Raw genomic sequence first — 57,671 nt, 5'->3', positions numbered from 1 at the left:
GACAGCGAAAAATACGGTAGTAGAAACGCAAGAAACAGCAAAATCATTGAGAGCCAATCTGCGTGGGGCACAAGCAGAACTGAAATTGGCTCAGCTCAAAGCAGATCGCCTGAAGCGGCTGTTTAAATCACAAGCCATATCCAGTCAGGAATTAGATGCCAGCATAACCGATGTGTATTCTAAAACTGCCCGCGTTGATGATCTACTTGCGCAACTTAAACAAAATCAGGCCAAACTTGATACTGACAAAACGAATTTGCAATATACCCGTATCACTGCGCCAATAGCGGGTATTGTGACAGATATCAAAACATTTCAAGGGCAAACTGTTATTGCAGCACAACAGGCACCGACTATTCTGACACTGGCAAATCTCGATACGATGATTGTCAATGCAGAAGTATCAGAAGCAGATATTATAAATCTCAAGTCTGGACAAAAAGCATCATTCACTATTCTGGGAGCACCTGAAAAGCAGTTTCATGGTGTTTTAAAAGATATCCTGCCAACTCCATATACCGTGAATAATGCCATCTTCTACTATGCCCGCTTTGAAGTACCGAATCCTGACCATATTTTGCGTCTGCAAATGACTGCTCAGGTGAAAATAGAACTTCAGTCGTTACATAATGTGTTGATGATCCCAATTTCAGCATTGGAGAAGCAGATTTCGTCCACGCAATATGAAGTTAGTGTCCTGTATGATGATCAAAAAGAAGAAAAACGAAAAATTACGGTAGGGGGTTTTAATAACATTGACGTTCAGGTTATTGCCGGGTTGAAAGAAAACGAACGGGTGATCACCAGTCGCAGTAACAGTAATAATGAAGAGGAATCTTGATGACTACGTTACTGGAACTGAAAGGCGTTAGCCGTAGTTACTTTGCCGGAGAAGAACAAGTTGATGCCTTGGATAATATTTCGTTGTCCATCCAGACAGGAGAAATGGTAGCAATTGTTGGCACCTCAGGTTCAGGTAAGTCAACACTGATGAATATACTTGGCTGTCTGGATAAACCCACTAATGGAGAATATTGGGTATCCGGGAAAAATGTTGCTGATTTGGACAGTGATCAATTGGCTGAGTTACGTCGGGAATACTTTGGTTTCATTTTTCAACGTTATCACTTACTGACTCATTTGACTGCTCAGCAGAATCTTGAAATTCCGGCAATTTACGCAGGTACTCCTAAAATACAACGACGCGAGCGTGCTATTGAGCTGCTCAAGAGCCTCGGATTGGGAAATCGCATTAATTATCGGCCAAACCAGCTTTCAGGCGGGCAGCAACAGAGAGTCAGTATTGCCAGAGCACTGATGAATGGCGGGCTGGTTATTCTTGCTGATGAGCCGACAGGAGCATTGGATAGCGCTTCTGGTCAGGAAATGATGGATATCTTGAAGAAGCTTTGTCAGCAAGGGCATACAGTTGTTATTGTTACTCATGACCCGAATGTTGCGGCACAGGCTCAAAGGGTGATTGAAATTAAAGATGGGCATATCATAAACGATGCACGCTCTTCCGAATATCAGGCAACAGCTCATTTCTCCCCTGAGAATGCAAAAAATCCTTCGGTTCAACAAATCTGGGGGCGTTTCAATGAGGCATCATTGATGGCATGGCGTGCCATGATTGTCAATAAAATGCGTACCTTTCTGACGATGCTCGGCATTATTATCGGCATTGCTTCCGTCGTAACAATTTTGGTGATTGGTGATGCGGCAAAGTCAATGGTGTTATCGCATATTAAATCCATTGCAACCAACTCCATCACTATCTATCCCGGGGAAGATTTTGGCAGTAATAATGCTCTGGATATGCAGGCACTAAAATTTATCGATATCTCTGCAATAAAATCCCAGCATTATGTTCAGGCCGTTTCCCCTAAATTGATGAAAAGTGCGCGTTTGCGAAGAGGTAATATTGATGCCAATGCACAGATGTATGGTGTCGGAAGTGAATTTTTTCAGGTATATGCCATGAAATTTGCCCAAGGCATACCTTTTACTCAAGAAATGGTTCACCGACAGGCTCAGGTGGTCGTCATTGATGATAATACACGTAAAAAATTCTTTCCTTATCAGAATGATGTCATAGGCGAAGAGTTACTGTTGGAAAATATGCCTTTAACGGTAATAGGGGTTATTTCCAAGGGACAAAATATGTATGGTGGGGATTCATTACAGATTTGGTTGCCCTACGGTACCATGAATAGCCGCCTTGTAAACCAAAGCTATCTGGATTCGGTTGTTATCAGGGTGAAAGATGGTTACTCAGCCGGAGAAGCAGAAGAAAAACTTAATCAGCTTTTGATATTCCGTCATGGTAAAAAAGACTTTCATATTTACAATATGAATAAAACCATTGAAGCAGTGGATAAAACAACACGGACTCTACAAATATTTTTAACGCTGGTGGCAGTAATATCCTTGATTGTTGGTGGTATTGGCGTGATGAATATTATGTTGGTATCCGTGACAGAGCGTACTCGGGAAATCGGTATTCGTATGGCCGTGGGAGCCAGAACCAGTGACATTATGCAGCAATTTCTTATTGAATCCGTTCTGGTCTGCCTGATTGGGGGAATATTAGGCATTACTCTGTCATACAGTTTGTCTTTGATTGCAAAGTTCATGTTGCCGAAATGGGACTTCGTTTATAACCCCGGTGCATTTATTATCGCCGTTGGATGCTCAACGGCAATCGGAATTATCTTTGGCTTCTTGCCGGCCCGAAATGCCGCTCGCCTTGATCCTATAGAGGCCTTGGCAAGGGAGTAATAAAGCGGCTGAAAAGATGAAGCTGAAAAGATGGAAGGGATAGCGAAGCTCAAATGACACAGTGTCAATAGTACATCAAGGTCAATAGCACGCCACAAATAAGCCCATTGTTTATCTGTGGCGTGAGAATTACGAATTTATAGGGTCATTCTTTATTTTGATTTTGAGCCATCTTCCAGAGGCACAATAAGGCTGGCGTGATTACCTTTGGGGCCTTGGTGAATACTGAAATTCACTTTTTGTCCCGCTTTCAGCGTCCTATAACCATCCATCTGAATAGTTGAATAGTGGGCGAATATATCTTCACCTCCGCTGGTAGGGCAAATAAATCCAAAGCCTTTTGCATTATTGAACCATTTAACAGTACCTGTTTCCATACTTCTCTATCCCTCGTATCACGATTTCGGGTTTAGGAGTCACTAAAAATCTCAAAATATGAACAGAAACCCAGACAGGGCTGGTGTTCATAAAATATACTGTAGTGAAATTCATTACGTCGTCAAGCATATAAACAACGTCAGGCTGTCCCAAATGGCGAAAGTTTGATATAGGTAACGATATCTGATTTTTAAGTGAAATCCTTATTTGTGAATCAAAGATGAGTAAGCAGAGTGCTTCATAAAGTGATAAAAAATATGTAGCAATAGAATGAAATAGTTCATACTAAAATCCAGCGGAAAGTGAATACCCAGCGGAAGAATAATGGCAGAGTTTTATAATGTTTTGAAAACTGAAGAATTTATTGAGGAAGATGCAAAACAAAAACTTCAACCTCCGCCAATGTATAAGGTCGTTCTTAATAACGACGATTATACCCCTATGGAGTTTGTGGTTGACGTATTGCGAAAGTTCTTTTCTTATGATGTTGAACGAGCAACGCAACTAATGCTGGATGTCCATAACGAAGGGAAGGCAGTTTGTGGGATTTATACGGCAGAGGTCGCAGAAACTAAAGCTGCGCAAGTGAACATGTATGCTAAGGAGCACGAGCATCCGTTACTTTGCACGCTAGAAAAGGTCTGATCTGGCTCACTGATTTTAGGAGGAGGTGCTTATGCTCAATCAAGAACTGGAGCTTAGTCTCAACATTGCTTTTGCCAAAGCAAGGGATAACAGGCATGAATTTATGACTGTAGAGCACCTGTTGCTGGCGTTGTTAAGTAACACATCAGCGCGAGAAGCACTGGAGGCTTGTAAAGTCGATTTGGCAATGTTACGCCAAGAATTGGAAAGTTTTATTTCACAAACCACCCCGTTATTGTCTGGAGAGGATGATCGGGATACACAACCCACATTAAGTTTTCAGCGTGTTTTACAGCGCGCAGTATTTCATGTTCAATCCTCGGGACGTTCAGAAGTTTCCGGAGCGAATGTCTTGGTTGCCATTTTTAGTGAACAGGAATCTCAAGCTGCTTATTTGCTGCGTAAGCACGACGTCAGTCGATTGGATATTGTAAATTACATTTCTCATGGAACGCGCAAAGATGAGTCTGATAACGATTCCCACCACAGTATTAATCCCATTCAGGAAGAACAGGTCATCAGTGAAGATCGGCTGGAAAACTTCACAACCAATCTGAATCAATTGGCACAAAAAGGTCAGATTGATCCCCTTGTCGGGCGTCAGCATGAACTGGAAAGAACCGTTCAGGTACTCTGTCGCCGCCGCAAGAATAACCCTCTGTTTGTTGGTGAGTCGGGCGTTGGTAAAACGGCCATTGCCGAAGGGCTTGCATGGCGCATTGTTCAAAGAAATGTTCCCGAGATCATGCAGGACTGTACTATCTATTCTCTGGATATTGGTTCACTGCTGGCTGGTACTAAATATCGCGGTGATTTTGAGAAGCGCTTCAAGGCATTGTTAAAAACCTTAGAGCAAGACAGCAAAAGTATTCTCTTTATTGACGAGATTCATACTATTATCGGTGCTGGTGCAGCTTCAGGTGGTCAGGTGGATGCGGCTAACCTAATTAAACCACTGTTGTCCAGCGGCCGCATTCGGGTCATTGGTTCGACGACTTATCATGAATTCAGCAATATCTTTGAAAAAGATCGGGCGTTGGCTCGTCGGTTTCAGAAGATTGATATTCTTGAGCCTTCGTCTGAAGAAACAGTGCAAATTATCCATGGACTACGTGCTAAGTATGAAGCTCATCATGGCGTCCGTTATACGTCGAAAGCTATTCGTGCGGCTGTTGAGTTATCTGTGAAGTACATTACCGATCGCCATCTGCCGGATAAAGCTATTGATGTTATTGATGAAGCGGGAGCGAAAACAAGATTGGTTCCGGCCAGTCGTCGTAAAAAAACAATTAATGTTGCGGATATTGAATCTGTCGTTGCTCGTATCGCCCGTATCCCAGAAAAAACTGTGTCAGCCAGCGATAAAGATATATTGAGAACACTGGATGACCGTTTGAAAATGTTGGTTTTTGGTCAGGACAGAGCCATCGGTGCATTGACTGAAGCCATTAAAATGAGCCGCGCAGGGTTGGGGCAAGATCATAAACCTGTCGGGTCTTTCTTGTTTGCGGGACCGACTGGGGTCGGTAAAACAGAAGTGACTGTCCAGCTTTCCAAGGTATTGAATATCAAATTATTACGATTTGATATGTCGGAATATATGGAACGCCATACCGTCAGCCGCTTGATCGGTGCTCCTCCGGGTTATGTGGGGTATGATCAGGGAGGGTTGTTGACCGATGCAATTATCAAACACCCGCATTCTGTGCTGTTGTTGGATGAAATTGAAAAGGCTCACCCAGATGTATTCAACTTGTTGCTACAGGTTATGGATAATGGCACATTAACTGACAATAATGGTCGCAAGGCGGATTTCCGTAATGTTATTTTGGTGATGACAACCAATGCAGGGGTACGTGAAATACAGCGTAAATCCATCGGTTTCACTGTTCAGGATAACAGCACGGATGGTATGGAAGAAATCAAACGTATCTTTATGCCTGAATTCCGTAATCGTCTTGATAGTATCATCTGGTTTGATGCACTTTCTTCTGAAGTTATTCAGCAAGTTGTTGATAAATTTATTGTTGAGCTGCAAGCCCAACTGGATGAAAAAGGTGTTTCTCTGGAAATCAGCGCAGATGCTCGCCAATGGTTATGTGATAAAGGTTATGATAAAGCAATGGGAGCACGTCCGATGGCTAGGATTATTCAGGATAACCTCAAAAAACCACTGGCGAATGAGTTGCTGTTTGGTTCGTTAGTGCATGGAGGCTCTGTCAGCATCAATTTGGATAAGGAAAAACGGATGCTGACATACGATTTCAAAAGTACACAGAGTTCAAATAAAAAGAAATCGGAAGATGCCGTTTTATAAGGCTGTATAACCAAGAGTGACACCACAGGTAATATATCACCTGTGGTGTAAAAAGGGGTGCGAATCAGCGGCTACGGAAGACGATGCGCCCTTTGCTCAGGTCATATGGGGTTAGCTCAACTGTAACCTTGTCTCCAGTCAAAATACGAATATAATTTTTACGCATTTTGCCCGAAATGTGAGCAGTAACGACGTGTCCGTTTTCTAATTCGACACGGAACATAGTGTTTGGCAGTGTATCTAACACACAACCTTGCATTTCAATATTGTCTTCTTTGGCCATCTAATCCTCTAAATGTAACAACCATAGTTTTTAACAGGCAAGATAATGCCGAAAAACCCTCATTATGTAAAGGAATGTCGTATTTTAAACCATCATTTTACGCATAATAGATAGCGACATTCCCACCGTAACCCCTAAGGGGTGATTATAAATCCAGCACCTGTGCAGACCAGCAACCTGATTGCAATGATCGTTCTCTTAATTGATAAAGATGCTGAAGGAATTCTTTCCTTTGAATATTTTTGGCACCCAGCGATTCTGTGTGGTGATTTAGTACCTGACAATCAAACAACTGGCCACCATGATGTAAAAAATGGCGATAGAATGCCACAAAAGCACACTTAGACGCATTATCCATTTTGCTGAACATTGATTCACCGCAAAATAGTGTGCCTATACACACGCCGTATAAGCCACCTACAAGTTGGCGTTCATACCAGACTTCAACTGAATGAGCCACACCTTCTTTGTGCAAAGTTTGATAACCGAGCTGAACATCAGACCCGATCCAAGTACCTTCCTGCCGCTGGGCGCAATTATATATTACTTCATCAAAAGCATAGTTTACCGTAATTTGGTAAGGATGTTTTCGAATAAAGCGTCGCAGTGTTCGGCCAGTATGTAATTCACCCGGAATGAGTACTGCCCGGGGATTTGGAGACCACCACAAAGGAGGTTCATTGGGAGAATACCACGGAAAAATACCTTCATGGTAAGCCACCTTTAAACGTTCCGCACTCAAATCGCCCCCGAACGCCAGTAAACCATTGGGTTCTGCTAATGCGTTGGTTGGGTGGGGAAATTTATATGAGTTATCCAGTTGAGCTATCAACATAAAATAAATCACTCCTGCTCAAGATAGCTCTGTCGCTGATAAAATTGATAATAACGACCTTGTTGAGCCAGTAATTCATCATGTTTGCCTTGCTCGATAATTCGTCCTCCATCCATGACACAAATTCGGTCCATATATTGTAAGCCAGTCAGACGGTGGGTAATGGAAATCAATGTCTTGTGCTGGCAATGATGGCGTAACAGCGACAGAATCTGTTGTTCAGTGTCTGCATCGAGTCCTTCAGTTGGTTCGTCTAATAGCATTAAAGGAGCACTGTGTAGCAATGCTCTGGCAATTCCCAAACGGCGTTGTTCCCCACCGGAAAGCTGACGCCCGCCTTCACCCATCCAACAGTTTAGCTTTTCATCAGTGTCTAGCAAGTTCCCTAAACCGACTTGTTTCAGGACGGTTGCTAATTCATCATCACTGGCATTGGGTTTGGCCAATAAAAGATTTTCACGCAAGGTATGGCTGAATACATGTATCCGCTGGGGAACGACAGATATCATTGAACGCAGGGTTGCTTCATCATAGTGGGAAATAGGTCTTTGGTTAAGCTGAATTTCACCATTGTTGACATCCCATGCCCGGGTTAATAATTGCAATAGCGTCGATTTTCCACATCCTGTTTTCCCCAATAACGCAACATGCTCACCTGATTGCAAGGATAGTGAAACATTTTTCAAGACTGGAAGCGGTTGACCAGGATAGGTGAAATCAATATTTTTTATCTCAAGGCTGAGACTATTATTTGCCTCTGGTCCGTGAGCAGGGAAGTTAATTTCTGGTTTCTGGTGCATTAACTGGGAAACACGAGTTGCAGATGAAATAACTTGCCCCATGTGTTGAAATGCGACGGTAACCGGCCCGAGGGCTTCAAAGGCAGCAAGGGCACAGAATGTAAATAGGGCAATTAATGCGCCTGGTTGACTATTTCCTCCAACACCTGCTGCTGTTAACCAAAGTATCAGCGTCACAGTCATGCCTGTGGAAAAAATCATGATGGCTTGTGAAAGTCCTGTCAAACTGGCTTGCTGTTGTTGGCTTCTCAACCAAGCGCTTTCAACTTCTGTCATTGATTGACGAAAACGCTTAAGTGCGCCGAAAACAGTCAATTCAGCCTGTCCCTGCAAGGCGTTGGTGAGTAATGTACGATATTGACCACGCTGTAGAGTGATGTCTCGGCCGTAGGGTTTTCCGGCATGGTAAAAAATAAAAGGTAATATCAGCAGCACTCCTAACATAATACCGCCGAGAGTATAGGCAAGCGTAATATCAAGGAAGCCTAATCCAAAGGTCAGTACTAAAATCACAACAAATGCGGCAAAGACAGGAGAAATTACCCGCAAATAAAGGTGATCCAACGTTTCGACATCAGCAACCAGTCTATTCAGCAGCTCTCCTTGACGAAAACGGGCAATACCTCCCGGAGAAAGCGGCAGAATTTTCTGAAAAGCAAACACACGCAAATGAGCTAATACACGGAATGTGGCATCGTGACTGACAAGTCGCTCGCCATAACGTCCGGCTGTACGGAAAATAGCCGCCCCACGGACACCAGCGGCAGGCAGCATATAGTTAAACGTATATAATCCCGCGAACCCGGCCAAAGCTGTGCCGGAAAGGAACCAACCGGAAAGAGTCAGCAGGCCAATACTGGCTAACAAGGTCACAATCGCCAACACCATACCCAAACTAATGAGCAACCAATGGCGGCGATAGAGTGCGAGAAATGGGAGTAGTATACGCATGATTAAAGCTCCACACTGCGATGAGACAACAGGCGAGAAAATGCGCCTTGAGACTGACTTAAACTCTGATAATCACCTTTCTCAATCAGTAAACCATTTTCCATTACCCAGATCTGGTCATATAACAGTGTTTCTTCCAGTAAGTGAGTAATGAGCAGTGTCGTTTGCTGATGAGATGCCTGATTTAACGCCATCATAACGCGCTGTTCGCTATGGGCATCAAGGCTGGCTGCTGGCTCATCCAACAGCAATAATTGGCAGGGGTTTAGTAATGCTCGTGCTACCGCGATACGCTGGGCTTGCCCGACAGACAAACGAGCGGCATTATCACCCACTACTGTATTGATTCCATCTGGCAAATCACGAACAAACTCACTGACATAAGCTCGTTCCATCACATCATTGATTTGTTCTTGCGTTGCATCATATTGACCGAGACGAATATTATCGAGCAGGGTTTGTTCCGGCAGATGTGGATTTTGCCCAACCCAGCTTAATAGATTACGCCATTCGGTAAGAGCAAGCTCACGCAGTTCAGTGCCGTTAATTTTCAGGGAGCCGTTATAAGGCAGAAATCCTAACAAGACATTGATCAGTGAACTTTTTCCCGCACCGCTTTTTCCAACCAGAGCAATACGCTGATGCTTATCAATTGTGAAATTCAAAGGACCAGCAAGACGATGACCATCGTGGGACATAATTTCCAGTTCGCTGGCTTCAATGGTGACAGGATCTTTATCTGATAGTATTTTCTCGCCGTGGGTTACAGCCTTTTCTCCATCACTGCTAAGCAGAGTGAAAAGTGATTCTGCTGCTCCGATTGCCTGAGCTTTTGCATGATAAAACGTTCCCAGATCGCGCAGAGGCTGAAAAAATTCTGGTGCAAGGATCAACGCAAGGAAACCCGCAAACAACGTAACACCTATTCCGTAGCTGCCAAAATGTAATTCTCCCAGATAGGAAAAACCAAAATAGACGGCAACAACAGCAATGGAAACAGCGGCAAAAAACTCCAATACAGCTGAAGATAAGAATGCCATGCGTAGGACTTCCATTGTTCTGCGGCGAAAACTCTCTGTTGACTTTGTGATCTGCTCAACCTCGGCTGTTCCTCGATGGAACAGTCGCAAGGTATCCAAACCCCGTAAACGGTCAAGAAAATTACCACTTAACCGACTGAGAGCAATAAAATTGCGTTGGTTAGCATCTGCGGCACCTAATCCAACCAGAGCCATAAACAGAGGGATCAGGGGGGCGGTTACAAGTAGAATTAACCCTGCGGCCCAGTTAATTGGAAACACAGTCATCAGGATTAAAATGGGGATTATGGCTGCAAGGGTCATTTGAGGCAGATAGCGGGAGTAAAAATCCTGCATATCTTCGATTTGCTCCAGAATAATGGTTGCCCAGCTTCCTGCCGGCTTTCCCTTAACCCAAACCGGCCCCAATTGCTCCAATTTATCTAATACCATACTGCGGATTTGCTGGCGCACAACCTGACCACAGATAAAACCGACACGTTCCCGGATTGCATTAATGATTGCCCGCAATGTGAACGTAGCTGCCAGCAGCAGAAATTGATTGATAAGATTTTCGCGGGGAACATTATCCATAATCAGGGACTGGAGGATTGAAGCTAGGAGCCAAGCTTGAGAGATAATAAGTAATCCACCGATTAGACCGAGTAGCATAGATAAGCGAAGCCACCGACGGGCAGGAGCGCTTTGCTGCTTAAGCCATCGGACAAGTTCAGATTGTCTTGTTTTGTCCATAAGAAAAATTTCTGATTAGCTGGTGATGATACTGAATATCAAAACAAGCATTATATTACCTGTAAAAAAGCGCTATCGAAATAGCGCTTTTAAGGGAGATGGATTATTTAGTTACCAATCCGTCGAGGAAACGTTCAGCATCCAGTGCAGCCATACAGCCTGTTCCTGCTGATGTGATAGCTTGACGATATACATGATCCATCACATCTCCGGCAGCAAAGATCCCCGGGATGGAGGTCTGGGTTGCATTACCGTGCAATCCAGATTGGACTTTGAGATATCCGCCTTCCAATTCAAGCTGACCGTCAAAGATACCCGTATTCGGGCTGTGTCCGATGGCGATGAAAACACCAGTGACATCCAGTTCTTCAGTATTGTCACTATTCGTATCGCGCATACGAACACCTGTAACACCCATATCATCGCCCAGAACTTCATCCAGAGTCCGATCAGTATGCAGGATGATATTGCCGTTCTTGACCTTGTCCATCAGACGGTCAATCAGGATCTTTTCTGAACGGAAAGTATCGCGGCGATGAATCAGATGAACTTCAGAAGCGATATTGGCTAAATACAGAGCTTCTTCAACGGCTGTATTACCACCACCTACTACAGCAACTTTTTGTTTACGATAGAAAAAACCATCGCATGTTGCACAGGCTGATACGCCCCGACCTTTGAAAGCGTCTTCCGAAGGTAATCCGAGATAACGGGCAGAAGCACCTGTCGCGATGATCAACGCATCACAGGTATATTCCTGATCATCCCCATATAAACGGAATGGTCTGTTTGAGAAATCAACTTTCTGAATATGATCAGAAATGATGTCAGTTTGAAATTTTTCAGCATGTTGGAACATACGATCCATCAAATCTGGTCCAGTGAGCCCTTCAGGATCGCCCGGCCAGTTTTCAACTTCAGTCGTGGTGGTCAATTGGCCGCCTTTTTCAACCCCAGTAATGAGAACGGGGTTTAAGTTAGCGCGGGCTGCGTAAACTGCAGCAGTATAACCAGCAGGACCTGAGCCAAGAATGATGAGTTTACTGTGTTTGGCTGTGCTCATGAATACCTCATTTCCATTATAGCGTATTGCGGATTTAGGGATTGTAGGAGAAATAATAAGTTAAAAAAAGCGATTATCAGATAAAATATTCATGTTATTAACGATTTTACCGATAGATAGTAACTATGATGTAATCGAAATATCAGAAGAGATTACTTAATCTTCTGAATTGAGCATAATTTATCCTATTTAGGTGCGAAACAAGCTACCGAAACGATTTACTGAAAATTTGTTTGGTAGGTTGTTCTGATTTTTGTTCATTTGCTTTGACAATCGGCTGTGCATTTGCGAAAACATCTGTGTAAGAGATAATTATCTACCTCGCTAATCAATTGTTTCTATAGAATAGACAAATTAGAGTGGGTGATTTTCTCATAGAATATTAAAAACTGCCGTTAAGCTACTTTCTGAAAGATGTAATGTTTTGGGAGATAATGTTCCGGAAAAATGGTTTCTGATAAGTCGTGCTTTAGTAAACCGACATTCTGGAAGACAGTATTCTGGAAAATTACAGTAGGTCTCAAGCATTGGTTACAGATTGAGCTTTACTTTTGAAGACATCTTTTCCAGCTCAACCGCTTGAAAGAGGTAGGGAAAATGTTATGGGTGTAGGAATATAAAGAGAGAGCAATAAGATGATTGATAATAAGAAGCGTCCAGGAAAAGATCTTGACCGCATAGACCGTAATATCCTTAACGAGTTGCAAAAAGACGGCCGTATTTCTAACGTAGAGTTATCCAAGCGGGTTGGTTTATCACCAACACCTTGTCTGGAACGAGTACGTCGCTTAGAGCGTCAGGGTTTTATCTCTGGCTATACCGCTTTACTGAATCCTCATTACTTGGATGCATCATTGCTGGTATTCGTTGAAATTACGTTAAATCGTGGTGCAGCAGATGTATTTGAACAATTTAATACGGCTGTCCAGAAACTGGAAGAAATCCAAGAATGTCATTTAGTTTCTGGTGATTTTGACTACTTGCTGAAAACGCGTGTGCCTGATATGTCTGCATATCGTAAATTGCTGGGCGAAACTTTGCTGCGTCTTCCGGGTGTTAACGATACCCGTACTTATGTTGTGATGGAAGAAGTGAAACAGAGTAATCGCTTAGTGATTAAGACTCGTTAAGCTTTGCCTAAAATGTACAGATGCAAAACAGGAAAAACTTAGGTACACTCCTGTGTATGCATACAGTTTCAACGCTGAGCCACCCTCAGCGTTGTTCCGTTTAATCAACAGGAAAACACCTGGAGATCCTTTCTTGAACCAGGAATATACAGAAGACAAACGCATTAAATTAAAGAAAATAAGCAGTGGCCGTCGGCTTCTGGAAGCCGTTCTGTTGGTTATTGCTATTTGCGCTGTGTACTTGATGGTAGCACTTGTCAGTTTCAATTCATCCGATCCGAGTTGGTCACAAACGTCGTGGCATGAACCAGTTCATAATTGGGGTGGCAGTGTTGGAGCTTGGCTGTCAGACACATTATTCTCGGCATTTGGTATTCTTGCCTATGCAGTCCCTCCGTTGATGTTTTTAGGCTGTTGGAATGCTTTCCGTCAGAAAGATAGGCAAGAGTACGTTGATTTCTTCACACTTGCATTACGCGTCATTGGTGCTTTAGCTCTGGTACTGACTTCATGTGGTTTAGCCGCACTCAATATTGATGATTTTGATGACTTTGCTGCTGGTGGTGTCATCGGTAATTTATTCAGTAACGCAATCCTGCCGTGGTTCAATATCCTTGGTGCAACATTGGCTCTGCTTGGTGGCTGGGCTGTTGGATTCACTCTTTTTACGGGATGGTCATGGCTTATTATTGCAGAAAAAATGGGTGCAATTATTCTGGATTCGCTCAGTGCTGTGGTAAATCGCGGCCGCAATGCAGCAGAGTATGACGATGAGGAGTCAGAAGACTCAGACGATTCTGAAGATTCGGAAGATAAAGTGATTTCGGACCTTTCAGCCAGTGAGCAGAAACGGACTGAGCATGCTGATAAATTTGATAAAGTTGAAATAACCAATCAATCTGTTGCCACTAAAACAATCGACGTAGATGAAGACGATGTATTGCTGATGGCTCCAACAATAGTTGAATTGGCCAATACAGATTCAGCGGTGTCCGTTGTCTCGCCTCCTGACATGAATAACACTCCTGACATGGATGATTTGCCTTACATAAATGATAGTAATGGTAGTGAACAGGCGATAGAAACCTCATCAGAACACGTACAAGAGAAATTAGAGCAGGTAGTTGAAGAACAGGAACAAGATCCTGTTCGTTATACATTTGAATTACCCGCTGATTATCAATCGGATACGGAATCCGAATCTGTAAGCCTTCCGCAGACTATTCCACAGACTATTAACGATAATTCCGGCCTGACCCATACGGAGACAGATATCGCCACCTCTACGGTGACGATTAAAAATCCTCAGGTCAAACAGGGTATTGGCCCTGAAATGCCTCGTCCTAACCCAGTCAGGATACCGACTCGTCGAGAGTTATATGGTATCAAAGTACCTTCTCATCGTTTGGCGGAACATCTGCAACGAGAAGAAAAAGAAAAACAAAATGAGCTGATTGCAGAATCTAATGAACAGCAAATGGATGAGCAACAACAAGATATTCTACGTCAGCAATTCCTTGAGCAACAACGTGAACGCTATGGTTCCTATTTTGAAGCGGAGAATAAAGAACCGCGTGCAGAAGATACGTCAATATATAGACAATCAACATCAGCCGCATTTACGGAAAATAGCACAGACAATACAGACAACAGTATAGATGAACGGGAAGCGCAGGAAGAAAACTTGCGAATAGCGTTTGAGCAGCAGCAACGTGAACGTTATCAAGCAAATCAGCCTGATGTTTCAACGCCTAATGTTTCAACACCTAATGTTTCAACACCCGTTTCCATGCAAGATAAAGAACTGGGATCTAATTATTTTTCTCAGATTGAAGATCTTGGAGAGCCTGAACCGAAAAAAATAATTCCGGTTTCTGCTTCCCATGAACCGAGAGTTCAGCATACTTTTGCGCAGCAACCGCAGCAACCGCAGCAACCGCAGCAACCGCAGCAAGATAGTTTGTTCCATCCATTTTTAATACGCAATGATCAGCCATTGCCAAAATCAACGACGCCAATGCCTTCGTTAGATCTTCTGGCAGAACCGCCAGCAGAAGAAGAACCCGTTGATATGTTTGCTCTTGAGCAGATATCCCGTTTGATTGAAGCGCGTTTGAATGATTATCGTGTCAAAGCGGATGTTGTTGGATTCTCTCCTGGCCCTGTAATTACACGATTTGAACTGGATTTAGCTCCGGGGGTTAAAGCCTCCCGAATTTCCAATTTATCACGTGACTTGGCGCGTTCACTTTCAGCGGTGGCGGTTCGTATAGTAGAAGTAATCCCGGGTCAACCTTATGTTGGGCTGGAATTACCTAACAAGAAACGCCAGACCGTTTATCTGCGGGAAGTGCTGGACTGTGAAAAATTCAGGGATAACCCATCACCCTTGACTATCGTTCTTGGTAAAGATATTGCAGGCCAGCCAGTTGTGGCTGACTTGGGTAAAATGCCTCACTTGCTGGTCGCAGGGACAACAGGATCGGGTAAATCGGTGGGGGTTAATGCCATGATCCTCAGCATTCTGTATAAAGCAAAACCAGAAGATGTTCGCTTTATCATGATCGATCCGAAAATGCTTGAATTATCGGTTTATGAGGGTATTCCACACTTATTGACTGAAGTTGTTACAGACATGAAAGATGCAGCCAACGCATTGCGCTGGTGTGTGAATGAAATGGAACGACGATATAAGCTGATGTCAGCTTTGGGTGTGCGTAATCTTGCAGGATATAACGATAAGATAAAACTAGCAGAAAACATGGGGCGGCCAATCCCTGATCCATTCTGGAAACCGGGTGATAGTATGGAAGCAACACATCCTGTACTGAAAAAAGAGCCTTACATTGTTGTTATGGTCGATGAATTTGCCGACTTGATGATGACTGCCGGGAAGAAAGTGGAAGAGTTAATTGCGCGTTTAGCCCAGAAAGCGCGAGCAGCCGGTATCCATTTGGTATTGGCAACACAGCGTCCTTCTGTTGATATCATTACCGGGTTGATTAAGGCAAATATTCCGACACGTATTGCATTTACCGTTTCCAGTAAAATAGATTCCCGTACCATTCTTGATCAGGGTGGAGCAGAATCATTGCTTGGTATGGGTGATATGCTTTATCTTGCACCAAACTCTTCTATTCCTGTACGTGTTCATGGCGCATTTGTCCGTGATCAAGAAGTTCACGAGGTAGTGAATGACTGGAAAGCTCGTGGGCGTCCTCAATATATTGATAGTATTATCAAAGGGGGAGAAGACGGTGAAGGGGGGGTAGGGTTTGATAGCGATGAAGAACTAGATCCTCTGTTTGATCAAGCGGTCGAATTTGTGACCGAAAAACGTCGGGTTTCTATTTCCGGTGTACAACGTCAATTCCGCATCGGATATAACCGGGCAGCTCGGATTGTTGAACAGATGGAAGCACAACAGATTGTCAGTGTGCCTGGGCATAATGGTAATCGTGAAGTTTTGGCACCTCCGCCGCACGAACGTTAATCAGCATGGTTAAAGGCAGTAAAATTTCAGCCTTTAACGCAGGTAATAATACGAATTGAAGGTATCTCGCACATGAAAAAACTGGTGTTGATTGGTTGTCTGATGATGAGTGTGAGTGTAGGTTCTGCATGGGCTGATGCTACACAGGATCTGCAAGGGCGTTTGGGAAAAGTAAATAGTTTTCATGCCAGTTTTACTCAAACAGTCTCCAGTAATGACGGTTCAACGATCCAAAAAGGAGAAGGTGAACTTTGGATAAAACGCCCTAATCTATTTAACTGGCACATGACGTCGCCTGATGAAAGCGTTTTGGTTTCCGATGGTAAAACCTTGTGGTTTTATAATCCCTTCGTTGAGCAGGTGACAGCGAACTGGTTAAAAGATGCAACGGGAAATACGCCATTTATGCTAATCGCGCGTAATGATCCTGCGGACTGGAAACAGTACAAAGTTGTGCAAAGCGGTAATAATTTTGAACTGGTGCCTGATAGCAACAATGGTAATTTAAAACATTTTTCAATTACCGTGACGCCAGCAGGAACTATCCAAAAATTTACGGCTGTTGAACAAGATGGGCAAAAAAGCGCCTATCAATTAAAAGGTCAGCAAAACACCAGCGTAGATGCGGCAAAATTCAAATTTACTGTACCAGAAGGTGTGACGCTGGATGATCAGCGCCAGTGAGGTTTAAGTGAACAATCTTTCTCTCGATTTTTCACAGAATGAGTTTCAGCCATTGGCCGCAAGAATGCGGCCAGTTACATTAGAGCTTTATATTGGCCAGCAACATTTATTGGCAGAAGGAAAGCCTTTACCAAGAGCGATTCGTGCTGGTCATCTCCATTCCATAATTTTGTGGGGGCCACCCGGAACAGGTAAAACCACACTGGCTGAAATTATTGGTTACTATGCACAAGCTGATATTGAACGAATCTCGGCAGTGACATCCGGTATTAAAGAAATTCGTGAATCAATAGAAAAAGCACGTCAAAATCGTAATGCAGGGCGCAGAACCATCTTATTTGTCGATGAAGTTCATCGATTTAATAAAAGCCAGCAAGATGCGTTTTTACCGCATATTGAAGATGGCACGATCACATTTATTGGTGCAACGACTGAAAATCCTTCTTTCGAATTAAATTCGGCATTACTGTCTCGTGCTCGTGTCTACTTATTGAAATCACTCACAACAGCAGAAATTGAGCAAGTGCTTGTTCAGGCCATGAACGATAAAGAGCGTGGCATTGGTGGGCAAAATATCGTATTACCGGACAACACCCGCCAAATGATAGCAGAACTCGTGGCGGGAGATGCACGTCGCTCATTGAACTTGCTGGAAATGATGTCAGACATGGCAGAAACCAATGCACAGGGACTGCGAGTTCTGACACCGGAGCTGTTGAAAGAAGTGAGTGGGGAGAGGAGTGCGCGGTTTGATAATAAAGGCGATCGATATTACGATTTAATTTCTGCCTTGCATAAATCAATTCGTGGCTCATCACCTGATGCTGCACTTTACTGGTATGCCCGAATCATTACTGCTGGCGGAGATCCACTCTACGTTGCTCGTCGGTTACTTGCTATTGCTTCTGAAGATGTAGGAAATGCTGATCCACGTGGAATGCAGGTCGCAATTGCTGCATGGGATTGTTTTACTCGCGTGGGAGCGGCAGAAGGAGAACGGGCGATTGCCCAAGCGATTGTTTATCTTGCGTGTGCACCGAAAAGCAATGCGGTATATGTCGCATTCAAAGCAGCAATGGCGGATGCAAAAGATAAACCTGATTACGATGTTCCTGCCCATCTGCGTAATGCCCCAACTCATTTGATGAAAGAGATGGGATTTGGTGAAGCTTATCGTTATGCTCATGACGAACCAAATGCTTATGCTGCCGGTGAAGTTTATTTCCCATCAGAAATGAAACAAACACGTTATTATTACCCGGCAGCCAGAGGGCTGGAAAGTAAAATTGGTGAAAAATTAAACTGGCTGGTGGAACAGGATCAAAATAGCCCGATAAAACGCTATCGTTAATCTTATTGATACGGTAAGGTTTATATCCAATAGATTTGACTATGTTATTCTCAATAACAAGTTTCTCAATAACAACTTTTCAATAACAACAAACACAGGACTAGCATGCTCGATCCAAATATGCTGCGTAATGAGCTAGACGCAGTCGCCGAAAAACTGGCTCGCAGGGGTTATACCCTTGATGTGGAGACGCTGCGCAAACAAGAAGAGCGCCGCAAAGTTTTACAAGTTGAAACTGAAACCCTGCAGGCAGAACGTAATTCCCGATCGAAAACTATTGGTGCAGCGAAAGCCCGTGGTGAAGATATTGAACCACTGCGTCAGGAAGTGAATCAGTTGGGAGAAAAACTGGATTCGGCAAAAGCTGAACTGGAAACGTTGCAGGCTGAGATCCGTAATCTCGCATTAAGCATGCCGAATATTCCTGATGATGCTTCTCCTGATGGAAAAGATGACAGTGATAACCTTGAAATTAGCCGTTGGGGTGAGCCTCGTCAATATGACTTTGAAGTCAAAGATCATGTATCACTGGGTGAACTGGCAGGTGGGCTTGATTTTGCTGCCGCAGTTAAATTAACGGGTTCACGTTTCGTAGTAATGAAAGGGCAGATTGCTCGTCTGCACCGTGCTATCGCACAGTTCATGCTGGATTTGCATACTGAACAGCATGGTTATCTGGAAACTTATGTCCCTTATTTAGTGAACCATGATAGTTTGTACGGTACAGGTCAATTACCTAAATTTGGTGAAGATTTGTTCCACACCAGACCGTTGGAAGAAGAAACTACCAGCAATTATGCTTTGATCCCGACGGCGGAAGTACCAGTTACTAACTTGGTTCGTGATGAAATTCTGGATGAAAGTGCATTGCCACTGAAAATGACGGCCCACACACCTTGCTTCCGTTCTGAAGCCGGTTCTTACGGACGAGATACTCGTGGTCTGATCCGTATGCACCAGTTTGATAAAGTTGAGTTGGTGCAAATTGCCCACCCAGAAAAATCCATGGAAGCACTGGAAGAATTGACGGGTCATGCTGAAAAAGTGTTGCAGTTACTGAACCTGCCTTACCGCAAGATGTTACTGTGTACTGGTGATATGGGAGCAAGTGCAAGAAAAACTTACGATCTGGAAGTTTGGTTACCAGCCCAGAATACTTACCGTGAAATCTCATCTTGCTCGAATATGTGGGACTTCCAGGCTCGCCGTATGCAAGCACGTTTCCGCGCTAAGGATGACAAAAAACCTCAGTTGGTACATACACTGAATGGTTCTGGTTTGGCGGTAGGCCGTACTTTGGTTGCTGTAATGGAAAACTATCAGCAGACAGATGGCCGTATCGGAATTCCAGAAGTATTGCGCCCTTATATGAACGGATTGGAATATATTGGCTAATAATCTGCATTCTTAATAAAAAAAGCGCCAAATAATGGCGCTTTTTTTATTAGTAAATATCACGGGTTAATTTGTTATAACCATTTCATCTTTCTTGTTTTCTTGCGCATAAAAAACACTGCGATAAGACGTATAATAAGTCGCTATATACAGTGACTTGATAAACAGCGCTCCTATGATGGGAGGAATGAAGGAAACGAAGAAGAATGTAGTCATAAATAAGCAGAAGAGTAGACAGACAAAGAAATTTTTTCTTACCGCATTCAGACTCATTAGAATGGCATTACTGAGTTTTAAGTTATTACAAGTTACTAAAGCAGGAACGAACCAGAAACATGCTGTGCTTACAAGCATAAAAAGCGACATAATTCCAAAAGATACTATAAATGTAGTATCGCTATACGCTAATATTTCCAATGCAGGAATTTCAGGATTATAGAGTAGATTTAGAAAACTCTGGATAAACCAGTATTCATTAATGTGGTTTATAGTAACGTTTTCATTGATATGGCTTGTTAAAATAAGACCTACATTTTTTATCCCCCAAGCTATTATGCCGATAGTAAGTAGTAAACCAAATTTCTGTTTGAAGCCTGAAAAAAGTAATTCAAATTCAAATTTACCTGTAGTGACTTGTTTTTGACAAATAGCAATAAAGCCAGCGATAAATACAGGTTCCAATAAATCAGGGAGAATAAAATTGATATAAGTAATACTTTTCAGAGAGAATATAATAAAATTATAGAATATTATCGTCAGTATCCACAGAATAAATTTTCCCATGACTAAATCCCAGGCTTTTCCTATCCAGATAACTGAGGTGGAAACATCAACAGATTGAGCTTGAGAAATAAATATTTCTTGTTTTTTGATGAATTTTTGACGTGCTAACTTATCCACTATGTTTTTTTGGGGATGAGTAATATTGGTGGAGTCTATTAATTGTTCAGCATTTTTATCATATTGGTAAAAAACACTGCGATAAGAAGAATAATGTGTTGCTGCATAGAGAGGTAAAGTAAATAAAAGCCCAATGAGTAGAACTAAGAGTGAGGAATATATCAAAAGATAGAGACATAAAAAGAAGATAACTCCTTGCCAAAAGTTTTTTCTTACTGCACTGAGACTGGTTTTTATAGCTTTTATTGCACTGAAATTATTAATAATAATTAACGCAGGAGCAAACCAAGAACATGCCAGAGATAGAATAAAGGAAAGTGCATAACTGAAAAAATGGATGAGAGCAATGTATCTATTATCTTGTTCGTCGTAATCTGGATCATAGAAGAAAATTTTTGCCACATTAATATCAATATCAGGATTGATTATAAGAATAAACGAACCTAGAATTTTTATTCCTGATGCGATTATACCGACAGTTATTAATGATATTAATTTATTTTCAAAGCCATAAAATAGCAAACTAAATTCAAACCGGCCAGTTGTCCTTTGTTTTTCACAAACCATAACTACACCAGCAAGGAGTACAGGCTCGAGTAAACCTATCAGAAAAAGGCTGATGAAATAAGGCAAATAACTAACAGATAATATGATTAGCGAATAGGTAAGTCCGAGCAATACCCACATACCTAACTGAGCTGATATAAGATACCCCCATACATCACCAATCCAAAGTATAGCTTCTTTTACACTCATTGATTGAGCGTTGGGAATAAAGGTAAATTGCCTGTTAGAGCAGGTGCTGGGTATATATTCTGGGACAGGTTGATTATTTTGATTATCCATTTTTTTAAAATCCATCTATTATCTATAAATTTTTACTAATTTGTATGGTTTTCAGAATATTTTTCTTTTTTATAAAAAACATTGCGATAAAAAGAATAATAGGTTGCCATACACAGTGGTGTAGTGAACAGAAGACCTAATAATAAAGGGATGGCAGAAATAAAAACTAAAAGGTTAATGAAGAACAAGAATAGTAATATTCCTAATAGATTTTTACATATCGCATTTAGACTAACTGAAATGGCTTTTTTTACATTAAAACCATTAAGTATAATTAATGCAGGAGCAAACCAAGAGTATGCTGTAGATAAAAATAGGGAAATTATGATAGAAAATAGAGATAAAAATGATAATGGTGAATCATCTTCAGCGATCATTGAATTAAAATCGCTATGTAAAAAAGAGAAATAAATGTTTCCAAAAACAACTTCATATAAATCATCGCCATCTATAATTGCAGCAAAAGCATGTCCTATAAATGTTATGCCAAAGACAACTAATCCGACTACGAGTAGTGAACTGAATTTATATTTTAAACCATAAAAAAGTCGCTTTATTTTAACTTTTCCGGTTGTTCTTTGTGTCTCACAAACGGAGATAATGCCTGCAATAAATAAAGGTTCTAGTATATTGGAAAGAATAAAAGACAAATAAGGAATGAATGCAAGAACTAAATTAATGGCACTATAAATAATTCCTAGCAGTATCCACATGCCAATTTTAGGAGATATAAAATCCCATGCATCACCTATCGAACCGATAGCAGAGCTTAATTTAATTTCTTGTCCACTAGGAACGAAAATATCGTGAGTTGAGTTATTGGATGGTTTTTCTAAATCTGGTTTGACATTTTGTGTATCCATTGTTTTTTTAATTCCATTATTAATGAATAATAAAAAAGCGCTAGTTATAGCGCTTTTTGCATTATAGATATCTACTCATAAGTAATTAGCTAATTATGGTAGATTTTTCCTCATTTTCTTCTGGAGCATAAAAAATGCTACGGTAGCTTGTATAATAGGTAATCATATACATAGGCATGGTGATAAATAGACCTAATAATAATGGGATTGCGGAAATAAACATTAAGATACCCATTATTAAGAAAAAGAGAAAACCACCAAATAGGTTTTTCTTTACCGCACTCAGACTCATTGAAACAGCTTCAGCAAATTTTAAATCATTAATGATGATCAGAGCAGGAGCAAACCAGCTAAATGCAAGAGCAACCATCATGAAAACGTATAAAATAAGAACTGAGAATAATAAAGTGGAGAGACTACCTAATAGTAATGCCGGATCTGAATTTTCTGCTGATAAAATGAGTTGAAATAAGCTTGTGCCGCCAATAATCGCAGCAGCAATGAAACCAAGTATATAGATACCAAAGAAAAGCCCGCCAACAGCAACTAATGAACCCAGCTTATTTTTAAATCCATAGAAGAATAACTCGATGTCAAACTCACCGGTTATTCGTTGTTTTTCAGCCGCAGCGATGAAACCGGCAACTATTACTGATCCAAATAGCAAGGTAAAGATACCAAGGAAAGGCAGAAACTGTACAGTTATCAGAATAGCTAAGTAAATTAAGCCCATCAGAACCCATTTCGTTGGTTGTGCTTTAAATATCTCCCAAGCACTACCGATCCATTCTGTAGCAGACCCTGCACCAGCGGCACGTCCACCGGGAATGAATGTATTTTTCTCTTTGCTCAGAGAAACATTGTTTTCCCCGGAATTGAGATTTGTTTCTTGATTATCCATTTTTTTTTCCGATTTATCTTATTGAGTGATGACTTTTGAATTGATTTTCCTCTATTACCATCCCATTAATACATGTCTATAGAGAAAGTGGCAGGATTATCATATAAAAATTATTAAGCAACAAGTATTAATTGTAGTTCTTATCAGTGGATTAATATGCAATATATTATGGATATTACTGAATACCTTGAATGAGTTTCTTATTGTACTAAGCTAATTTTAGCTTAATTTCCTGAGATATATTGATATAAGGAAAATTATTTTATTTCTAGTGTGTGATAGCGTGTTTTTGTGGCTGAAAATATCGTTTTTTGATTTTTCAATTTATCTAAATTTTACATCTGGATAAAGTAATAATTAAGATAATATATCTATATTATTATAGTTTCTCCATGTTATCAAAAGGATGGGATAAAAAGGCTATTTTATAATAAATTAGATGAATGAATTGTTGTTTGATTTTTATATTTAAGATATATCTATATATTATATTGGTTATGGTTTCAGACTAAATGTAATTAATACGCCTTTATGATCAGTTGGCCAAACACCTTTTGGTTGCTTAAATTTATCATGAGAAGTTTCTTCAACTCGTTTGCCTTTAACAATGCTGCCAGAAGGACCAATAATAATTGCATCTTGTACTGTCAAACGTGGATCTGAATGGTAAAAAACAAAATCAATACGATCACGTTCATCTGCTTTCGGTGCCCATGCGAGTTTACTGATATCAACATTTACATTGTTTGCCGGCCAAATAAAACCCGGATACGTAACTGGATCAGGATATTTAGCACGATAGGTATCAATATAATCTGCGTTAGTTAATAATTTAATGCTAGTCCAGGGAACAACAGTACCATTGTGATCGAAAATATTTTTTGTCACTGACAGGAAAGATTAGATCGGATTTAGGACATTAAAAAGCTTTTTTCGAAAAAACTGACTTCAAGTTATTGGAAGCCAGTTTTTATTAAGATTAATTGATTGCTTTATTAAGGTTTTGGTGAGAAGAAATCAGAGAATCAATTTAATAAATCACATGATGCCCATAACTACTCAAGATTTCCTTTACTCTGTCCATTGTCTCTTTTGAAGGAGGATGAACATCTTCTAATTTATATTCTTCACCCATAGCAATCCATTTATGCTTACCCAGTTCGTGGTAGGGTAATAATTCAATTTTTTCAATATTCTTCATGCCCTTGGTAAATTCACCAAGTAAATGAACAGATTGTTCATCATCCGACCAGCCGGGAACGACAACATAACGAATCCAGGTTTTTTGATTTCGTTTTGCTAGATAACGGGCAAATTCGAGTGTTCGATGATTGGAAACCCCGACTAGTTTTTGGTGGATTTCATCATTAATTTGTTTTAAATCCAACATGACAAGATCAGTATCGTCCAGCAGTTCATCGATAACAGGATCATAGCGACGAACGAAGCCATTAGTATCTAAACAGGTATGAATACCTTCTGCATGGCAAGCCCTGAACCAATCCCGGACAAATTCAGCCTGAAGAATAGCTTCTCCACCGGAAGCGGTGACTCCACCTCCTGAAGCATTCATAAAATGACGATAAGTGGTTGCTTCTTTTATTAACTCTTCAACTGTCACAGTTTTTCCGCCGTGGGTATCCCAAGTATCGCGGTTATGGCAATAAAGGCAACGCATCAGGCAACCTTGAAAAAACGCGATAAAGCGGATACCCGGGCCATCAACGGTTCCGCAAGATTCAAAAGAGTGGATACGACCAAGTACGGACATGAAAGGATTTCTCCAAAAACTGACAAGCTAATAAAGGCCCCAAGTATTAAGGAGCCTTTAGTGTATGTCATTTTATTTCATCAGAAAATAATGACATTTTGTGGTAACGCTATTCTGAATATTTACATTGTTTGCGTAAAAGTACGGGTGATAACATCTCGTTGCTGTTCTTTAGTCAAAGAGTTAAACCGCACAGCATAACCAGATACACGGATAGTCAACTGAGGATATTTTTCAGGATTTTCCATGGCCTCCATCAGCATTTCGCGATTCATCACGTTGACGTTCAAATGCTGACCACCTTCGATATCTGCTTCATGATGGAAATAACCATCCATTAGACCTGCCAGATTAGCTTTACGCACGTCATCATCTTTACCCAGTGCATTAGGCACGATGGAGAAAGTGTATGAAATACCATCTTTGGCGTAGGCAAATGGCAGTTTAGCAACAGAAGTCAGTGAGGCAACCGCACCTTTCTGGTCACGCCCGTGCATTGGGTTAGCTCCCGGTCCAAATGGTGCGCCAGCACGACGTCCATCAGGTGTATTACCGGTTTTCTTACCGTAAACCACATTTGAGGTGATGGTCAGTACAGACTGAGTTGGAGTCGCATTACGGTATGTTTGCAGCTTCTGGATTTTCTTCATAAAGCGTTCAACCAGATCACAAGCGATATCATCGACCCGTGGATCGTTGTTACCGAATTGTGGGTATTCACCTTCAATGTTGAAGTCAATTGCCAGACCATCTTCATCGCGAACCGGAGAAACTTTCGCATATTTAATTGCAGACAGTGAGTCAGCCGCTACGGACAATCCGGCAATACCACATGCCATGGTTCGCAATACATCACGGTCATGCAGTGCCATCAAGGAAGCTTCATAGCTGTATTTGTCGTGCATATAGTGGATGATATTCAGGGCAGTGACATACTGTTTTGCCAGCCAATCCATGAAGTGATCCATGCGCGCTATAACTTTGTCGTAATCCAGTACGGCGTCTTTCATTGGCTCTTCTTTTGGGCCAACCTGTATTTTCATTTTTTCATCCACACCGCCATTGATGGCATATAGCATGGTTTTTGCGAGGTTTGCCCGAGCACCGAAGAACTGCATTTGTTTACCGACAATCATTGGGCTGACGCAGCACGCAATAGCATAGTCATCGCTATTGAAGTCAGGACGCATCAGATCATCGTTTTCATATTGCAGAGATGACGTATCGATAGACACTTTTGCGGCGAATTTTTTGAAGGTAATCGGCAGTTTTTCAGACCATAGAATGGTCATATTAGGCTCTGGAGATGGTCCCATGGTGTAAAGTGTGTTCAGGAAACGGAAGCTATTTTTGGTTACAAGAGTGCGGCCATCCAAGCCCATACCTGCCAGTGATTCAGTTGCCCAAATTGGATCGCCAGAGAACAGCTCATCGTATTCTGGAGTACGCAGGAAACGTACCATGCGCAGTTTCATGACCAGATGGTCGATCAGTTCTTGAGCTTGTTGTTCAGTCAGTTTACCTGCTTGAATATCACGTTCGATGTAGATATCCAGGAAGCTGGAAACACGACCGAAGGACATTGCTGCACCATTTTGAGATTTAACGGCTGCCAGATAGGCGAAGTAAGTCCATTGTACCGCTTCTTTGGCATTGGTGGCCGGGTTGGAAATATCATAGCCGTATTTAGCCGCCATCTCTTTGATTTGACCAAGAGCGTGATGTTGGTCAGCAATTTCTTCACGCAGGCGAATGGTTGCTTCCAGATCTTCGCCGTTTTCCAGTTTTTCCTGTAATGAAGTGAATTGAGCATATTTTTCATCACGCAGGAAGTCGATACCATACAATGCAACACGGCGATAATCACCGATGATGCGGCCACGACCATAAGCGTCAGGCAGGCCAGTTAGGACACCGGATTTACGGCATTTCAGGATATCAGGCGTATAAACATCGAATACCCCCTGATTATGGGTTTTGCGATATTCAGTAAAAATTTGTTTCAGTTTTGGGTCCAGATCGCGGTTGTAGGCTTTACAAGAGCTTTCAACCATTTTAATGCCACCAAATGGAATAATGGCACGTTTTAATGGCGCTTCGGTTTGCAGACCAACGATTTGTTCCAGATTTTTTATAATATAACCAGCATCATGAGAGGTAATTGTAGACGCTACGTCAGTATCAAAATCTACTGGCGCATGAGTACGGTTTTCGATTTTGATACCTTCCATGACTTTTTCCCACAAAATATCTGTCTCTTTTGTGGCGCCTGCAAGGAATGATTCATCGCCTTCATACGGAGTATAGTTTTCCTGGATAAAGTCACGAACGTTGACTTCATGTTTCCAGCTACCCTCGTTAAAGCCTTGCCATGCTACAGAAAATTTTTCATTTAACTCGGACATGATACTTCTACCTTTTAATAGTGGAACTTTTAAGAAATCTGGCATGGTGGCTAGTTAACTCGTTCTGCCACCACGTAAATACATAAACCAATACGTCAACCCAACTAATACCGCACCACCAATAATGTTACCTATCGTCACGGGGATCAGGTTATCGGTAATAAAGTTTGAAACGGTGAGTTGAGGAAACTGTTCGGGGGTCGCTCCTACTTGTGCCCAGAATGTCTCTGGCGCGAAGTTTTTGATGATGATCCCGAACGGAATTAAAAACAGGTTAGCAATACTGTGTTCAAAGCTACTGGCGACAAACATACCAATTGGCAGTATCAACGCGAATAATTTATCGATCAGACTGCGTCCCGCATAGCTCATCCAAACGGCCAGACAGACCATCAAGTTGGCTAAAATACCTAAACATACTGCTTCAATAAAGGTATGGTGCATTTTATGATCCGCAGTCTGTAATACATTCAGCCCCCAAGCTCCATTGGCAACGGTATATTGGCCGGAGTACCAGATTAAAGCCACGAAAAACAGTGCGCCAATCAGATTACCGATATAAACGTTAAGCCAGTTTGTCAGCATCTGTGACCAAGTAATACGCCCTGTCGCTTTTGAAATGATTGTCAATACGGTGGATGTGAAAAGATCGACACCGCATATAACTACCAGCATCAAACCAAGAGAAAAACAGATCCCACCCGTTAATTTTGCCAGTCCATAAGGTATGGAAGATGTTCCTGTCGTTGCTGTAATGTAAAAAACAAAAGCAATGGAGATAAACATACCTGCCATGATTGCCGATAAATAAGTCACTGCGGGATGTTTATTGACTTTATATACACCACTATCATCAGCGATTTGTGCCATTACAGCAGGTGAAAATAAATTAAAAGGGTTGTCAGTTTTCATCCTAACACTCTCTTTATCCTTAATTAATTATAGCACGCAATGATAGTAACAAATGGACATTGGCCTGAATTTGATATAGATCATGTTAGACTAAAAATCCGATGGATTATGGCAGTCTAAATGCCAGAATTTTATTTTAATGAATTGATTTATAATGAAAAAATATTTTTTAAAATTTATAAAAATATTTTATATAAGGACTTTTGGAAGGTTAAGGCATAAAAGTAAAATAACAGGCTAAATTGTCATTTATTTGTTGTTTTAAAATAAATTATATTTAACCTGAATTTTACTTTTTATCATCAATAAACTTTAACGTAACGGTTTATTTATTTGCCCAAAAACCCCGTTTGGCTTTTTGCAGTTTTTCATAGGCACTCAATAATGCCTGATGTGCTGGTAATGCTTTTAACTCTGAATCGATAGACCACAGACCGTGGAAACAGTTTTCTCCGGCAATGGCGGCTGAGGCTGCATCGATAGTATCTTGGCCGTACATTTTAACAAATGCTTGATAATACTGTTCTGGTTTGCGGTCTTCTTCTTGGGTCAACAACAGCAATGTTTGCAGGCAACGGTAATAATTAGCTCGTTCACCAGTGAATACAGAGGAATTGAAGTCCTGTGTCCATTCAACCCAAATCAGCGCTTGCTCCAGATCGTTACCCGCCAGTGCCAACATGGATTTTAATTCACCGATACGCAGATTGCTCCAGCCGTTGTCCTTACCTACAGCAATTCCCAATAATTCACGAACACGAGTGAAATCATCCAGCCCTTCATCATCCAATTGCACGAGGAAAGCAAGATACTCTTCTGGCTGCCATTGACTTTCTGGCAATGCCAGAATTGTGTCTCGCAGATGAGTTCCCATGGTGTTATTGGCGATGTGCAGATCTTCAACCGGATAAATATCAGACATTCCCGGAACCAGAATACGGCAGGCGTAAACGCCAAGATGCTCGTAATCAGTAATGTAAACTTCAGCATCCAGTGTATTGAAGATACCCATCAGGGTAGAGAATTCTTCCTCTGTCGTTCCGCTGAAATTCCAGTCAGCAAACTCATGGTCGGCATCTTGTTTGAACAGATCCCAACTGATTGCACCGCTTGAATCAATAAAGTGAGTTTCCAGATTAGTATGCTCAGAAACTTCTTCATCATCGAAACTTGGTGGAGTAAAGACGTCCAAATCTTTCAGACTACGGCCTTGCAGTAATTCGGTAACGGTACGCTCCAGAGCGACACCAAAATCCGGATGGGCACCAAAAGAGGCGAAGCAAGTTCCATTGTCAGGGTTGAACAATACGACACAAATAACGGGGAACTGGCCACCGAGTGAGGCATCGTAGCAGTAAAGCGGGAAGCCTTCTTCTTGTAATTTATTTACTGACTCAACCACGCCAGGATAGCGATTCATAACGTCTTGTGGAATTTCAGGCAAGCTGATGCATTCTGCAATAATACGGTTTTTCACATAGCGTTCGAATACTTCAGATAATCCCTGAACACGTGCTTCGTTCATGGTATTACCGGCTGACATGCCGTTTGAAACATACAAGTTTCCGATAATATTCATCGGAATATAAACAGTTTGGTTATCTGACTGGCGAGAAAACGGTAATGCGCAGATCCCTCGCTCTTCATTACCCGATTGCAGATCAATCAATTGGCTGGCACAGAGTGCATTATCTGGATCGTAAAAACGATGCAGATGTTCATCTAAAATACCTTCTGGCAGGGAATCATCCTCTGGTAAAGGAAACCATTTTTCATTTGGATAATGAACAAAATCACCATTGGCAATGGTATCGCCGAGGTAAAAATCAGCGAAGAAATAGTTTGTCGATAGACGCTCAAAATATTCTCCCAAGGCAGAAGCCAATGCTGCTTTCTTGCTGGCTCCCTTGCCGTTGGTAAAACACAGCGGACAGTCGCGATCGCGGATATGTACTGACCAAACATTCGGAACAGGGTTCAACCATGAGGCTTCTTCGATATTAAAGCCAAGAGATTCTAGTTTGTGCTGGAAACGATTAATGGAGTCTTCCAATGCGGCATCTTTGCCTGGGATATAGGTCTGCGTCATCGCTGTTCACTTCAATTTGTGTTAAAGGCCACATATCATACGGCGTTTTTTTTGTCTGCTCTATCAATTCCCAAAAATTATTGTTAATTAGAGTTTCTTTATTCCTGCTTTACATAATAAAATAGCTTTTTTTACAAGAGGTTGAATAATGAAAAAGACTAAAATAACAGCAATCGCCGGTTTTCTGGCTTTAGTTAGTGGTTCTGCATTTGCTTTACCAAATATTACTGTTTTAGCGACAGGGGGAACAATTGCCGGCGGTGGCGAATCTGCTACTCAATCCAGCTATACTGCGGGAAAAGTAGGTATTGATGCGCTGCTGAATGCTGTACCTGCTATCAAAAACATTGCTGACCTGAAAGGTGAACAGGTTGTCAGCATAGGTTCTCAGGACATGAACGATCAGGTTTGGCTGACTCTGGCAAAAAAAGTCAATGCAGACTGTGACAAAACTGATGGTTTTGTTATCACTCATGGCACTGATACTATGGAAGAAACCGCTTACTTCCTCGATCTGACGACTCAATGCCAGAAGCCTATCGTTATGGTTGGTGCAATGCGCCCATCTACTGCGCTGGGTGCTGATGGTCCATTGAACCTGTACAATGCCGTTGTTGTTGCTTCTGATAAAAACTCTGCAAACCGTGGTGTTCTGCTTGCTATGAATGATTCTGTTATTCATGGTCGCGATATCGGTAAACTGAGCACAACTGAAGTTCAGGCATTCCAGGCTGTAAACGCGGGTGCACAGGGTTTTGTTCACAACGGTAAAGTTAAGTATTACTCTTCTGCGGTAGTCAAAGCTAACAGAACTACTTTTGATGTTAGCAAATTAGACAAACTGCCAAAAGTTGGTATCGTTTATAACTACTCCAACGCATCTGACCTGCCAGTAAAAGCCTTTGCTGAAAATGGTTATCAGGGCATTGTCAGTGCAGGTGTTGGTAACGGTAACATCTATACGTCTATTCTTGACTCTCTGGCTAAAGCCGCTAAAGAAGGTGTTACTGTTGTCCGCTCCAGCCGTATTCCTTTTGGCTACACTACCCAGAATGCTGAAGTTAACGACAGCAAATATGGCTTTGTTGCATCAGAGCGTCTGAATCCACAGAAAGCCCGTGTTCTTCTGCAACTGGCTCTGACTCAGACTAATGATGTAGAAAAAATTCAGGAAATGTTCAGCAAGTACTAATTTTTGATATTAAGTACTTATTCCTGATATAGAACAACAGAAAGATGCGTTTAATGCATCTTTCTGTTTTTTTTAGTTAAAAAACGATACCTTATGACAGGGAATCGTTTTGTTTCCAATAGGAGATATAAAGTTCCAGTAGGTGATTGTTCATAGGGGAATAGAACTCATGCTTTCCTTTTAATGCCGATTCTGTATTTTTTGTATCATATACAGGCATATTTCCATACAATTCCCATCGGGTGAGTTGTTCATAAACCTTTTCGGATAACATAGGTAATAATGGCATTAATGGATTATCTTCCAGAGTCGGATCTGCTTCCAACTTCTCCAGCCATTCGGAATAATGCAATCCTTTAAGCGGATAACCACATTGATTAAGTAATTCAAAAAATGAGTTCATATCGATGGATTGTTGATTATCAGGCGTCACCAGATGATATGCTTTTCCTAATCCACTATTATCCTGAGAAATATTAAGCAAGGCTTGACTGATATAATTAACCGGAACAAATTCTTCCCGTTGATTATTTAATAATGGATAAGCATCTATCTTTATACAACCTTGTACCAATCGGGCAATAAAGTCCTTCGGATTACTGGCTCCTGTCAAACTGTCTCCCATAATAAAACCGGGACGATATACCGCAAGCGGAATACCTCTGTCTCTGGCTTGCCATATTATCCGTTCAGTAACCCATTGGCTTTGTGAATATCCTGAATCATATTTTAGCCCATTCAAATAAGGCATGATATCGTCGTCTTCATAAATTTTGGTGACAGATGAAAATAATTTAGCAGGGCCAAAAACAGCAGCTGTAGATACATAGTGCAAAGGTTTTACTTTCTTGCTAACTGCGAAATGCAGCATATTCAGTGTTCCTGAAATGTTTCCAGAATAATGTGCTGAGTATGGCTGAATATAATTTACATGTGCCGCCAAATGAAAAATAACATCACACTCAACAGAAAGCTGTTCATAAAGTTGTTGGTTCAGAGCCAACAGAGGTTTTGAGAGATCACTGGCAATAACGTGTAATCGAGAAAGGAATTCCTCTTTCCATAGACCATATTGATTCAGATTATATTTCACTCGCACTAACGCTGAATCATTATTGTGAGCACGTACCAGACAAACAACCTGATTAATTTCGGTTTTTGCTAAAAGATCACGTAAAAAGAAAGCACCTAGAAATCCAGTAGCACCGGTTAAGAGTACTCTCCCTGTTTTTGGTGTCAACCATGGCTGGAGTGGTTGGGACAGTGGCTGAATATCTGAAGGAAGTAAACTGTCCTTAAGCATAATTGCAAGTAAATCCGAGGATTCTTGTTTATTTTGTTGAAGGTTTTTTACTAATTTTCGTGGTGTGGGGGCATCATATAAAATCTGAACTGGCAAGTGACACTGCATCTTGCGCGCGATTTCAATAATAAGTCTGGAAGCCTGTAATGAACTCCCTCCTAGCTGGAAGAAATCACTGTCTAGCGTAATATCATACCTGTCTAAGGTTTTCTGCCAAATATTTAAAACAACGGACTCTTCTTTACTCATTTTTGTATCGGATTGAGATAACCTTTGTTGTTCCTGATACTTTGAGTATTCTGTCAGTAAGCGTAATCTATCAATTTTACCGTTATTGGTAAGAGGGATATGCTCGACAACAGTGAGCCGAGGCACCATATAATCAGGCAGAGAGAGATTAATCCATTGGAGTAGCGCTTGTTTCGAAAAGGTCTTTGGATCTTTAGGAACGATAAACCCAACGAGATAAGGTTCTATATTCTCTTTTTTTACCACAGATACAGCGGTTGATTTCAATAGTTGGCTTTTTAGCAGTTGAGCTTCAATTTCTTCAAGTTCGATACGATGACCCCGTATTTTTATCTGATTATCGACTCTCCCCGCATACATAAAAATGCCATCAGGGCGCTGCCAGCCTAAATCACCTGTTCTGTATACTCTTTTAAATTCATTATTCTTTTTAATATCAACCATCATAAAACGCTGAGAATTAATTTCCGGGCGATTCCAATAACCACGAGCTAATCCCTCTCCGCCAAGGCATATTTCGCCTATTTTACCCGGGGCAACAAGCTGTTGCTGATCATCCAAAATATAGATCTCAGTTTTATCAATGGGTTTCCCAATTGGCACATTATCTTCTTCTGTCAATTGATCCAGCATGATCTCATAGATTAGAGCAACGGAGGTACTTTCAGTCGGCCCATAACCATTCATTAAATGTTGTGGAGGAGATGATTGTAAAACTTTACGCAAGGTATAAGGATTTAAGGCCTCTCCTCCGACAATAAGATAACGTAGGCCACGGAATGCCTGAGGACAACTATTAGCAACTAAATTGAATAAAGCGGCTGTAATTATCATCAAACTCACCGAGAATTGTTCTAATGTTGCTTTAAAAAGATAGGGTTCAACAACTATCTTTCTCGGAATAATGACTATTGAGGCTCCATTTAATAATGCTCCCCATATTTCAAATAAAGAAATATCAAATGTAGTATTAGCAATACAGGCGATTCTATCAGTATTTCTCAAGTCTACATAAGTTGGGTTGACTACGAGGCGAATAATGCTTTTGGCTTCAATTTCAACCGCCTTAGGTATTCCTGTTGTACCTGACGTGAAAAAAATATGAGTCCGATGATTTTTTCCACGATGAACATTAGAGAGATAAACAAACTCTGAAGTTTCCGGCACATCTTGATCCATAATGACAAAGTTTGTCGATAAGGCGCGCTCTTTAGATTGAATATCGGTTAATGTCAGATTTATTTGTAAATCTTGCAGCATAAAACATAACCGCTGATCAGGCATAGTAGGATCAAGGGGAACGCAGCTTCCGCCTGCGAGTAAAATAGCAACTTGGGCAATGATATGCTCAATTCCGGGCTCCAATAAGATTGCTACAGGCGTTTCATGCTGTACGCCCATTTTATATAAATGTACTGCCAGTGATTGTGCTTTCTTAGTTAACTCCCGATAATTTATTGTACGTTCTGTGGTAGTTATTGCCGGATGTTCAGGATATTCCGTGGCCTTCTGTATAAAAATATCAATTAAACTAAAGTTGGTAGATTCTTTTGGTTTTTCCTCTACGAGTTGGGAGTCAGAGACAACTTCTATGTGCTTTTCAATCATTCCTATATCCTTATTATATCAATAATATATTGATGTAACCAATAATGTGACTTATGGACGGTTTTATTTTTTATATTTTCTTTTAGATATAAAATTTATCAGTGAAGTTGAATTTAATTATCCCATGTATATGGAAGTCAGTATCCCTTTTATTAACTTCTGCCGTTTATATTAATTAATACCCTATTGAGGTGCTTTATATATGAGACTTTTATTGACGGATATTTATACGGCGTGGATTGTTTTTTAAATATATCTTTAATCTTCTCTATAATTTCAACCAATATCATCATGATTTTCTTATTGATCTTTTAATATACAGATTTTCAATAACACGACCTATCAGTAAGTTATACAGTTGATTACAACAATCTTTTAATAACCATTGCAGCGGCAGGGCTGGAGTGATAAAACCAATGTATCCGGTTTTATTGTATCCATTGATAGGGTGAAATTAATGAATCAGGTATATAATTTCAGCGCTGGCCCAGCCATGTTGCCAGCAGAAGTATTACGTCGTGCAGAACAAGAGCTTTGCAATTGGCATAGTTTGGGGACATCTGTGATGGAAATCAGCCACCGTAGCAAAGAATTTATGGCGGTTGCGGCTGAAGCAGAAAAAGATCTACGAGATTTATTAGCAATACCTGAAAATTACAAGGTGCTGTTTTGTCACGGCGGTGCCCGGGGTCAATTCTCAGCGTTGCCACAGAATCTATTAGGTGACAAATCGACAGCAGATTATATCGTTAGTGGTTATTGGTCTGAATGTGCTGCGAAAGAAGCAGAAAAATATTGCACACCAAATGTCATTGATATCAGGACAATAACGGATGGTGTAACGAGTGTAAAACCGATGAGCGAATGGGCCTTGAGCAGCGATGCCGCCTATGTCCATTATTGCCCTAATGAAACCATTGAAGGTACTGCAATTTTTGAAGAACCTGATTTTGGTGAAGATAAAATTGTGGTTGCTGATTACTCTTCAACGATCCTTTCTGCACCTATCGATGTGAGCCGCTATGGTGTCATTTATGCCGGAGCGCAAAAAAACATCGGGCCTGCGGGAATCACAGTCGTCATTATTCGCGAAGACCTGCTGGGCAAAGCACACGTGCATACTCCATCCATTCTGGATTATACCGTGCAGGTTAAAGCTGATTCTATGTATAACACGCCGCCGACATTTGCATGGTATCTGTCTGGTATGGTGTTCAAGTGGCTGAAAGAGCAGGGCGGATTACAAGAAATCAGCAAACGTAATCTTGCGAAAGCAGAACATCTCTATCGTGCGATTGATAACAGCAAACTGTATATCAATCGCGTTGCTCCTCAAAACCGTTCGATCATGAACGTCCCATTCCAACTGACTAATCCGGCGCTGGATGGTAAATTTTTGGAAGAGGCCTATGCACACGGACTGCATGCGTTGAAAGGGCATAAAGTCGCAGGTGGTGCCCGTGCTTCCATTTATAACGCCATGTCTTATGAAGGTGTTAAAGCATTGGTTGAGTTTATGGCTGATTTTGAACGTCGCAACGCATAACGCATAATGTTGTCATCATCGGGAGGGAGACCCCCTCCTGATAATTTATTGTTTTATTTTAAACATTCAAATTAAAAATATCATGTATTAGAAACTGGAGATCCCTCTCTTTATGCAATCCCTGACATTACAACCTATTTCCTGTATTGCTGGAACGATTAACCTGCCTGGTTCTAAGAGTGTTTCCAATCGTGCCCTGCTGCTCGCTGCTTTTGCCAAAGGAACCACTCGTTTAACTAATTTGTTGGACAGTGACGATATTCGTTACATGCTGAATGCCCTGACGGCGTTGGATGTTCCTTATCGCTTATCTGCTGATCGTACTATCTGTGAAGTTGATGGCAGGGGCGGACATATTACAGGCAAAGGAAGGCTTGAGTTGTTTCTGGGGAATGCAGGTACAGCAATGCGACCGTTGGCTGCGGCACTGTGTTTAGGTCATTCAGGAAGCAACGATATAGTACTGACCGGGGAACCCAGAATGAAAGAGCGCCCGATTGGTCACTTGGTGGATGCACTGCGTCAAGGAGGCGCGGAAGTTGATTATCTTGAGCAGGAAAACTATCCGCCATTGCATATCAAGGGGGGATTTACGGGTGGAAAAGTCACCGTTGATGGTAGTGTTTCCAGTCAGTTCCTGACAGCCTTGCTGATGGCTGCACCGTTGGCAGAGAACGACACAGAAATCCATATTCAGGGTGATTTGGTTTCTAAACCCTATATTGATATTACGCTAGCGCTGATGAACAGTTTTGGTGTAACGGTAAATAACGAACAATATCAGGCTTTCTATATTAAAGGGCAGCAGCAATATTTGTCTCCGGGGCAATATTTGGTGGAAGGTGATGCTTCATCGGCATCTTATTTTCTGGCGGCAGCAGCTATTAAAGGCGGAACGGTTCGTGTCACGGGAATTGGCAGAAACAGCCTGCAAGGGGATACAAAATTTGCCAATGTATTGGAGCAGATGGGAGCGACGATTCGTTGGGGCGACGATTTTGTTGAATGCGAACGCGGTACATTGAAAGGTGTTGATATGGACTTGAATGCCATTCCTGATGCGGCAATGACCATTGCGACAACCGCGCTGTTTGCACAGGGAGAAACAGTTATCCGCAATATTTATAACTGGCGGGTAAAGGAAACGGATCGGCTCCATGCAATGGCAACAGAATTACGGAAAGTAGGGGCTGAAGTGGAAGAAGGGCACGATTACATTCGTGTGACTCCGCCAGAAAAACTCAATCATGCTGAAATTGAAACCTATAATGATCACCGGATCGCGATGTGTTTCTCGTTGGTGGCGTTGTCGGATACTCCCGTCACCATTCTTGAACCTGGCTGCACAGCAAAAACATTCCCAGATTATTTCAATCAGCTTGAAAAGCTCAGTCAATATACAAAATAGATAGGAATACTGTTTCACTCATCTGCTGAGAAGGTATAATAAGACAGATTTTATTGCTCGTTAATTGAGCTGTTTTTTTGTGCATTCAACAAATAACCTGTCTGTTATACGAATGTCATGCAAAAGGAGGAGAATGATGGCGGTGATAGCCCCAGTAATAACCGTAGATGGGCCAAGTGGTGCTGGCAAGGGAACGTTATGTCAGGCATTGGCTGAAGCGTTAAATTGGCAACTACTTGATTCAGGTGCTATTTATCGTGTGTTGGCACTGGCTGCCATTCACCATCAGGTGGATATCCAGTCTGAAGACGCTCTGGTTCCTCTGGCTGCAAATCTGGATGTTCGTTTCGTGCCAGCAAACGGTAAACTCCGAGTTATTCTGGAAGGTGAAGATGTCAGCAATGAAATTCGCACTGAAACTGTTGGAAACACGGCTTCACAGGCAGCGACATTCCCTCGGGTTCGCGAAGCGCTTTTACGTCGGCAGCGGGCTTTCCGTATCTCTCCGGGGCTGATTGCGGATGGTCGTGATATGGGAACTGTCGTATTTCCTGACGCACCGGTGAAAATATTTCTTGATGCAAGTGCCGAAGAACGCGCCCGTAGACGCATGTTACAGTTGCAGGAGAAAGGTTTTAGTGTTAACTTTGAACGCCTTTTGTCCGAAATACAGGAACGCGACTTCCGTGACCGCAATCGGGCAGCTGCGCCATTAGTGCCTGCACAAGATGCATTGATCCTCGATTCGACCAACATGTCTATCGAAGAAGTGATTAATAAAGCACTGACTTATGCGAAAAACGCGCTGGAAATACCAGCATAATTGTTAATTTTCGTAAATACGCTATTGCACTATTGCAGTAGCATATGAAGAAGATGTATATAGAATTCTGGTGTGTGTGTAGTGAAATATGCTGGCACACCTAAACCTTGTAACAGGGAATGTTGCGAGGTATGTAAAACAACCCCATTCGGCCGGATGCTAAATGGACGTTAATTAAAAACCTTGAAGATCATTAACATGACAGAATCTTTTGCTCAACTCTTTGAAGAATCCCTACAGGTTATCGAAACTCGCCCAGGTGCAATTGTACGTGGTGTTGTAGTTGCTATCGATAAAGACGTTGTATTGGTTGACGCCGGTCTGAAATCAGAATCTGCAATTCCTGTAGAACAATTCAAAAATGCTCAAGGCGAGCTGGAAATCCAAGTTGGCGATGAAGTCGACGTAGCTCTGGATGCGGTAGAAGATGGTTTCGGTGAAACTATCCTGTCCCGTGAGAAAGCGAAACGTCACGAAGCATGGCTGATGCTGGAAAAAGCATACGAAGAAGCTGAAACTGTCACTGGTGTTATCAATGGCAAAGTAAAAGGCGGCTTCACTGTAGAACTGAACGGTATCCGTGCGTTCCTGCCAGGTTCACTGGTTGACGTTCGTCCAGTTCGTGACACTGCTCACCTTGAAGGCAAAGAGCTTGAGTTCAAAGTCATCAAGCTGGATCAGAAACGCAACAACGTAGTTGTTTCCCGTCGTGCTGTTATCGAATCTGAAAACAGTGCAGAGCGTGATCAGCTGCTGGAAAACTTGCAAGAAGGCATGGAAGTTAAAGGTATCGTTAAGAACCTGACTGACTACGGTGCATTCGTTGATCTGGGCGGCGTTGATGGCCTGCTGCACATTACTGATATGGCTTGGAAACGTGTTAAACACCCAAGCGAAATCGTCAATGTGGGCGATGAAATTACAGTTAAAGTACTGAAATTCGACCGTGAGCGTACTCGCGTATCTCTGGGTCTGAAACAACTGGGTGAAGATCCATGGGTAGCAATCGCTAAGCGTTATCCAGAAAGTACTAAACTGACTGGTCGCGTAACTAACCTGACTGACTACGGCTGCTTCGTTGAAATCGAAGAAGGCGTTGAAGGTCTGGTACACGTTTCAGAAATGGACTGGACTAACAAAAACATCCACCCATCCAAAGTTGTTAACGTTGGTGATGTTGTGGAAGTTATGGTTCTGGATATTGATGAAGAACGTCGTCGTATCTCCCTGGGTCTGAAGCAGTGTAAATCTAACCCTTGGCAGCAATTCGCTGAAACTCACAACAAAAACGACCGTGTTGAAGGTAAGATCAAGTCTATCACTGACTTCGGTATCTTCATCGGTCTGGACGGCGGCATCGACGGTCTGGTTCACCTGTCTGACATCTCCTGGAACGTTGCAGGCGAAGAAGCAGTTCGTGAATACAAAAAAGGCGACGAAATTGCTGCTGTAGTTCTGCAAGTTGATGCAGAGCGTGAGCGTATCTCTCTGGGCATCAAACAACTGGCAGAAGATCCATTCAACAATTACCTGTCTGTAAACAAGAAAGGTGTAATTGTTACTGGTAAAGTAACTGCAGTTGATACAAAAGGTGCTACAGTTGAATTAGCTGACGGCGTTGAAGGTTACCTGCGTGCATCAGAAGCTTCTCGTGACCGCGTTGAAGATGCAACTCAAGTTCTGAACGTTGGCGATGAAGTTGAAGCTAAATATGTTGGTGTTGATCGCAAAAACCGCGTAATCAACCTGTCTGTTCGCGCGAAAGACGAAGCTGATGAAAAAGACGCTATCGCTTCTGTGAACAAACAAGAAGATACAAACTTCGCGAACAACGCAATGGCTGAAGCTTTCAAAGCAGCTAAAGGCGAATAATCTAAGTCAATAACGGCGGGTAATATTTTTGGCAACAATGATATTACCCGAATACGGTAGTTTAGGGAGGTACCATGACCAAGTCTGAATTAATCGAAAGACTTGCTGAGCAACAATCTCATATGCCAGCTAAAGCCGTTGAAGATGCAGTGAAAGAAATGCTTGATCATATGGCAGAAACATTAGCCGCAGGTGAACGTATTGAAGTTCGCGGATTCGGCAGTTTTTCTCTTCACTACCGAGCTCCTCGTGTGGGTCGTAACCCAAAAACGGGTGATAAAGTGGAATTGGACGGTAAATACGTTCCTCACTTTAAACCCGGTAAAGAGTTACGTGACCGCGTGAATATCTATGGCGATAGCTAAGATATAAGTTATTACTTAATTAAAGTAACGGCACCTTAAGGTGCCGTTTTTTGTGATACTGAACGCACTATCTTGTAAGTGATTTTTTTCTGAAAATTAATTTGCGAAGTGATTCCACAATGGCATTTATCTGACTGGTAGCAATGCTTATTCTGGAATAGTCTCGTCTGCGTAGAATAGAATATCAACGCAGAGACATGAATGGATGCAGCCTATAATTTTTTTCCCCTTTACCTACTTATTCACTATTTGGCGAAAACCTCCACCGATTATTAGCCTGAACTTAGCTGCGTTATCTATGGTGTTTGGGATACTTCCTTTATTATTCCTCGCTGAACTCCCTCAAAAAAAGCTCATTTATTGTCTGATTTTTCTCGCATACGGCTTACTTTTATTCCCTTATAAAGTAATCAGAATAATATCATTAGGATTATGGGCATTTATTCTCGGGTGCGGGCATAGTCACCAAATATTGGCCCAAATAAATTATTTCAGTGAAACCCCTCGCTCTGCAACAATCATGATTGACAGCGTATCATTAGGAGATAATACGCAAGAGGATCAGAAAAAAATACGTTATCGTATTCGATTAGTTGAAAGTGATGGGAAATATATTTTTCCTGCTTTATATGCGTCTGTGTCCTGGAATTCTAAACAAGTGCTGTGTGCAGGCCAGAAGTGGCTGGTAACAATGAAGCTCAGACCTATTCACGCTCAATTAAATCATGGTAGTTATGATAATCAGCGTTATTCACTTTCTATTCGTCAGCCTTTGCATGGAAAAATCATTAAGGCTAAGTTACTCAATGAAAGTTGTAGTCTCCGGCAAGAACTTATTAATAAACTGGCACCAGAAATAGAATCATTAAAACATTCAGGAATTGCGTTGGCACTTTCATTCGGTGAAAGGGCGTGGTTGGATAAACCCACTCGACAGCTATTACAGCAAACAGGGATTGCACATTTGATGGCAATTTCAGGGCTGCATATCGCAATGGCCAGTTTATTTGGCTGGAGTCTTGCAAGAGCGGCACAATTTTTCTTTCCTGTAAGATGGGTTGGATTTCGTTTCCCATTAATCATGGGCTGGTTAATTGCAATGCTGTATGGATGGTTGTCTGGGTGGGGAATTCCTGCTGTTCGGGCAATATTGGGGTTAACTCTGTGGATTTATCTGAGGTGTAAAAGCAGACTTTGCTTTTCATGGCAGTGGGCTTTATGGAGCGCTGCACTTATTTTATTTTTTGATCCCTTAGCAATACTTTCTGACAGCTTCTGGCTTTCATTTACTGCGGTGATGGCTCTGTTATTTTGGTTTCACTGGATGCCGTTGCCAGAAAAAATTCGGCATGGCTGGCAATGGGTTTGGCTGCGTGGATTGCATATGCAGTTGGGCATGATGTTAATGTTGTTGCCATTGCAGCTTTTGTTATTTCATGGAGTTAATATTGCATCATTGGTTGCTAATCTATGGGCAGTTCCAATCGTTTCTTTTGTCTCAGTGCCGTTAGTGATGTTGGGATTAGTCTGTATTTTCCTCCCCGTCGTCCAACCATTTTTATGGCAACTTGTGGATTACAGCATTTCTTTTGCCTTAGCTCCTTTATCTGTTTTAACACATTCATGGTTTGAAACAGGGCATTATCCTGTTGTTATTACGCTCTTGGGTTGGTTTTTAATTGTGATTTGGCGTCTGAGCTGGTGGAAATCCTATACATGGCTGTTAGTTATCTCAATTGGAATCACCGCTTGTTATTCAATACCTAACAATGAATATCAATGGCGTTTTTCAATGTTGGATGTAGGTCATGGATTAGCCGTAGTGATCGATAAAGGCGGAAAAGCGATCATTTTCGATACAGGGAGTCGTTGGGAAACGGGCAGCATGGCAGAAAAAGTTATTGTGCCTTATCTACGCTGGCATCATTTAACACCAGAACAGATCATTCTTAGCCATGATCATTCAGACCATACAGGAGGAGTGGAATATCTAAATGAACAATATCCTGACATCCGAATCAGAAGTCCTTTGGCTAATCAAACTCACTTATCTTGTGTTCGTGGTGAACAATGGACATGGCAGGAGTTGAATTTTAAAGTTATTTGGCCACCAGAGAAATCAGTGATTGCCGGCAATAATCAATCTTGTGTGCTCCGTATTGATGATGGTAAATACAGCCTATTATTAACAGGGGATTTAGAGAAACAGGGCGAATATCGTTTACTGGAACTGGAACTGGAACTGGAACTGGAACTGGAAAAGGAACATCTGAATGCAACAATATTGCAAGTTCCTCATCATGGGAGTAATACTTCTTCTACAACGGGATTTATATACAGGGTCATGCCTAAATATGCCTTAGCCTCAGTAGCGCGTTATAGCCCGTGGAGGCTGCCCTCAGTGAAAGTGAAGCAGCGTTATAAAAATGCAGGAATTCAATGGAATAGCACCGCTGTTTCTGGTCAGATAACAGGCTATTTCTATCAAGATCACATTAAATTAGAAGGATATCGCCAACAAATCGTATCACGGTGGTATCATCAGTGGTTTGGTATTCGCGGTGATCATGAGTAGAATGAGCCGCTATTTCTTTTGGTTTTGGTAACTCAATAATGAATGATAAAGACCTTTCTACCTGGCAGACCTTTCGTCGATTGTGGCCGTTCATCACCCCATTTAAGCTCGGGCTGTTAGTCGCGGCGATTGCGCTAATTATCAATGCTGCCGGTGATACATTGATGCTTTCCTTGTTGAAGCCTTTGCTGGATGAGGGTTTTGGTAAGGCAGACATTAGCGTATTGAAGTGGATGCCACTGGTTGTTATCGGGCTGATGCTCTTGCGTGGCATATCTGGTTTTGTATCAAGTTATTGTATCTCTTGGGTATCAGGCAAAGTGGTCATGCAGATGCGTCGTCGTCTGTTCAACCACATGATGGGAATGCCCGTTGCCTTTTTCGACCAGCAATCCACAGGGACACTGCTTTCCCGCATCACATATGATTCGGAACAGGTTGCTTCCTCCTCCTCCGGTGCATTGGTCACGGTTGTCAGGGAAGGGGCATCAATTATCGGCCTGTTTATTCTGATGTTCTATTACAGCTGGGAGCTTTCCCTAATTTTGATTGTGATTGCTCCGATAGTTGCAGGGGTTATTCGCCTTGTTTCTGTGCGCTTTCGTAATATCAGCAAGAATATGCAAAACAGCATGGGAATGGTAACAACCAGTGCTGAACAGATGTTGAAAGGGCATAAAGAAGTTTTAATTTTTGGTGGTCAACAAGTTGAAACCAAACGTTTCAATAAAGTCAGCAATCATATGCGCCAACAGGGCATGAAAATGGTTTCTGCTGATTCTATTTCAGACCCGATTATTCAGATTATTGCTTCGTTTGCTCTGGCATTTATTCTGTATGCAGCCAGTTTCCCTGAGATTATGGGTTCTTTGACAGCGGGAAAAATTACCGTAGTGTTCTCATCCATGATTGCCTTGATGCGTCCATTGAAGTCATTGACTAATGTCAATGCTCAATTCCAGCGTGGTATGGCGGCTTGCCAGACTTTGTTCACCATTCTGGATACGGAGCAAGAAAAAGATGAAGGCAAACTGGAAATCCAGAAGGCAAAAGGGAATATCGAATTCCGTGATGTAACTTTTTGTTATCCAACCAAAGATCATCCTGCATTGAAAAAGATTTCAATGACCATCCCGGCAGGAAAAACAATTGCATTAGTCGGGCGCTCTGGCTCAGGTAAATCGACTATTGCCAACCTCCTTACCCGTTTTTATGACGTGAATGAAGGGGCGATTATACTGGATGGTCACGATTTGCGGGAATATACGTTGGCCTCACTGCGTAATCAAATTGCGTTGGTATCGCAAAATGTTCACCTGTTCAACGATACTGTTGCCAATAATATTGCCTACGCCAGCGAAGGAAAATTCAGTCGTGAGGAGATTGAACGAGCAGCGGAAATGGCCTATGTAATGGACTTTATCAAAAAGCTCGATAACGGCCTTGATACCATGATTGGTGAAAATGGTGTTTTGCTTTCCGGCGGACAACGTCAGCGTATTGCTATTGCCCGTGCCTTATTGCGTGATTCACCGATTTTAATTCTGGATGAAGCAACGTCAGCATTGGATACTGAATCTGAACGTGCGATTCAGGCTGCACTGGATGAATTGCAGAAAAACAGAACGTCATTGGTGATTGCTCATCGTCTTTCTACCATCGAAAAAGCGGATGAAATTATTGTCATTGAAGATGGCAATATCATAGAAAGAGGCAATCATGCTGCTCTGTTGGAGCATGAAGGCTCATATGCTCAATTACACAGGATGCAATTTGGTCAATGATTGAACGCATGTGGTCGGGTCGCTCATGGCTTTATATTGCACTATTACCCTTATCAGCCCTTTATGGGCTGGTAAGTGGTCTTCGTCGCTTAAGCTATAAACTGGGATTAAGCCGCTCCTGGAAAGCGCCAGTACCTGTTGTTGTGATTGGTAATTTGACGGCAGGGGGAAATGGTAAAACGCCTGTTGTCATTTGGCTGGTTGAACAGTTACAACAAAAGGGCTACCGAGTGGGTGTTGTTTCGCGTGGTTATGGTGGTAAATCGGAGTCTTATCCGTTGCTGGTCACAGACGAAGTAACAACTGCACAAGCGGGAGATGAACCCGTTTTAATTCACCGCAGAACAGGTGCACCAGTTGCTGTTGCACCAAAACGAGTCGAAGCTATCAAAGCATTATTGGCCGATACTCCAGTTGATATTGTGATTACGGATGATGGCCTCCAACATTATGCCTTACAACGTGATTATGAGATTGTGGTGATCGATGGTGTCCGGCGTTTTGGCAATGGCTGTTGGCTCCCCGCCGGGCCGATGAGGGAATTGGCTGGGCGTTTGAAAAGTGTTGATGCCATTATTGTCAACGGTGGAACGCCGCAAACAGGTGAGTTGCCTATGACTCTGAAAGGAGAGTTGGCGGTTAATTTACTGACGGGTGAAACGCGCAAAGTCAGAGATATTCCAAATGGTGTTGCAATGGCGGGAATTGGTCATCCCCCGCGTTTTTTTGCGACACTACAGCAATTGGGGGCCGATTTACAGATAACCCATGCTTTTGCTGATCACCAATCTTATGAAAAATCCCAGTTACTGGCTTTGGCGAATAGTCACCAAAATTTGCTGATGACAGAAAAAGATGCCGTAAAGTGTTTTCAATTTGCTCAGCCTAATTGGTGGTATTTACCTGTATACGCTTATTTGCCAGAAGATAAAGGGCAAATAATATTGACTGAGATTCAGGCATTACTTCCAGAATTGGACTCACACCAATAGTAATGAGTAATTATTACATAACGGTAATATCGTCTTACTTAAAACAATATTAAACAAAACAACAGAGTTAACGGTGAGACATTGCTTGTGGTATTCTGAGCCGCATTAAATTTGAAGCCTGTCATTTGGGGGATATATGGATCACCGTTTACTCGAAATCATTGCTTGTCCGGTATGTCATGGCAAGCTCAGCTACGATAAAGAAAACTTTGAACTGATTTGCAAACTTGACCGCCTTGCTTTTCCTGTTCGTGATGGTATTCCTGTGCTGTTAGAGAATGAAGCCCGCACTTTGCCCACCGAGGAAAACAAATAACCCATGTTTACTGTTATCATTCCTGCGCGTTTTGCCTCAACACGTTTGCCTGGAAAACCACTGGCAGATATTCACGGTAAGCCAATGATTGTACGTGTTATGGAACGGGCTGCCCGTTCTGGGGCTGATCGGGTTATTGTGGCGACAGACAATCAAAACGTTTTTGATGCAGTGATTGCCGCAGGTGGTGAGGCTTGTATGACAAGAGAAAATCACCATTCAGGCACAGAACGTTTAGCTGAAGTTATCGATAAATACCAATTTTCTGATGATGAAATCATCGTAAATGTTCAGGGTGATGAACCCCTGATCCCAGAGCAGATTATTAAGCAGGTGGCTGATAATCTGGCTGGCAGTGATGCAGGAATGGCAACTCTTGCAGTACAAATCCAAGATGCGGAAGAGGCATTTAATCCTAATGCGGTCAAAGTCGTTATGGATGCGAAAGGTTATGCGCTCTATTTTTCTCGCGCTACTATCCCGTGGGAACGTGACCGCTTTATGCAATCAAAAGAAATGATTGGGGATAATTTTCTACGCCACATCGGAATTTATGCGTATCGTGCAGGATTTATCCGCCGCTATGTACAGTGGGCACCAAGCCCATTAGAGAATATTGAGATGCTCGAACAGTTAAGGGTGCTTTGGTACGGCGAAAAAATTCATGTAGCAAAAGCGCTGCAAGCCCCTGGTGCGGGCGTTGATACACCTGAAGATCTGGAAGCTGTCAGAAAAGTTTTTGTAGCACGTTAATCTTCCCCGATTTTGATCCCTCTGTTTGATGAAAATTTCGCACAGGTGTAAATATAGGTGTAAATGAAGAGAGAATGCCACATCAGGCATTCTCTTTTTTCAGTCCTGTTATTGTCAATATGACATGATTATTAATGACTTTTGTGCTGAGAATTTTCTGGTTTTTCAGATTTACTATCTGAATTTGCAGGCTTAATGGTTTGCCAAATGCTGCCCAATGTTTCATACCAAGCCCGTTCTGTGTGCGAAAGATAATAGGACGAAGGAATATATTTCTCCCACGGATAGAGCGGAGTTGTTACAGCCAATTGATTGGCAGGGCCTGCGATAGGGTGTAATCCGCGTTGTTCAAAAAATTTCAGCGACCTTTCCATATGATTGGCGGAAGTGACAAGAATAAAAGATTGCTGCCTGACCACTTTCTCAACTTCAGCAGCTTCTTCTTCTGTATCCAAAGGTTTTTTTAATGCTATCGTGTCTTCTACAGGAATTCCCATAGATTGTGCTACCATAGCAGCAACTTCGGCACTACTAATTGAATTAACGCCTTTACCACCAGTGAAAATCATTTTAGCGCCAGGATTAAGGTGATATAACCTGATGCCTTCAGTCACTCTGGGTAAGCTATTGCTGGTAAGATTGGCGCTCGGTGCCCATTGGGAGTTATAAGTAAAGCCGCCACCAAGAACGACAATATATTTTACGGGGGCGATATATGTACTATCTGGTATTAATGTACTGCCAGATGTCGTGTCAGGTTCATAGCGCTGAATATATTTCCCTTCGACAGGAAGTAAAAGTTTGTCTGCAATAGGTTGTAAACTCAATAAAAGTAACGCCAGCCAACTCAGCGATAAAATGGCTTTACCTGTCTTTTGCCAGCGGGTGAACCACAGCAATAGCAGGGCGATAAGAGAAACGAGAATAATCAACGGCAAAGGCATTAATAGCGAGCCGATATATTTTTTTAGCAGGAATAGCATTGACTGACCTTGATTTGGTTAAATTATAGTCGAGCAGGGTCGGATTTAAGGCTAAAAGTAGTTAATTAAATGATTACTGTGCCAAAATAACAGTAGTAAAAATAATAGTAGTAAAAATAGCAGTAGATAGTGTAACGACTCAATAGATAAATTAAACTTAGCTTATTAAGTGGAGCAGTTTTTTATGCTGGATCGCAATTTCGATGATATTGCAGACAAATTCTCGCGTAATATTTACGGCACAACCAAGGGTAAAATCAGGCAAGCCGTTGTCTGGCAGGATATTAACGAATTGCTGAATCATTTGCCTCAACGCCCTTTACGTATTTTGGATGCAGGGGGCGGTGAAGGGAATATGGCTTGCCAACTGGCTGAATTAGGTCATCAGGTCATACTTTGTGACCTATCTGAAGAGATGATCCAGCGGGCGAAATATAATGCCGGAGAACGGGGTGTTCTCCATCAGATGCACTTCATCCAAAGTCCGGTACAAGAAATCCATCATCATATTGAACAGCCGGTTGATTTAATCCTATTTCATGCCGTATTAGAGTGGATTACTGACCAAAAAGATGCAATAGAGACATTGGAGAATATAATAACTCCCGGTGGTGCACTCTCATTAATGTTTTATAATGCTAATGGGCTGGTCATGCGTAATGCCATTTTAGGCAATTTCCATTTGGCAACACCCAATATTCAGCGCCGTCGCAAACGTTCTCTATCGCCACAGAACCCATTAGTACCGGAACAGGTATATCAATGGCTGACTGAGCTCAAGATGGAAATAACAGGTAAAACAGGAGTGAGGATTTTTCATGACTACCTGCAAAGCCGCCAATTACAAAACACAGATTTTCCGGCGTTACTTGAGCTTGAACAACGTTATTGCAGACAAGAGCCCTATATCAGCCTGGGGCGTTATATTCATGTGATGGCACGCAAGCCTACCTTAAAGAGCTAATTATGAGTGAATATTCCCAGACTATTCCTGAACTTGTATCCTGGGCCAGAAAAAATGATTTCTCAATTTCTTTACCGCCAGAACGATTGGCTTTTTTGATGGCAATTGCCGTACTGAATAGTGAACGATTTGATGGTGAAATGAGTGAAGGGGAGCTGGTGGATGCTTTCCGTGAAGTGTGCAAAGGTTTTGAACAGACTTCTGAATCAGTGTCCGTCAGGGCGAATAATGCCATTAATGATATGGTTCGCCAGAAGCTGCTCAGCCGTTTTACCAGTGAACTTTCAGATGGCAACGCTATCTATCGTCTGACCCCGTTGGGGATTGGTATCAGCGATTATTATATCCGCCAGCGTGAATTCTCCATGTTGCGTCTTTCCATGCAGTTGTCCATTGTTGCCAACGAATTGCATCGTGCGGCTGAAGCCGCTGAAGAGGGAGGTGATGAATTTCATTGGCATCGCAATGTCTTTGCACCTCTTCAATATTCCGTGGCTGAAATCTTTGACAGTATTGATATGTCTCAGCGCTTGATGGATGAACAGCAGAACGGCGTAAAAAATGATATTGCCGCGCTACTCAACCAAGACTGGCAGGCTGCTATCGCCAACTGTGAGCAGCTACTGTCTGAAACTTCCGGCACACTGAGGGAACTTCAGGATACATTGGAAGCGGCGGGCGATAAATTGCAGGCGAATCTATTGCGCATTCAGACTGCTAATATGGATAGTGATGGTTCTGTTCTGGTCGACAGACTGGTCTTTGATCTACAAAGTAAACTGGATCGCATTATCAGTTGGGGGCAGCAGGCCATTGATTTGTGGATAGGTTATGACCGTCACGTTCATAAGTTTATCCGAACCGCCATTGATATGGACAAAAACCGCATTTTTTCCCAGCGTCTTCGCCAATCTGTCCAACACTATTTTGACAGCCCGTGGGCACTGACCGTTGCCAATGCAGATCGTTTTCTGGATATGCGTGATGAAGAACTGACTCTGCGCAATGAGGAGGTAATGGGAGAATTACCACCAGAAATGGAATATGAAGAGTTTAGTGAAATCAACGAACAACTGGCTGAAATGATAAAACAGGCGCTGGCGGTTTACCAACAGACAAAACTTCCTCTGGATTTAGGGACTGTACTGCGCGACTACCTTGCTCAGTATCCACATAAACGCCATTTTGATGTGGCACGTATTCTGGTGGATCAGGCAGTACGATTGGGCGTTGCAGAAGCCGATTTCTCTGGATTGCCAGCGGAATGGTTAGCGATTAATGATTACGGAGCCAAGGTGCAGGCACATGTCATCGACACATATTGAACAAGTTATGCCAGTGAAACTGGCTCAGGCATTATCCAACACACTTTTTCCTGAATTAGACAGCCAGCTTCGCTCTGGACGTCATATCAGTCTGGATGATCTTGATAATCATGCTTTCCTGATGGATTTTCAGGAAGAGTTGGAAATGTTTTATGCGCGTTATAACGTCGAGTTAATCCGTGCACCAGAAGGTTTTTTCTACCTGCGTCCCCGTTCAACGACGCTGATCCCGCGATCTGTTCTGTCTGAATTGGATATGATGGTAGGTAAGATCTTATGTTACCTCTACCTTAGTCCGGAGCGTCTGTCCAATCAGGGAATATTTACCTTTCAGGAACTGTACGAGGAGTTATTGTCATTGGCTGATGAAAATAAGCTGATGAAATTCGTGAATCAACGTTCGACAGGTTCCGATCTCGACAAACAAAAATTACAGGAAAAAACACGAACTTCTCTGAACCGCTTGCGCCGTTTGGGAATGGTTTATTTTCTGCAAAACGACAGCAATAAATTTATGATCACCGAAGCGGTATTCCGTTTTGGTGCAGATGTACGCAGCGGTGACGATCCACGTGAGGCACAATTACGGATGATCCGTGATGGTGAAGCCATGCTTGTGGAAGCATCGCAGAAAGATAATGAACATGAAGAAGTATCAGAGCATTCAACAGAAGGTGCGGAGGATGGGCAGTCATGATTGAACGCGGTAAATTTCGCTCACTGACGTTAGTTAACTGGAATGGTTTTTTTGCCAGAACGTTTGATCTTGACGAGCTAGTGACGACCTTATCCGGTGGTAACGGCGCGGGTAAATCCACTACGATGGCGGCATTTGTGACCGCGATGATCCCGGATTTAACACTGCTCCATTTCCGCAATACCACAGAAGCAGGTGCAACCAGCGGCTCTCGTGATAAAGGCCTGCATGGTAAACTGCGCGCGGGGGTCTGTTATTCCACGCTGGATGTCGTTAACTCACGCCATCAGCGGGTCATTGCAGGTGTTCGTCTACAGCAGATTTCCGGACGTGATCGTAAAGTTGATATCAAGCCGTTTATGATCCAGGGGGTTCCTGCATCGATCCAGCCAACACAACTATTGACTGAAAATATCGGTGAACGTCAGGCCCGGGTTTTGCCTCTGAATGAATTGAAAGAGCGTCTTGATGAAATGGAAGGCGTTCAATTCAAACAATTTAACTCGATTACGGATTATCATGCCTTAATGTTTGATTTGGGCGTGATTCCAAAACGTCTGCGTTCAGCGAGTGATCGCAGCAAATTTTACCGTTTGATAGAAGCATCACTGTATGGGGGTATTTCCAGCGCGATTACCCGCTCACTGCGTGATTACTTGCTGCCAGAAAACAGTGGTGTCAGAAAAGCATTCCAGGATATGGAAGCCGCATTGCGTGAAAACCGCATCACACTGGAAGCAATCCGCGTAACCCAATCCGACCGTGATCTTTTTAAGCATCTCATTACAGAAGCGACGGCCTATGTTTCTGCCGACTATATGCGCCATGCCAACGAACGCCGGGTCCATCTGGATGAAGCACTGGCTTTGCGTAGTGAATTATTTGGCAGCCGTCGCCAGTTAGTCGCTGAACGATATCGCCATGTTGAGACGGCGAGAGAATTAGCGGAACAGAGTGGTTCATCGTCAGATTTAGAAATGGATTATCAGGCAGCCAGTGATCATCTGAATTTAGTTCAGACTGCGATGCGCCAGCAGGAAAAAATCGACCGTTATCAGTCAGATGTTGAAGAACTGACTTATCGTTTGGAAGAACAGAGCGAAGTGGTTGAAGAAGCGAAAGAGCAACAGGCGGAATATGAAGCCGTATCTGAAGCCGCAGAGCAGGAAGTTGATGAACTGAAAAGCCAGCTTGCCGATTATCAGCAGGCTCTGGATGTTCAGCAAACCCGGGCGATTCAATATCAGCAAGCATTGCAAGCTTTAGAACGTGCCCGTGAACTTTGCCAGCTTCCTGACCTGTCGATAGAAAACGCTGATGAATGGCAGGAAACCTATCAGGCCAAAGAACAGCAAGCGACTGAAATATTGCTTACCTTGGAGCAAAAACTCAGTGTCGCTGATGCAGCTCACAGCCAGTTTGAGCAAGCTTATCAATTGGTGAAAAACATCGTTGGTGAAGTAAGCCGTAGTGACGCGTGGCAAACCGCTCGTGAAGTTTTGCGTGAATGGTCATCTCAGCGTCATCTGGCCGATAGAGTTCAACCACTGCGTATTCAGTTGGCTGAATTGGAACAACGTCTGAATAGTCAGCAAAATGCAGAACGTTTACTGGAAGAGTTCTGTAAGCGCCATAACCAGCAATATCAGGCGGAAGATTTAGAGGCGTTGCAGGGTGAATTAGAAGCCCAGTTGGAAGAATTGAGCCTGAGCGCCAGCGAAAGCGGCGAACGCCGTATGCAGATGCGTCAGGAGTTTGAACAGCTCAAGCAGAAAATACAGGGGCTGACAACACGTGCGCCGGTATGGTTAGCGGCACAGGAAGCGCTGAGCCAGCTTTGTGAGCAGAGCAATGAAACATTCGAAAGTAGCCATGATGTTACTGAATACATGCAGCAATTGCTGGAGCAAGAGCGCGAAATCACTGTTGAACGTGATGATGTAGCAGCACAGAAACGAGAACTGGAAAAGCAAATTGAGCGTCTGAGTCAGCCAAGCGGGGCAGAAGATGGTCGATTACTTGCGTTGGCAGAACGTTTCGGTGGTGTTTTGCTGTCTGAAATTTATGACGACATTACCATTGCTGATGCACCTTACTTCTCTGCTTTGTATGGCCCTGCTCGTCATGGGATCATTGTGCCTGATCTCTCTTTGGTTCGCCCACTTCTGGAAGCATTGGAAGATTGCCCGGAAGATCTCTATCTGATCGAAGGTGATCCGCAATCTTTTGATGACAGCGTATTCCATTTCGAAGAGCAGAAAAACGCAGTTCTGGTGAAATCATCCGATCGTCAGTGGCGTTACTCCCGTTATCCTGAAGTTCCGCTGTTTGGGCGGGCGGCAAGGGAAAATCGTCTGGAAGCACTCAGCCTTGAACGTGATACGTTGGCAGAGCGTTATGCGACCCTCTCATTTGATGTACAGAAAATTCAGCGTGCGCATCAGGCTTTCAGTCGTTTTGTGGGTAAACACCTGTCTGTTGCGTTTGATGATGATCCAGAAGCAGAAATTCGTAGTCTGAACCAGCGTCGTACTGAACTGGAGCGTGAATTATCTCAATTTGAAGCCCGGACTCAGCAGCACAATCAGAAACTTGTTCTGGTAAAAGAAAGCCTGTCAGTATTGAATCGTTTGATTCCACAAATCATGATCTTGCTGGACGAAACGCTGATTGATCGGGTGGAAACTGTTCGTGAAGAAATGAGTGAGGCGCAGGAAGCAGCACGATTCCTGCAACAGCATGGCAATGCACTGACCAGACTTGAACCGCTGGTTTCTGTCTTGCAAAGCGATCCACAGCAACATGAACAGTTGCAAAAAGATTATGAGGCCGCGAAGCACAGCCAGAATAAGGCTAAGCAGCAAGCCTTTGCTTTGATCGAAATCGTACAGCGTCGTGCGCATTTCAGCTACAGCGATTCCGCCGGAATGCTTGGTGAGAATACTGACCTGAATGATAAACTGCGTCAGCGCCTTGAACACGCGGAATCTGATCGCAGCCGTGCGCGTGAACAATTGCGTCAGCAACAATCACAATATACTCAGTTCAGCCAAGTTTTGGCATCTCTGAAAAGTTCTTATGACACCAAGCAAGATATGTTGAAAGAACTTGAGCAGGAGATGAAAGATATCGGTGCTCAGGCGGATGCTAACGCAGAAAGTCGTGCCCGCGAGCGTCGCGATCAGCTTCATGCTGCTGTGAATACTAACCGCTCTCGTATCAATCAGCTTGAGAAGCAGATAGCATTCTGTGAAGCTGATATGGAAAACCTCCAGAAGAAATTGCGCAAGTATGAGCGTGATTATTACCTGAAGCGTGAGCAGGTGGTTTCTTCGAAAGCGGGCTGGTGTGCAGTGATGCGCATGGTGAAAGACAATGGTGTTGAACGTCGTTTACATCGCCGTGAACTGGCCTATATGGATGGTGATGATTTACGTTCCATGTCGGATAAAGCCTTGGGAGCATTGCGGCTGGCGGTAGCGGATAATGAACATTTGCGTGATGCATTGCGTTTATCGGAAGATCCCAAACGTCCTGAACGTAAAATTCAATTTTTCGTTGCCGTTTACCAACACCTGCGTGAACGTATCCGTCAGGATATTATTCGAACAGATGATCCGGTTGATGCCATTGAGCGGATGGAGATTGAGCTGGCACGTCTGACCGAAGAATTAACGGCTCGTGAGCAGAAATTGGCTATCAGCTCCAAGAGTGTGGCTAATATCATTCGCAAAACCATTCAACGCGAGCAGAACCGTATTCGCATGCTGAATCAGGGATTGCAGGCCGTTTCTTTCGGACAGGTTGGCGGTGTGCGCCTGAATGTGAATGTGCGCGAAAGTCACTCTGTTTTGCTGGATGTGTTGTCTGAACAGCAGGAGCAACATCAGGATCTGTTCAACAGCCAGCGTTTGACCTTCTCAGAAGCGATGGCAAAACTTTACCAACGCTTAAATCCGCAAATTGATATGGGTCAGCGTCTGCCGCAGACCATAGGCGAAGAATTACTGGATTACCGCAACTACCTTGAACTGGATGTTGAAGTTAATCGTGGTTCGGATGGCTGGCTCAAAGCGGAAAGTGGCGCTCTTTCTACGGGTGAAGCTATCGGTACGGGGATGTCTATTCTGGTTATGGTCGTACAGAGTTGGGAAGAAGAATCTCATCGTCTGCGCGGTAAAGATATTTCCCCATGTCGTTTACTCTTCCTTGATGAAGCTGCACGTCTGGATGCGAAATCAATCGCAACGTTGTTTGAGTTGTGTGAGCGATTGCAGATGCAGTTAATTATTGCCGCCCCGGAAAATATCAGTCCAGAAAAAGGGACAACCTATAAACTGGTGCGTAAAATTTTCAATAATCAGGAACATGTGCATGTTGTTGGATTGCGCGGTTTTGGGCAGGATGTCCCCGCCTCTGAACCGTCACGACCTCAGGCACAGTCCATATTACAAGAGTAATTTCTGCTGAATCAGGGAGCCATATTATGGCTCCCTGACTTGTATATCTATCTTCCTAATAATAACCTTAATCAATTGTGCAGTGCGTCTCATTTTGGCTTGATGATACCGTCTATTATTTCGCACCGTTATGATCAATATAAAAAGGAATAACGATGCGTAAAATTACTCTGGCATTCAGTGCGATTGCATTAGCTTTTAGTTTAAACAGCATGTCACAGGCAAAAGTATTTATGCCTGAGCAAGTTGACCCTGGAGTCACAACAGCAGATTTGGCTCAACGTCAGGCCGTACATTGGGTATCAGTGGAGCAGATTGAAAAAAGCCTGAAAAACCAACCCGCAATGGCTGTCGGATTTGATATTGATGATACCGTATTGTTTTCAAGCCCTGGTTTTTATCGCGGTAAATTGGAATACTCGCCTAATGACAATAGTTATCTGAAAAATCCAGAGTTTTGGAATAAAATGAATAATGAATGGGATCAATTCAGTATGCCAAAACAAATCGGTATTGAGTTGGTTCAGATGCACTTAAAGCGAGGTGATGATGTTTATTTCATTACAGGCCGCACAAAAACCAAAACAGAAAATGTGACCAAATATTTGCAGGAAGATCTGCATATTCCTGCTGATAAAATGAACGCTGTTATTTTTGCGGGTGACGAACCCGGGAAAAATAATAAAATCAGTTGGATGAGCGATCATAAATTGAAAATTTATTACGGTGATGCAGATGCTGATATTTCTGCTGCCCGTGAGCTGAATATTCGTGGTATCCGCATTTTGAGAGCATCAAATTCTTCTTATCAACCGTTGCCTAAAGCAGGCCGATTTGGGGAAGAGGTAGTCATTAAATCTGAGTATTAATCTGAAAATAAAATATAAGACATTCTGATTAAAGGCACTTTTAGTGCCTTTTGTTTTTTTAAGCCAGCATAAGGTATTTTATTAAAATGAATATTTTATTTTGATTAGAGTGATTGGATCTATTTGGAGAGATACTCTACCGTAAGAGAGAATTAGTATATAATTATTACTATTCTTTTCTGATAAAATAGGACTGCTGATAATTAGAATAAGTCATTGGACAGCTGCATGCATAAAACCGGGAGGTGAACGCTTATGGCAAAGAACACGATCAGATTACTGAAAGTTTCTTTTATCTGTAGCGCATTGGCGGTGTCAGAGGGAGCCTTTGCAAATCAACAAAATGGATTGATGACAAGTGATGTGCAACAATTACCAGAGGAACAAAAAAAGGCGGAGACCGTTGTTTCATCTGATAAGACTATTCTTATGCCTTCGGTACTCTCTATTGATGAAAATCGGCAACAGTTACAAAATTGGTTACCACAACAAGTAAAACCGATATTCCTCGATCGATTGGCAACGTTATATACTGCCAATAAAATGAAATCACTATGGCAGGATAAAAAAGCCATTCAACAGTTTGAAAATCAACTCATTGAGATGTCATTAGCTGGTTTTCAGCCCCAATTTGAAAAATGGCTGGTACAACTTCATACTCCTGAATTAAGTGATATGGGCCGTGATGTTATTTTATCTGATGCTATGCTAGGTTATCTTCATTTTACCAATGCTGTTAAGAAAAAAGGAGACTCTTGGTTATATGGAAAAAATACCTATAAAATGAGTTTACCACCTTCTCATTTAATCGATAAATGGCAAGAGCATATTAATAATAATGATGTCGCTGGTTATATTTCGGCTTTATCACCTAAGCATCCGATGTATGAAAATATGCGTAAGGAAATGCTGGAGCAATTATCCGATAAACGACCATGGACTGAATTTTCACTTAAAGGTACGTTGAGACCAGGTCAAAGTAGTGAAAGTGTGGCCGCACTTCGAAAAATATTAGTCCGTTC

At 42.4% G+C, this 57,671-nt stretch carries 42 protein-coding genes (2 of these 42 cut by a window edge); 26 read left to right on the top strand and 16 right to left on the bottom strand.

The window, feature by feature from the left end:
* On the top strand, positions 1 to 841 hold the 3' portion of the coding sequence (macA, locus tag FE394_RS14600; protein ID WP_319927124.1) for a macrolide transporter subunit MacA. The gene continues 284 nt to the left of window position 1, outside the view; only the last 841 of its 1,125 coding nucleotides appear in the window; its start codon lies beyond the left edge, outside the window; its stop codon occupies positions 839 to 841.
* Positions 841 to 2,781 carry a macrolide ABC transporter ATP-binding protein/permease MacB gene (gene macB / locus FE394_RS14595; RefSeq protein ID WP_319927091.1) on the top strand — a complete coding sequence of 647 codons (1,941 nt, stop codon included), beginning with the start codon at positions 841 to 843 and terminating at the stop codon, positions 2,779 to 2,781. Before macA ends, macB begins: the two co-directional genes overlap by 1 nt.
* 152 nt (positions 2,782 to 2,933) lie before the next feature.
* Here the strand turns inward: macB and cspD are convergent, their stop codons facing one another.
* Entirely contained in the window at positions 2,934 to 3,158 is a 225-nt protein-coding gene (cspD, locus tag FE394_RS14590; RefSeq protein ID WP_319927090.1) for a cold shock-like protein CspD, read from the bottom strand.
* Positions 3,159 to 3,483: 325 nt separating this feature from the next.
* On the opposite strand from cspD, the gene clpS reads away from it, so the two are divergent.
* Positions 3,484 to 3,804 carry an ATP-dependent Clp protease adapter ClpS gene (clpS, locus tag FE394_RS14585; RefSeq protein WP_319927089.1) on the top strand — a complete coding sequence of 107 codons (321 nt, stop codon included), beginning with the start codon at positions 3,484 to 3,486 and terminating at the stop codon, positions 3,802 to 3,804.
* Between the two features lie 31 nt (positions 3,805 to 3,835).
* Positions 3,836 to 6,121 carry an ATP-dependent Clp protease ATP-binding subunit ClpA gene (clpA, locus tag FE394_RS14580; protein ID WP_319927088.1) on the top strand — a complete coding sequence of 762 codons (2,286 nt, stop codon included), beginning with the start codon at positions 3,836 to 3,838 and terminating at the stop codon, positions 6,119 to 6,121.
* 64 nt (positions 6,122 to 6,185) lie between these two features.
* Here clpA and infA read toward each other — a convergent pair whose 3' ends face one another.
* The 5 genes from infA to trxB all read right to left on the bottom strand — a co-directional run bounded on the left by infA (position 6,186) and on the right by trxB (position 11,825).
* Positions 6,186 to 6,404: a translation initiation factor IF-1 gene (gene infA, locus FE394_RS14575; RefSeq protein ID WP_319927087.1), complete on the bottom strand. Its 219-nt coding sequence runs from the start codon at positions 6,402 to 6,404 to the stop codon at positions 6,186 to 6,188.
* Positions 6,405 to 6,549: 145 nt separating this feature from the next.
* On the bottom strand, positions 6,550 to 7,239 hold the full coding sequence (gene aat, locus FE394_RS14570) for a leucyl/phenylalanyl-tRNA--protein transferase (protein WP_319927086.1): 690 nt from the start codon (positions 7,237 to 7,239) through the stop codon (positions 6,550 to 6,552).
* A gap of 8 nt (positions 7,240 to 7,247) precedes the next feature.
* Positions 7,248 to 8,990: a heme ABC transporter ATP-binding protein/permease CydC gene (gene cydC / locus FE394_RS14565; protein WP_319927085.1), complete on the bottom strand. Its 1,743-nt coding sequence runs from the start codon at positions 8,988 to 8,990 to the stop codon at positions 7,248 to 7,250.
* A 2-nt stretch (positions 8,991 to 8,992) separates the two neighbouring features.
* Positions 8,993 to 10,762, bottom strand: coding sequence for a heme ABC transporter permease/ATP-binding protein CydD (gene cydD, locus FE394_RS14560; RefSeq protein WP_319927084.1), 1,770 nt, complete (start codon positions 10,760 to 10,762; stop codon positions 8,993 to 8,995).
* A gap of 103 nt (positions 10,763 to 10,865) precedes the next feature.
* A complete protein-coding gene (gene trxB, locus FE394_RS14555; protein WP_319927083.1) occupies positions 10,866 to 11,825 on the bottom strand; it encodes a thioredoxin-disulfide reductase in 960 nt (319 codons plus the stop codon).
* Positions 11,826 to 12,460: 635 nt separating this feature from the next.
* On the opposite strand from trxB, the gene lrp reads away from it, so the two are divergent.
* The 5 genes from lrp to serS all read left to right on the top strand — a co-directional run bounded on the left by lrp (position 12,461) and on the right by serS (position 19,878).
* Positions 12,461 to 12,955, top strand: a complete 495-nt coding sequence (gene lrp, locus FE394_RS14550) for a leucine-responsive transcriptional regulator Lrp (protein ID WP_004256338.1) — start codon at positions 12,461 to 12,463, stop codon at positions 12,953 to 12,955.
* A gap of 91 nt (positions 12,956 to 13,046) precedes the next feature.
* Positions 13,047 to 16,448 carry a DNA translocase FtsK 4TM domain-containing protein gene (locus tag FE394_RS14545; protein ID WP_419836347.1) on the top strand — a complete coding sequence of 1,134 codons (3,402 nt, stop codon included), beginning with the start codon at positions 13,047 to 13,049 and terminating at the stop codon, positions 16,446 to 16,448.
* Between the two features lie 72 nt (positions 16,449 to 16,520).
* Positions 16,521 to 17,132: an outer membrane lipoprotein periplasmic chaperone LolA gene (lolA, locus tag FE394_RS14540; protein ID WP_319927081.1), complete on the top strand. Its 612-nt coding sequence runs from the start codon at positions 16,521 to 16,523 to the stop codon at positions 17,130 to 17,132.
* 7 nt (positions 17,133 to 17,139) lie between these two features.
* Positions 17,140 to 18,483: a replication-associated recombination protein A gene (locus FE394_RS14535; protein ID WP_319927080.1), complete on the top strand. Its 1,344-nt coding sequence runs from the start codon at positions 17,140 to 17,142 to the stop codon at positions 18,481 to 18,483.
* A gap of 105 nt (positions 18,484 to 18,588) precedes the next feature.
* Positions 18,589 to 19,878 carry a serine--tRNA ligase gene (gene serS, locus FE394_RS14530; RefSeq protein WP_319927079.1) on the top strand — a complete coding sequence of 430 codons (1,290 nt, stop codon included), beginning with the start codon at positions 18,589 to 18,591 and terminating at the stop codon, positions 19,876 to 19,878.
* Positions 19,879 to 19,944: 66 nt separating this feature from the next.
* Here serS and FE394_RS14525 read toward each other — a convergent pair whose 3' ends face one another.
* From FE394_RS14525 to ycaO, 8 genes are all read right to left on the bottom strand, one after another.
* Entirely contained in the window at positions 19,945 to 21,624 is a 1,680-nt protein-coding gene (locus FE394_RS14525) for a BPSS1780 family membrane protein (protein WP_319927078.1), read from the bottom strand.
* A 35-nt stretch (positions 21,625 to 21,659) separates the two neighbouring features.
* Entirely contained in the window at positions 21,660 to 22,487 is an 828-nt protein-coding gene (locus FE394_RS14520) for a BPSS1780 family membrane protein (protein WP_319927077.1), read from the bottom strand.
* An 85-nt stretch (positions 22,488 to 22,572) separates the two neighbouring features.
* Positions 22,573 to 23,388, bottom strand: a complete 816-nt coding sequence (locus FE394_RS14515; RefSeq protein ID WP_319927076.1) for a BPSS1780 family membrane protein — start codon at positions 23,386 to 23,388, stop codon at positions 22,573 to 22,575.
* A gap of 495 nt (positions 23,389 to 23,883) precedes the next feature.
* Positions 23,884 to 24,276 (bottom strand): hypothetical protein, encoded by a 393-nt coding sequence (locus FE394_RS14510; RefSeq protein WP_319927075.1) that lies wholly within the window; start codon positions 24,274 to 24,276, stop codon positions 23,884 to 23,886.
* Between the two features lie 142 nt (positions 24,277 to 24,418).
* Entirely contained in the window at positions 24,419 to 25,159 is a 741-nt protein-coding gene (gene pflA / locus FE394_RS14505; protein WP_319927074.1) for a pyruvate formate lyase 1-activating protein, read from the bottom strand.
* A 122-nt stretch (positions 25,160 to 25,281) separates the two neighbouring features.
* On the bottom strand, positions 25,282 to 27,564 hold the full coding sequence (pflB, locus tag FE394_RS14500; protein WP_319927073.1) for a formate C-acetyltransferase: 2,283 nt from the start codon (positions 27,562 to 27,564) through the stop codon (positions 25,282 to 25,284).
* A 54-nt stretch (positions 27,565 to 27,618) separates the two neighbouring features.
* Positions 27,619 to 28,476 carry a formate transporter FocA gene (focA, locus tag FE394_RS14495; RefSeq protein ID WP_319927072.1) on the bottom strand — a complete coding sequence of 286 codons (858 nt, stop codon included), beginning with the start codon at positions 28,474 to 28,476 and terminating at the stop codon, positions 27,619 to 27,621.
* Positions 28,477 to 28,801: 325 nt separating this feature from the next.
* A complete protein-coding gene (gene ycaO / locus FE394_RS14490; RefSeq protein ID WP_319927071.1) occupies positions 28,802 to 30,565 on the bottom strand; it encodes a 30S ribosomal protein S12 methylthiotransferase accessory factor YcaO in 1,764 nt (587 codons plus the stop codon).
* Between the two features lie 148 nt (positions 30,566 to 30,713).
* Here ycaO and ansB point away from each other — a divergent pair, with 148 nt between their 5' ends.
* Positions 30,714 to 31,757: an L-asparaginase 2 gene (ansB, locus tag FE394_RS14485; RefSeq protein ID WP_319927070.1), complete on the top strand. Its 1,044-nt coding sequence runs from the start codon at positions 30,714 to 30,716 to the stop codon at positions 31,755 to 31,757.
* 91 nt (positions 31,758 to 31,848) lie between these two features.
* Here the strand turns inward: ansB and FE394_RS14480 are convergent, their stop codons facing one another.
* Positions 31,849 to 34,917, bottom strand: a complete 3,069-nt coding sequence (locus FE394_RS14480; RefSeq protein ID WP_319927069.1) for a non-ribosomal peptide synthetase — start codon at positions 34,915 to 34,917, stop codon at positions 31,849 to 31,851.
* Positions 34,918 to 35,374: 457 nt separating this feature from the next.
* On the opposite strand from FE394_RS14480, the gene serC reads away from it, so the two are divergent.
* The 10 genes from serC (at position 35,375) to kdsB (ending at position 47,351) form a co-directional block, all read left to right on the top strand.
* The gene (gene serC / locus FE394_RS14475; protein ID WP_319927068.1) at positions 35,375 to 36,463 is read left to right on the top strand and encodes a 3-phosphoserine/phosphohydroxythreonine transaminase; all 1,089 of its coding nucleotides are present in this window, start codon (positions 35,375 to 35,377) and stop codon (positions 36,461 to 36,463) included.
* Positions 36,464 to 36,575: 112 nt separating this feature from the next.
* Positions 36,576 to 37,871 carry a 3-phosphoshikimate 1-carboxyvinyltransferase gene (gene aroA, locus FE394_RS14470; RefSeq protein ID WP_319927067.1) on the top strand — a complete coding sequence of 432 codons (1,296 nt, stop codon included), beginning with the start codon at positions 36,576 to 36,578 and terminating at the stop codon, positions 37,869 to 37,871.
* Positions 37,872 to 38,007: 136 nt separating this feature from the next.
* Positions 38,008 to 38,694 (top strand): (d)CMP kinase, encoded by a 687-nt coding sequence (cmk, locus tag FE394_RS14465; protein WP_319927123.1) that lies wholly within the window; start codon positions 38,008 to 38,010, stop codon positions 38,692 to 38,694.
* A gap of 198 nt (positions 38,695 to 38,892) precedes the next feature.
* On the top strand, positions 38,893 to 40,566 hold the full coding sequence (gene rpsA / locus FE394_RS14460; RefSeq protein WP_319927066.1) for a 30S ribosomal protein S1: 1,674 nt from the start codon (positions 38,893 to 38,895) through the stop codon (positions 40,564 to 40,566).
* A 74-nt stretch (positions 40,567 to 40,640) separates the two neighbouring features.
* Positions 40,641 to 40,931: an integration host factor subunit beta gene (ihfB, locus tag FE394_RS14455; protein WP_319927065.1), complete on the top strand. Its 291-nt coding sequence runs from the start codon at positions 40,641 to 40,643 to the stop codon at positions 40,929 to 40,931.
* A 205-nt stretch (positions 40,932 to 41,136) separates the two neighbouring features.
* Positions 41,137 to 43,506, top strand: a complete 2,370-nt coding sequence (locus FE394_RS14450) for a ComEC family protein (RefSeq protein WP_319927064.1) — start codon at positions 41,137 to 41,139, stop codon at positions 43,504 to 43,506.
* Positions 43,507 to 43,541: 35 nt separating this feature from the next.
* Positions 43,542 to 45,290, top strand: a complete 1,749-nt coding sequence (msbA, locus tag FE394_RS14445; protein WP_319927122.1) for a lipid A ABC transporter ATP-binding protein/permease MsbA — start codon at positions 43,542 to 43,544, stop codon at positions 45,288 to 45,290.
* Complete coding sequence (lpxK, locus tag FE394_RS14440) at positions 45,287 to 46,282, top strand: tetraacyldisaccharide 4'-kinase (RefSeq protein ID WP_319927063.1); 996 nt, start codon at positions 45,287 to 45,289, stop codon at positions 46,280 to 46,282. The genes msbA and lpxK overlap by 4 nt, the downstream gene beginning before the upstream one ends.
* Positions 46,283 to 46,418: 136 nt before the next feature.
* A complete protein-coding gene (locus FE394_RS14435) occupies positions 46,419 to 46,598 on the top strand; it encodes a Trm112 family protein (protein ID WP_319927062.1) in 180 nt (59 codons plus the stop codon).
* 3 nt (positions 46,599 to 46,601) lie between these two features.
* Positions 46,602 to 47,351 (top strand): 3-deoxy-manno-octulosonate cytidylyltransferase, encoded by a 750-nt coding sequence (gene kdsB, locus FE394_RS14430; RefSeq protein ID WP_319927061.1) that lies wholly within the window; start codon positions 46,602 to 46,604, stop codon positions 47,349 to 47,351.
* A gap of 131 nt (positions 47,352 to 47,482) precedes the next feature.
* Here the strand turns inward: kdsB and elyC are convergent, their stop codons facing one another.
* Positions 47,483 to 48,334: an envelope biogenesis factor ElyC gene (elyC, locus tag FE394_RS14425; protein ID WP_319927060.1), complete on the bottom strand. Its 852-nt coding sequence runs from the start codon at positions 48,332 to 48,334 to the stop codon at positions 47,483 to 47,485.
* 184 nt (positions 48,335 to 48,518) lie between these two features.
* Here elyC and cmoM point away from each other — a divergent pair, with 184 nt between their 5' ends.
* The 6 genes from cmoM to ldtD form a co-directional block, all read left to right on the top strand.
* The gene (gene cmoM, locus FE394_RS14420; RefSeq protein ID WP_319927059.1) at positions 48,519 to 49,298 is read left to right on the top strand and encodes a tRNA uridine 5-oxyacetic acid(34) methyltransferase CmoM; all 780 of its coding nucleotides are present in this window, start codon (positions 48,519 to 48,521) and stop codon (positions 49,296 to 49,298) included.
* Between the two features lie 2 nt (positions 49,299 to 49,300).
* A complete protein-coding gene (gene mukF / locus FE394_RS14415) occupies positions 49,301 to 50,623 on the top strand; it encodes a chromosome partition protein MukF (protein WP_319927058.1) in 1,323 nt (440 codons plus the stop codon).
* On the top strand, positions 50,604 to 51,320 hold the full coding sequence (mukE, locus tag FE394_RS14410; protein ID WP_319927057.1) for a chromosome partition protein MukE: 717 nt from the start codon (positions 50,604 to 50,606) through the stop codon (positions 51,318 to 51,320). Before mukF ends, mukE begins: the two co-directional genes overlap by 20 nt.
* Entirely contained in the window at positions 51,317 to 55,780 is a 4,464-nt protein-coding gene (gene mukB / locus FE394_RS14405; protein ID WP_319927056.1) for a chromosome partition protein MukB, read from the top strand. Before mukE ends, mukB begins: the two co-directional genes overlap by 4 nt.
* 155 nt (positions 55,781 to 55,935) lie before the next feature.
* A complete protein-coding gene (aphA, locus tag FE394_RS14400; RefSeq protein WP_319927055.1) occupies positions 55,936 to 56,649 on the top strand; it encodes an acid phosphatase AphA in 714 nt (237 codons plus the stop codon).
* A 255-nt stretch (positions 56,650 to 56,904) separates the two neighbouring features.
* Positions 56,905 to 57,671: the 5' portion of a L,D-transpeptidase gene (gene ldtD / locus FE394_RS14395; protein ID WP_319927054.1), read on the top strand. The gene runs 964 nt beyond the window's last position; the window shows 767 of its 1,731 coding nt (coding positions 1–767); it begins with the start codon at positions 56,905 to 56,907; its stop codon lies beyond the right edge, outside the window.

The organism is Xenorhabdus littoralis, assembly GCF_033949345.1.
In the GTDB taxonomy this organism is placed as follows: Bacteria; Pseudomonadota; Gammaproteobacteria; order Enterobacterales; family Enterobacteriaceae; genus Xenorhabdus; species Xenorhabdus littoralis.
This window is presented reverse-complemented; position numbering and strand designations above follow the sequence as displayed.

Bases quoted from the DNA above. Each gene is read 5' to 3' on its own strand.
- macB (WP_319927091.1), top strand. From the start codon at position 841: ATGACTACGTTACTGGAACTGAAAGGCGTTAGCCGTAGTTACTTTGCC.
- cspD (WP_319927090.1), bottom strand. From the start codon at position 3,158: ATGGAAACAGGTACTGTTAAATGGTTCAATAATGCAAAAGGCTTTGGA.
- clpS (WP_319927089.1), top strand. From the start codon at position 3,484: ATGGCAGAGTTTTATAATGTTTTGAAAACTGAAGAATTTATTGAGGAA.
- clpA (WP_319927088.1), top strand. From the start codon at position 3,836: ATGCTCAATCAAGAACTGGAGCTTAGTCTCAACATTGCTTTTGCCAAA.
- infA (WP_319927087.1), bottom strand. From the start codon at position 6,404: ATGGCCAAAGAAGACAATATTGAAATGCAAGGTTGTGTGTTAGATACA.
- aat (WP_319927086.1), bottom strand. From the start codon at position 7,239: ATGTTGATAGCTCAACTGGATAACTCATATAAATTTCCCCACCCAACC.
- cydC (WP_319927085.1), bottom strand. From the start codon at position 8,990: ATGCGTATACTACTCCCATTTCTCGCACTCTATCGCCGCCATTGGTTG.
- cydD (WP_319927084.1), bottom strand. From the start codon at position 10,762: ATGGACAAAACAAGACAATCTGAACTTGTCCGATGGCTTAAGCAGCAA.
- trxB (WP_319927083.1), bottom strand. From the start codon at position 11,825: ATGAGCACAGCCAAACACAGTAAACTCATCATTCTTGGCTCAGGTCCT.
- lrp (WP_004256338.1), top strand. From the start codon at position 12,461: ATGATTGATAATAAGAAGCGTCCAGGAAAAGATCTTGACCGCATAGAC.
- lolA (WP_319927081.1), top strand. From the start codon at position 16,521: ATGAAAAAACTGGTGTTGATTGGTTGTCTGATGATGAGTGTGAGTGTA.
- serS (WP_319927079.1), top strand. From the start codon at position 18,589: ATGCTCGATCCAAATATGCTGCGTAATGAGCTAGACGCAGTCGCCGAA.
- FE394_RS14525 (WP_319927078.1), bottom strand. From the start codon at position 21,624: ATGGATAATCAAAATAATCAACCTGTCCCAGAATATATACCCAGCACC.
- FE394_RS14520 (WP_319927077.1), bottom strand. From the start codon at position 22,487: ATGGATACACAAAATGTCAAACCAGATTTAGAAAAACCATCCAATAAC.
- FE394_RS14515 (WP_319927076.1), bottom strand. From the start codon at position 23,388: ATGGATAATCAAGAAACAAATCTCAATTCCGGGGAAAACAATGTTTCT.
- pflA (WP_319927074.1), bottom strand. From the start codon at position 25,159: ATGTCCGTACTTGGTCGTATCCACTCTTTTGAATCTTGCGGAACCGTT.
- pflB (WP_319927073.1), bottom strand. From the start codon at position 27,564: ATGTCCGAGTTAAATGAAAAATTTTCTGTAGCATGGCAAGGCTTTAAC.
- focA (WP_319927072.1), bottom strand. From the start codon at position 28,476: ATGAAAACTGACAACCCTTTTAATTTATTTTCACCTGCTGTAATGGCA.
- ycaO (WP_319927071.1), bottom strand. From the start codon at position 30,565: ATGACGCAGACCTATATCCCAGGCAAAGATGCCGCATTGGAAGACTCC.
- ansB (WP_319927070.1), top strand. From the start codon at position 30,714: ATGAAAAAGACTAAAATAACAGCAATCGCCGGTTTTCTGGCTTTAGTT.
- FE394_RS14480 (WP_319927069.1), bottom strand. From the start codon at position 34,917: ATGATTGAAAAGCACATAGAAGTTGTCTCTGACTCCCAACTCGTAGAG.
- serC (WP_319927068.1), top strand. From the start codon at position 35,375: ATGAATCAGGTATATAATTTCAGCGCTGGCCCAGCCATGTTGCCAGCA.
- aroA (WP_319927067.1), top strand. From the start codon at position 36,576: ATGCAATCCCTGACATTACAACCTATTTCCTGTATTGCTGGAACGATT.
- cmk (WP_319927123.1), top strand. From the start codon at position 38,008: ATGGCGGTGATAGCCCCAGTAATAACCGTAGATGGGCCAAGTGGTGCT.
- rpsA (WP_319927066.1), top strand. From the start codon at position 38,893: ATGACAGAATCTTTTGCTCAACTCTTTGAAGAATCCCTACAGGTTATC.
- ihfB (WP_319927065.1), top strand. From the start codon at position 40,641: ATGACCAAGTCTGAATTAATCGAAAGACTTGCTGAGCAACAATCTCAT.
- FE394_RS14450 (WP_319927064.1), top strand. From the start codon at position 41,137: ATGCAGCCTATAATTTTTTTCCCCTTTACCTACTTATTCACTATTTGG.
- lpxK (WP_319927063.1), top strand. From the start codon at position 45,287: ATGATTGAACGCATGTGGTCGGGTCGCTCATGGCTTTATATTGCACTA.
- FE394_RS14435 (WP_319927062.1), top strand. From the start codon at position 46,419: ATGGATCACCGTTTACTCGAAATCATTGCTTGTCCGGTATGTCATGGC.
- kdsB (WP_319927061.1), top strand. From the start codon at position 46,602: ATGTTTACTGTTATCATTCCTGCGCGTTTTGCCTCAACACGTTTGCCT.
- elyC (WP_319927060.1), bottom strand. From the start codon at position 48,334: ATGCTATTCCTGCTAAAAAAATATATCGGCTCGCTATTAATGCCTTTG.
- cmoM (WP_319927059.1), top strand. From the start codon at position 48,519: ATGCTGGATCGCAATTTCGATGATATTGCAGACAAATTCTCGCGTAAT.
- mukF (WP_319927058.1), top strand. From the start codon at position 49,301: ATGAGTGAATATTCCCAGACTATTCCTGAACTTGTATCCTGGGCCAGA.
- mukE (WP_319927057.1), top strand. From the start codon at position 50,604: ATGTCATCGACACATATTGAACAAGTTATGCCAGTGAAACTGGCTCAG.
- mukB (WP_319927056.1), top strand. From the start codon at position 51,317: ATGATTGAACGCGGTAAATTTCGCTCACTGACGTTAGTTAACTGGAAT.
- aphA (WP_319927055.1), top strand. From the start codon at position 55,936: ATGCGTAAAATTACTCTGGCATTCAGTGCGATTGCATTAGCTTTTAGT.